A 40,959-nucleotide genomic window follows, 5' to 3' on the forward strand; every position below is an offset into this window, starting at 1 on the left:
TAACGATGAATTATCCTGTAAAAACAAACAAGGCACCGACATTGGTTGCGATAACTGCCAGGAAAATATTCATTTAAACTGTGATAATTTCAATGCAAAAAAAGATTTCTGCTTAAAATTCTTTAGAGATAACATAAGCGAGTTAAAAGAATGTCAAGAAAAAACTGTATTTAATGACAGTGACTTAAGCCGTAAATGGTCAAATTAAGTAGCAACAAGAGTTAATGTGGATGAGTGGTATTCCACATAATTAATAGCTATTGGCCTTTCAGTAATTTTTGTCTGCCTTTCCATATTAGCTGGCGCTGTCTTTTTCTTAATTCCTTGTATTCATAATACATCTGTGAAGTAACGTATCCATGCAGTCTTCTGAATTCATCTATTCTGACAATCTCTGCTTGAACAATAGATGATTCGCCTTCATGCCAGCAGTACCATGGATGATGGCAGGGTACATCACATTCTGAAGCCAGTCCTGTCTTACAGTTGTTGCAGTAGTCAACAAACCACATTTCTTCCTCTCTTTGAGTCTTTTCCTTCTTGGCTTCGATTATCTGCTGTCTTATAGACTTCATTTACATCACTTCAATAATTTTATAAAAACCATAAAAACTATTGAGAACTTTTTGAAAAGTTTTTATAAAAAACTACTCACGGTTCTCAAACGATAAAACGGGCAGTTATTATGGCTTTTTCATTATACATATTTTTATAAAAACTATTTTTTCAGGGGGTATGCGGGAGAACTTTTTGAAAGTTTGCTCCCGTCCATTTCCTGAAATCATGGTTTTTTTAATTTTTCGATTGTAAAAATCACCACCAAACTCAATGGATAATTATCCATTTCACCTAAAAACAATTTTAAACAATTTTCGTGAAAAAACTTTTTGAAAAGTTTTTATGAGTTTTCATGGTTTTTCCACTTTCAGGTTTTTTAGGTTTTTTGAGTTTTCATGGTTTTTTTGGTTTTCCCATCCATGGTGGTTTTTTAATCGTGCTGTCAAAGTTCATAATACTTAACCCCTCAATAAACTTATCTTCCTTCATAATGTCTAAAACCCATTCGCCAATCTCATAGCTGATGATTTCATATATTGAATCGTCCATGTGTTTTAAATCATAGTTGATGGATGCAACTTCACTTTTTGCCAAGTCATATACATTGGATCTGCCGGACTGGGTAGTTACCTGAAGAAATCCATGGTCTGCCAGTTCGTACATGTATTTTCTGACTGATGCCTTACTCAATTCAAGATTCTGAAGAGAGAAGTATTCATTGGTTGTAATTCCCATATCCAATACTTCCCTGTCCTTATTGATTCTCCAGTCATCGATATTGTTTCTGATGTCATTTAAAACCTCAACCGCTTTAGGAGCAAGGTTTGCAGATATGCTTTCCTTGTATGGTTTAAGCAAGCTCATGAACTGCTGAACATCTGCAATATTGGTTAAAATTACTTTCTTGCCGTCAATCTCATGGATTTCATGGTTATAGTAATTCAGAGCAGTTATGGTTTTCAGTATTCCGTTGAACTTGTCAAAATCCCTTTTATAGAAAGCTGAGTTCTTCAGAAAGTTTATGACAAAGTAAACATAAGGGTTTATGATTACAATGTCTTCAAAGACTTCTTTCAGATGCAATAGCATGTACGGCACCAGTTCAGCTTCCCTTTCATATTTCTTTAGAATCTTATAGCTTTTGCCGTGCTTGAATTCTAGTGCAGTGTTTCTGCGATTGAAGATATCTTTGTTGTCCATTCTTGGAGTAATGAATATGCTTCTGCTCATTTCCTGCTCATCGAAATTATGATTAGGTACTGTAGTGTAAGTTAAGCAAGGTCTTCCTTCAAGTTTTAAATCCTTGACTTCCCATCCTCCTTCGCCGTCAGGTATGCTCAACGGTTTGTTCAGAAAGCCGTCGGACTGAAGTTCCTTCATGAGGTTTTTGGACTCTTCCATAAACTCATGGTCATTATTTCCACCCATGTCACCGTAGTTGACAATCTTGCCGTCACAGAAATACCTATCCGTTTTTGCACGATTGAACAGGGCTGCTTCTGTGATTTTCTTTTCATTAACGATGAACCTTTTCGGAATCAATCTTAATGCAGTTTCCTGAATGTGTGACTTTCCGCTGCTTGCTTCACCCAGACATATTACAGATACTGGATTTCCAAGAACAACCTGTCCAGCATATACGGTGAATGCATACAATATATTGTTCCTTTCACCTGCAGTAAGCCATTCAATAACACTGCCGATATAAACCAAAGGACAGTGCAGTGACTGGAGTTTAGTGATAGCTTCCTTTAATTTGGTAGCATCTCTTTCCTGTTCTGCCTGAAGTTTGTCAGCTATTTCCTGTTCAATGACTGAAAGTTCATTTTCATAGTTGAGCTGCAATAGCTGTTTAACTTCTGAAAACTGGCGGTTGATTATCTTTGGCTCTAATTTTCCTTTGGGATCCATAATCTCTTTGTAGTGCTTTGCGACATTACTTTGAGAAGATAATGTAGCTGGAGATTTGTTTAGATACTCTCCAATCTTATTACCAAACTTATTTTTAAATACATATGTAACCTTATCAGGATTTTTGGGATTGATAATGAGGGTTATTGTATCTTTTGTGGGTAATTCAGCTACATTACTCATTGTTATTTGCTCCGTCTAGACCTGGACATCCCGTACGATGAAACTGTAGTATACGTAGGTTCCGGATTTTTCTTTGACCTGGATTGTCATTTCAGATAACCTGTTTACAAACTCACGGTATTCGGCAAGGTCAACATTTCTGACAACATTGGATTTGCCGACTGAACCTGCATTTTCCAGTTCAAGAATTGAAGTCAAGAAATCAAAGAGTACACTTCCTTTGCGGATGTTTTTGTGAAGGTCTCCATCATTTTTGAGGTTAACGTTTATTTCAACGTATAGCTGTTCGTCATCCTTGAAGATAAAGAGTTTGAATCTGTTAACGGTTTTTTCTTCACCGTCATAGTCGAAAGTGTATGATGTAACTGAAGACATTTGTGGTCTTCCGGTGATTAGGCTTCCGTCTTCAAAGTCTTTAAGTTCTGCTTTTTCATATCCTTCAGGGATTTCTACAATTTCTTCATAATCCAATTGTGTGCTTGTAAATATACTTTGTCTGTCATTACTCATTCTAACCTCTCCTAAATAATATTAAAGAGGATTTAGGAATCATCCTCTTTTAAAAATTTTGACTGGTTTTGTGTAACCATTTTTTCAGCGGTCATTTCTTCAGCACTAACTTCTCCAGCTCCTATCAGTTCTGCAATAGCCCTATTGGTCGCACGGGTTTTTGCAGTGGACATGATTGTGTGATCGGAAACTTTGTCTTTTCCTTTTTCACTTCTGGAGCATAGTGCATCTGATTCGACACTTCTGCCATTTGGAAGAGTGGCACGAACGCAGTAGTAGGCTTCACGTACCCTTCCCATTTTTGTTCTTTCAAGGTCACGGTCCACTATTTCAGTATCCACGTTAAATGCACGGGATAGCTTCTGCCATGCTGATTTCTTTTTGAAGTGTCTTTTCACGCTGACATAGTTGCCGTTTTCATCTTTCTCTTTGACTATGATTTCCTGATAGTCTGTTTCGTTCAACAGTCCTTTACAGAGTTTTTGATATGCGTCCCACTGTTCAATAGCCGTATCGACATCGGGAACGTTATCAACAACTTTCATTACCTCATTTTCCTGAGGATTTTCTATAAGTTCCGCTTTTACCATATTATCACCTTAAATATTATTGGAGGAGTTAGACTCCTCCTGTACTTGTTGCAATTCCAATCCATCCGATTATTATAGCAAATACCATGCTTCCAATAAAAACCAATTTAGGATTAATCTTCATCGGTTCCGGTTTCGGGTATAATCTTGCTGGTTTAGGCATATTGACCAAGTCTCCTGATGCAGATTTCAATAATTAAATTCAAGTTAATTATTTTAGTTCTTCCGCCTTTTTTACGGATTACTACTGTTTTATTGTCAGGGAATTTCAGTTCATCTGATTTCAATGCTACAGATTGAGGATTTTCATTTGCAGATATGAAAGCGATGAAATGTTTATCATCAAGGTTTCTTTGCATTTCAAGAATTGTCTCCTGCATATCAGTCATCTCCTTTGGTTTTCCTAAATCCAACTATGAAAGCTTCTCCTCTTATGAATTTGATTAGGCCAATGTCACCTGCCGCAGCATAATGAATCAAGCCCAACAGCTTTGAATGTATCATTGTCTGGTAGGCCTTTTTACCGCCATCTACAAGCACAATACCATTATCGTCAATGTAGAGGATTTCTTGTTCCATATCACCTTTGGCAACCTTAATCTCGCCCCTGTGGGTGAGGATGCCGTGGTAGTTGTCATCGAACTGATTGTGAGGGGCTATCTCAGCCACCTGTCTTTTGAATGGTGAATAGCTATTCATGCAATTCACCTGAATCCTTGATATAAATTAATACTGCCCATATGTCATCCCATACGTCTCTTGGGACTAAAACATGAGGCACTCCATTCACGTCTTGCTCTAACATATTAGTCTCCTTTAATATTTTTGATTTCATTTCAACCTCTAAGCTATTGATCCAGTTTCAGTATCTTGATTCTGTACATCTCAAAGAATTCCCTTTCATTTCTTATGTTTTCTGTTTCGGTTATCTCATCAATAGCTTCTTCAAGTGCCTGGAAGTTATTTGTAATAATTACTTCACCCATCCGGGGTTTTATTATACCGCACATATTTTTCATCTCCTTGTTTCCCATTGTATTACTGGGGTGTGCAAATTCAACGGTCTAAAACTCATCAGGGCCAGAAGTTTTTGAAAAACAAAAATAGTATTGGAGTAAAATCAACTTTCCGTTCTTTTCCCAATATTTAGAATAAAATAAGTTTTGCTTTGTTTAAATGTGAAAATATTTATATATTCCTTAAAATAAACTAGATATTGGGTTAAGTTTTGAAAAGTATTAATTTTTAACATGTTTGTCGACTTGCTAATCATTTTTATTTTTCTCACACTGACCCTTTAGGATTATATCAAAAATAATATTATAGCTCGTTGTTCAAATAACATTATTTTTTTATAATCCTTTTCTCATGATCTTTTTTTATTGCTTTTCTCGATATTTTACCTCCATATGTTGACTGTTTGCCATTACGGGGGAAAGTTGTACGGGAGTGAAAAATTGCTTTCACTTCGTAAAATTGTTCCCATCACATAATGGCAATTATACTTCTGTAAAAATGAATATATAAACATTTTGTTTTGTATTTTAGTAAATATTGTTTAAAAAATAGTTTAATTCAATATTGATTTGTTTATCCATAAAAATAAAACACCGATGTTTTTACAATTGGTGTTTAACAAAAAAAGTAAAGAATAGTGAAATGTATAAATTTCACTTTTTCAGTTAATAGATTATTTGCCTGCCTCAGGCATACGTGATATGATACTGGCCACATCATTTTCAAGTTTATGTATCTTGCTCTGATACACTTCATTTTCTTTTTCCAATTGCATAAACTCGGGAGATTTGATGGTTAACTTTTTAACATCAGTATTTATTGTAATGGCTGGCAAATGTTTAATGTATTCATATTTCAAGTCTTCGGGATTGGTCATAAAGTAAACTGAATCTGTTGAATTTTTGGCTTTTCCCTGCAGATCGTTAACCTTATCCAGACTCATGCGGTCATTATAAAGAGCGCTTGCATGAAATTTCCTCATCATGTGGCTTCTGAATCTTCCGTAGTTTCCAACTCTTCCAAGATTAAGGGTATCATTTATTTTTTGATAGTGATAAGTCAGACGCCTTTCACTTATTTTAAAAAGCGGACTTTCATCTGTTAATTCATCTTCCCTGGTTAAGAGATATGCATTGATAGCCCTAACCGCTTCAGGACTGCAATATGTAATGTAATATTTGTTTGTTTTTCTCCTTAACAACCTGAATGTAGGAATAATATCACCAGCATCAGTTAGATAATCAATTATATCATAAATGTCTCTTTTCCTGCGAGGAAGATATTCTGAAAGAGCATCAATATAATCTTTAATGGTCAGACCTAATGTTTCAGCTTTTGCACATCCGCTGGATGCTGAAAACAGAATTATTGCTTTCATTAAAGGTGGTGCTATTTTAAATGCTTCTCTGATTATCTCTTTATCAGGTAAATCCTTGAAATATATTGGTTGAGATTTTTTCACGGATTTTTGATTGATTCTAGGTAGTTTTCCCACTTCAATGTCATAGAATTTGTAGAAAAATTGGATGATTGTAATGTCTTTTTTTACAGTATTCCATGCGGAAGTTTCTAATAAATGATGTCTGTATTCAAGCAGTTTAGTTTTTAAACGGCTGTATTTCCATCTAACATTATTTCTTTCATCTTCCTCAGCTTCATCAAGAAGTTCCTGAAGGCTCATGCCATAATATTCGCTGTATTTCCTTAATGCATTACTATAGTTACGCTGTGTTCTCTCAGCGTGGTTGCAGTTTATCGCTAAATTTTTTAGTAGCTCGTTGTTCATCATACTTATCACCTATGTTATTCACATATAAAAAAAGTTGAGTGAGAGCATTTGATAAGTAAAATTTTTCAAAAAGTGATAAGTGGTACAACTATTTCATGAGTCATATTGATACGTAACAAAAATTAATTTGATATTTAACTATTGGATAGCAAGTCCCCAGTCATTTTTTCTATTGTGGATTCAACATTATTCCAATCGGTATTGTTGACATAATCATTTGCCATGGACTGCAAATCTCCGGTCATGTTTTCCACTGTGGAGATTGCATTATCCAAATCGGTATTATCCGGATAGACATTTTTGTACTGTACTGATTTGGCCATATGCAGTGCTATGTCCTTGTCGTTGCAGCAGATTATGATGTTGTCATGGGATGTTTCATTGGCTAGAGGAATGCAATAGAATTTGCCATTATAGTTTACCTTGATGATGTCAAACAAATGGATTTCCAATAGTTCATCGGCATTTATTACGTAACATGTGAATCCGTCAATGTTTTGCATTTCTCCAGTTTTTATTAGTTCATTAATTGCATTGAAACTTAATCCGGTTAATGCGCTGATTCCGCTGCCTTCGTGGCTGTTGTAGGTAATCAATGCTCCCTTGTCCCAATTCCAAATTTTAACGCCTTCAATATCGCCGCAAAATTTAGTCTGATTGGCCGGAACATCTATGCTTGTTCCGTTGGGTGTTATTTCAATTCTCTCATAATTCACGGAGTTTGTAAGCATTACTAAAATGGCACCGGCAATAATTAGAAGTAATATGCCAATAATAATTATTTTTTTGTCCATTGGTTATCTCCTCATAATATTAGTTAGTTATAAGTTGTTTTTAGCCACAATTTAACCAATTATCGCCTAAAAGTCTACAAATCATTTATAATTTTCTATTAGTTGCCAGAATCTCCACACGGATTTTCTGTTCATCTTGGAGATGGCTCTCTGTGTTGGAATTTTCATGGGACAGACATCTTCACAGGCCAATGATTTTACACAATGAGGGTAAAATTTTTCTTTATATTTGTTTTTCATATTCTTCAAATGATGTTTGTCGGTTTCCTGTAAAACCAGTTTGGATGAGGAAACTGCAACTTGCGTTCCGGCAAAATCTCCCATTTCATAGTTGGGGCATGCTTCGGTACAGCATCCGCACATCAAGCACATTGACATTTCATATTCAAAATCCAAATCGTTGGTGTTGGTTTCTGCATCACTTTCCAGCCATTGCTCACAGTCAATCATTGCTTCATGCAGAATAGACCTGTCCACTGTCAAGTCCTTTATCACCGGAAACTTGGATAAAGGTTCAATTGTTATCATGTCATTTTTTGTAACAGCCAATTCCTTATTTAGAAATGTTTTGCAGGCTAATTGAGGTTGGGCATTTATTACCATTGCACATGACCCGCATAATCCCTGAAGACAGCTGCAGGAGTATTCTATAGGATACTCCAATCTTTCAAGCAATGTTGTCACAGGAATATTCAAATCGCCATCATAGTCAAATAGCTGATATTCATCACCTATCTTTATTTTTACCTTAATTATGCTCATCTTTTCACCAACTATTTGAAATTAACATTGATTTTGCCATCATACGTTACGCATGTGGTTTTTTTATATTCGTCGCTGCTTTGAGGATACTCGATTCTCTGATGTGCTCCCCTACTTTCCTTTCTCTTCAATGCCGATAGAATGCATGCTTTTGCAAGCAATATCAATGACTCCAATTTAATGTAATCATAATAGCTGCCGCCAATATTAATGTCCAGTTCATCAAGCTTTGCCAGTGCTGTCCTTAAATCTTCTTCATTTCTGTATATTCCCATTGAACCGTTCATTATCTCCGCTAGCTTCTCTTCTGTTTCACTGCAATCTCTATCCGATTTTTCCCAATTGTTAAATGATTCAATCTCTTCGTCCAATTGGCTTGTGGAATCAGATGGAATGGATTTTGAAGCGGCATTTTCAGCAGCAATCCATCCTCCATGAACCGCTCCCAGAAGTGAATTTCCACCTAGCCTGTTTGCTCCATGATATTGGCATGAACACTCTCCGGCAGCATACAATCCTTCGATATTGGTCTTATGGTTTTCATCGGTCTTTATGCCGCCCATAAAGAAATGGACTCCAGGATAGACTGGAATCGCTTCGGATGTAGGATCCAAATCAATATAGGTTGTGCAGATTTCATAAACCTCATCCAGTTTTGTTTTTATCAGGTTTTCATCCAGATGACTCATGTCCAAATAAACTTGGTTTTCACCGGCATTAGATGCTTTAAAGATGCTTCTTGATACGACATCCCTCGGCATCAGCTCCGCCTTTTCAGGATACCATTCCTTCATGAAATACCATGGCTTTCCATCCCGAAGGGTGTAAAGGTTGCCTCCTTCGCCCCGTGCCGCTTCAGTTATCAACATTCTCTTGACCGGAGTCTTTACGGTGGTCGGATGATATTGTATCATTTCGAGATTGGCCAGTTCAACGCCCTGCATGAATAGTCTTGCTGTTGCAACTCCATCGTTTTGAACAGATCCGGAGGTTTTTCCGAATAGCTTGTTCAATCCGCCGCTGGCTATTATCACGCTGTCTGATGCAAATTCCCTAATCTCTGAAGTGTTTTCGTTGATGCAGATTACGCCGCAGCATTTGCCTTCATCCAACATCAATGATAAGAATCTCCATCCGATAAAGCGGGTGACACTGCCTTCAGCTTCCTTTTTTCTGCATTGATTGATCAATGTAGTTACAATCTGTTTTCCGGTTCTTGCACCGGCATAAGCAGTTCGCTTTTTCTTTTGGCCTCCGAAGTACCTTACATCAACATTTCCCTGTTCATCCCTTGTAAAGCTTGTTCCCATATCTGAAAGCCATTTTATGATGTCCGGCGCATCAGAAGTTAACCTGGTGACTGCCTCAACGTTATTTATTCCGCATCCGCCGTTCATGGTGTCTTGGAAATGCTCTTCTGTTGAATCGTTACTCCTTAGGGCGGCGTTTATTCCTCCCATTGCCATTACCGATTGTGAACGTTCTGAGTAGTCTGGAGATATCAGCTTTACATGTGCGCCCATATCAGAGGCTTTTATGGCTGCAGTCAAACCCGCAATTCCAGCACCTACAATAACTATTTCACTCATAGAAAACCCCCATAGAATGTCGCCTGTGCCAGGAAAATTATAATCAGAACAATGAATAATACTACGGTGATGTTATTTTTCACATTTTCATAATCGTCTTTTCCCTCTAAAAATCCAAATGAAACCAGCAATTTTGGAATTGATATTTGCAAATGAACAGCTATTGAGATGAACAACAGATTGTCTCCAATAATATGATATATGAACTGGCTGCTGTCCAGGGCATCTCCCAAGGAATAATTCAGAATATGCGCTATTGCAAATATGATGATGCAGATTCCGCTGACAAGCTGCTGTGTAGTATCTTTAGTTAATTTCGGATAGTTCTTTGATCTTCTTAATCTTTCTTTGATGTAGAGATATGCACTTATTATTATATGCAGTATCAGGGGATAGAATAGCCTTCGACCTGAGACTTTAAAGACGGGAGAATAACTTACCAGTCCAAAGAACAGCAGAGTATTCATTAGTGCATGGTATGCAAGCATCAACGCCACAATAATTATTAAAATGCCATTTATCTTTCTAAGGGAAATCATTTTTATCGACTGATATATCTGTTTTTTTAGTTATTTAATCCTTCCATATTTTTGATTCTTAAGAGCGAAGATGCAATTGCGCATGAGGTTATAAGGAGTGTCAATGCGGATATTATATTCTTTGAATCTATTAGTATTGCAATAAGTGGAAGGGCATAGAACATGTATGCAACAAATGTTCCGAACTTATCGTATTTTAGCCCGCCAGGTCCTGAAGTTGCGAAAAACTCAATCAGTTTCAATGTAATGATAAATAAAAACCAGAAGGGTATCAAATCAATGAGAACAAGCGACAATGTTGATAGGATTATAAATAGAAAATCACAAATAACATCAATTTTAGAACCATTGCTGGTTATCAAATCATATTTGCGGGTCAGATGGCCATCCAGGATATCGCTGATTATTGTCAATGCAAATATGAAGACCAGATAAATGGTATTGAAATCAAAAAGGACAAGATATAGGAATAATGCTCCGAAGAGTATTCTTGAAAGGGATAGTGTATTAATAATTGGTCTATTCATAATCATCGTTATCTAATTATATTATTCATGAGTAATGGGGCAATTGCATTGCATCAGCATGTTTAGCCTATTGATAGTATTTTTTGGTAAATGGATATATAAATTTTAAGCCGGTTAAACGAATTTAAATCTTCACGATTCCGTCTCCCACTATGGATTGAAGTGTTAATGATGATGTTTTTTTTTAACTGAAGTCGTGGAATCCATATCGGCAAAAATTATCAAAATTTTTTTATATTTTATATTGCTAAACTATAATTCATGTATAGTTTTATCATCTGCTTCATATTGCTGATTGCATCATACTTTGTCTATGGAAAAGCTCTTGAGAAAATAGTCGGTGTGGATGAAACTCTCGAAACGCCGGCATATAGATTGCAGGATGGTATTGACTATATACCGATGTCTCGAATCAAGAACTTTTTAGTTCATTTCTTAAATATTGCAGGCTTAGGACCTATTTTTGGAGCGATACAGGGGGCATTATTTGGTCCGGCAGCATTCTTATGGATAGTGTTCGGTACAATCTTCATTGGTGGGGTTCATGATTTCTTCTCAGGATTCATGTCCCTGCGGGATGACGGATTTACAATGCCTGATATTGTTTCAGAGTATCTTGGAACCAGACTTGAAAAATTTCTTGCGGTTCTCATGGTAATTACCGGAGTTCTTGTTTCAGCCACTTTTGCAAAAGGGGCTGCAGACTTGCTTAGCAACTTAACCCACATCCCTGTGCTTTTATGCATTACCGTAATTTTCATTTACTTTTTGGTTGCAACAGTATTTCCAGTCGATAAGATCATTGGAAGGGTGTATCCTATTTTCGGAGCATTGCTATTGATTATGGCAGTATTGATGATTGGTGGAGTAATAATAAATCCCGCATACACAATTCCGGAGTTTACGACACAGGGATTGTATTTGACCGACAAAAGCATTTTCCCATATCTCTTTGTTACTATTGCCTGTGGGGCCATTTCAGGTTTTCATGCATCGCAGTCTCCGATTGTTGCAAGATGCATGGAGAATGAAAACGATGCAAGACCAGTATTCTATGGGGCTATGGTTTTGGAAGGTCTGGTTGCACTTTGTTGGGCAGCCATTGCAATGGCGTTTTTCCATGGTCAGCCTCAGCTTGCGGCAATCTATAGTGCGGCGCCTGCAGTGGCAGTCAATGAAATGGCAACAGCATTGGTGGGGCCTGTCGGTTTGGTTTTAACCATCATTGGAGTGGTTATCTGTCCGATTACATCAGGCGATACTGCGCTTAGAAGTGCAAGGATAACAATTGCAGACGAATTCAAGCTTAATAACGAAAAAATAATTTCCAGGCTAAAATTGGCTGTGCCATTGTTTTTAGTATCATTCGGATTAACATTCATTGACTTTAGTTTGATTTGGAGATATTTTGCTTGGTCTCAATTGATAGTAGCTACAATAATATTATTTTCCGCAACTGTTTATCTAATTCAAAAGGAAAAGCCGTACATCGTTGGACTAGCTCCGGCAATCGTATGTACCCTAATTGCATTCGGGTATATCCTGCAAGCCCCTGAAGGTTTGGGATTGCCTTCAATGATCTCCAATATAATCTCAGTTATCTCAACGGTTGTAATCACTGCAATATTTCTTAAGAAATACAGATAGTAAATCAAAAACCCGACTGTAATCGGATGGCAAGGCATTGTTGGCATCAGTGCCATTGAATCATTTTTTTTCTTAACTTATTTATATTAAATGTAATAAATATGATACTAGGAGGTTAATGATATGCTTTTCTTCTTATTGAAAATAATTAATCTTTTAGTTATCGTTTCAATCTTAGGATTGATAATCAAAAGTATCGAAGTACACAGAAAAGTGATAATGGGATTAGTTATCGTAGCATTAATTTTAAGTATTTTAAGTTTCCTATTCTAATCCTTCAGGAATTAATGAAAACAGATGATTTAATGTCATTCTGCTGAATGGTTGCATGACATTAATTTCATACTATTTTTTTGCACTGTTAGCCTGTGCTATATTTCCCATGTTGCAGCTATAATCAATACCCTACATTTTTAACTTATTTTAATCGTCACAATCTTTAATTGTCCATTAATAACAAGAAGGGCATTGTGAAGATTTGATTCCTTTTAACTGACTTCATATTCAAATTGCATAAATGGAATAATCATATTACTTTAATTAATATTAAAATCAATTATTTAATAAGGAATAATAATTATCGAATTATTGAACCGAATATTTTTTGTGATTATGCGTTATGAAAGATAAGGAAATGACAATATGAGTATAAAGGAAGAACAAGAAACAATAAAGGAAAAAATCAAAAAGATGTTTTCATTATCAGAGGATTCCGCATCAAATGAGGAGATCCGTACACGCCTTCTGGATGGCGGAAAGGTCACCGGAACAAATATGTGTGTGCTGGTATGTGCAATGATAATCGCATCTGTCGGCCTCAACATGAGTTCAACTGCAGTGATTATCGGTGCGATGCTGATTTCACCCATAATGGGAAGCATTCTTGCTTCTGCATATGCAAGCGTGGCTGCAGACTATCCGCTGCTTCGCAAACATGCTCTCGGTTTCGTAGTGCAGATTGTAATCAGTGTTACCGCCGCGGCAATCTATTTCTTTTTCTCTCCGGTTAAAGAGCCAACAGTAGAATTGCTGGCAAGAACATCACCTACCTTTTTTGATGTGCTGATTGCCTTTTTCGGGGGACTTGCAGGAATCATCGGACAGACTAGAGAAGACAAAGCGAACACGGTTATCCCCGGTGTTGCAATTGCAACCGCCCTGATGCCGCCACTATGTACCTGCGGCTATTCGATTGCAAACGCCAGATGGGACATGCTCCTTGGAGCAGGATATCTGTTTATCATCAACACCTATTTCATTTTCCTCTCTGCGGGCATTATCATCAGTGTTTTGAAAATCCCGAAAATGAGGGAATTGACAGAAAAAGAATGGAAAAGACGCCGTTTCAGAATGTTTATTAATACAATCATCATTACATTGCCAAGCATAGCTGCGGTTTTTGTGATGATACAATAAGAGGAACAAAATCATTTGTCCAAAGGGTTTGAAATGAATGTTTTCATAAAATATTCCTTCAAACCAATGCTTGTTCCTTGTTACGGCGCAAAGACATGATTTTCAACATCAATCTCTCTAATATTAACAACACCGCCTCAAATGAAAGCAAAGAAAAATAGTTATTGATTATAAGCGGAAATAAATTCAAAAATAAAAAAAGAGTAGCAGAATTATTCTGCTGTAACTTCGGTAACAAAGGTCATGTTTTCAATGGTTTCAGTTTCACCAGGTTTAATAGTGTAGATTGGGGAACCGAGTAAGATTAATCCATTGCACACTTCTCTGATTTTGTTATCAGCTACTTCTTGCATATGGGTTCCTTCATAGTTAAATCCTGCGTCTGCATCACCTTCTAATGCGAATGAAATTACTTCACCAGATTTTTTGTTAGTTGCATTTACATTTAAAATCATTTTCTAAATCTCCAATAAATTCGATAATTATAATTATGTTGGTTTACATTTTTAAATAATGCGGTTTTGATTTGAAAATAGCATTCAATATTATTTAAAAAGCAGTTATTTTTTTAGGATTTCCAAATCAGATTTCTCATATCTGTTATGTCCTTTCATGCTTTTTTTATATTTCCAACATTCGATGGCTTCTTTTAAGGTCTTGTCGCAATTGTCCTCAAAGAAATCACGAATATATTGGTTGTATTGGAATTGCTTATCGATTTTGCTTTTTTCTTTTGAATTCTGGATTTCAAGGTATGCGTTAATTGCATCTTCATAGGTCTTATCGGGGTTCGCCTTCAGCCATTTTTGAAACTTCACTTTAAACTTGAAACTGTTGCCTATTTCCTTTTCAAAGAATTTACGTTTGCCTTCACTGCATCTGAAGTTCTCACCGATTTTTGATTCAAGTGTGATTTTTTCACTAGAATCGTTTTTGGAAATGCATTTGATCCTTTTGGAATTAAGCGATTTTCCCGTATCCAGAAAGTAGGCTATTCTTTCTTCCAGTTCGCCTTTGTTCCCGCTTGTTTTAAGTCCATTTTCTCGGCAGAATTCCTTAAGCTCTTCCTTTAAAAAATAGTACTCTTTGAAATCTTCGCTTTTCAAGTCTTTAGTGAGTTGGGGTCTTGTCATTTTAATCAAAAAGCAATTTGTCGATAATGTCCATGTCAAGGTTTTCCTCGACGATTTCGGCCAGTCTGTTTAGGGAATAATCCTTTTGGGTTTCGTAAGGGTCTTCACCATATCTGGCTTCAAGGCCTTTTTTGGTTCTGATATGATTTAAAAATTCTCTTCTGAAGTTGTAATTGTGGAATATCCCATGGAAGTATGTTGCAAATACATTGCCGTTGGATGCACCATCAATCAATCCATTATCGTTGTTTCCCTGGCCTTTTGTAACGTTTAAAAGGGCTGTTGAGTTCAGAAGGTCTGATGTTCCCTCATGGATTTCATAGCCGGTTACGCTTTCGCCGACAATATCCTTGAAGATTTCACCTGCAAGGCCTTCCAGATTATCGGGAATTGTTGCTTCGGATTGTGTAACGATTTTTCCGGCTCTTGAAAAGCTTGATTCGATATCCAATAATCCCAAACCTTCAATGGTTCCATGCTTGGACTCGCGTTTGTCTTCATCATGAATCACGTTTCCAAGAATTTGAAGTCCGCCGCAGATTCCGACGATTGGGATTTCACTGGCCTTTTCAATAATTTTGTCCGCAAGTCCGCTTTCGCGAAGGGCAAACATGTCCTCCGTTGAGTTACGGGTTCCCGGAATCAGGATGGCATCAACATCGCCGATTTCGTCATTGATTCCAATCATCTTGAGGGCAACGTCATCTTCGTATTCGAAGGGATCTATGTCTGTGAAATTGGCTATTTTTGGAAGGCGTATGACGCCGATTGTAATGTCCTTGTCTTCTGCAAATTCATGTGTGGTCAGTGATGCTGAGTCCTCTTCAGGCAATCTTAAGGTTTCATCATACGGCAGAACCCCCAAAACGGGCTCGCCGGTTATCTCTTCAATCCTATCCAGACCCGGCTTCAGGATATCAAGGTTGCCCCTGAACTTGTTGATGACGGTCGCCTTCAGGCGGGACCTGTCATAATCGTCAAGCAATACATATGTTCCTGCAATTGCGGCAAACACTCCTCCCATTTCAATATCGGCTATTAAGATAACATTTGCATCTGCAAGGTGGGCTATTTCCATGTTTGCAATGTCCTGGTCGCGCATATTGATTTCGGCAGGTGAGCCTGCACCTTCAATGATTATGATGTCATATTTATCGGATAAAATCTTGAAGCTCTCTTTTATTGCATTGAAAGCGGTATCATGGTATTTGTGCTGGTAGTCGTAAAAGTTCATGTCTCCGATTGACTTTCCTTGGATAATCACGTTTGATGTGAAATCCCCTTTTGGCTTGAGCAATATAGGATTCATATGCACGCTCGGTTCAATCATTGCCGCTTCGGCCTGCAGCATTTGGGCGATTCCAATTTCACCGTTCTCTTTTGTAGTGTAGGAATTTAGGGACATGTTCTGTGATTTAAAAGGAGCTACGTTATATCCCCTGTTTTTATAGATTCTACATAAAGCTGCTACAAGCATGCTTTTTCCAGCGTTTGATGATGTTCCTTGAACCATGATACATTTTGTCATGATAAGATATATTCAACTACTATTATAAATAATTTAAAAATGAGTTGAATTTAACCAAATTTGAAGTATGGATTCAATATAATATCATTTTATTTGGGGTTTTAAATAAATTCCAATATTATTTAAAAAATGACTGATGGATATATTGCCATACAAACAAATTCGATTAACAAAATTTAATTATTGAAAATTAATTTTGTAATACTTTTTATGTTGATTTCTGTATATAATATTATCTATTATTAAGTTTGCATTTATTTTTTATCAATAAATTTTTGAATTTCCATTATTTTTAAAAATAAAAGTTTATACATTAAATTTTATTTTGTTGATATGAATTTACAGTAATATTGAAAATTGATTTTTCAGGCAATTTTTCAATCAGACTTAAAAATTGTTTTAGTAACTTTTATTTACTAAAATAGAAAAGTTTTTATATATAGTGAGTTTAAATAATATTTAAATAGTATATAGAACTTAATTTTTTAATGATGAATTTATTTAGAGAAGTGAGGTTTGTTTTATGAAATTTGAAGAACAAGAAGTGATTGATGATTCTTCTGAAGATATAGTTGCTGAGCCTGAAATAGAGACAAAAGGTGAAGAAACTAAACCTATGTTAGATTATAATAATATTAAAAGCTCACAAGATATTGAAGTTCCCCCTTTATTAATTGATCAAGTTATTGGGCATGAAGAGTCCATTGAAACAATTAAAAAAGCAGCAAAGCAAAGAAGGAATGTTCTCTTAATTGGTGATCCGGGTGTTGGAAAATCAATGCTTGCTAAAGGAATGGCACAAATCCTACCTCATGAAGTTTTGCAGGATATCTTAGTATACCCGAATATGGAAGACAACAACCATCCGCTGATAAGGACAGTACCTGCAGGTGAAGGAAAGAAAATAGTGAAGGCAACAAAAGGTTCTGCAAAAGGTCAAGAGGAGAAGAAAACCATTATTACAATGTTTGCAATATGTGGAATATTAGTTATAGGATTTATGTATGGAAGATTGCTCGAGTCCATTATTGCAGCAGCTTTAATTTTACTTATATCTATTCAAATTAAACCGAAAACCACTAATATGTCTCCGAAATTGCTGGTAAATAATCAGGAATCCAGATTTGCACCGTTCATGGATGCAACCGGAGCTCATGCAGGAGCATTGCTCGGTGATGTGCGCCACGACCCATACCAATCAGGTGGTCTTGGAACTCCGGCACATGAACGTGTGGAAGCAGGAATGATTCACAAAGCTAATAAGGGTGTTTTGTACATTGACGAAATCGGTACAATGTCAATGAAAACCCAGCAAGAGCTCTTGTCTGCAATGCAAGAAAAGCAATATGCGATTACTGGTCAAAGCGAAAACTCATCAGGGGCAATGGTAAGGTCACAGGCAGTACCGTGTGACTTTGTTCTTGTAGCATCAGGTAACCTTCAGGTATTGGAAGGAATGCATATTGCAATGAGATCCAGAATTAGAGGATACGGTTATGAAGTCTTCATGAAAGATTACATGGAAGATACTACTGAAAACAGGGAGAAACTTGTCCAATTCGTAGCTCAGGAAGTTAAAAACGATGGAAGAATTCCGCACTTTGCTCCAGATGCACTTGATGAAATCATAATGGAAGCGAAAAGAAGGTCCGGAAAACAGAACGCCTTGACTTTAAGGTTAAGGGATTTGGGCGGATTGGTAAGGTCTGCTGGTGATGTGGCTATCGAAAAAGGTGACGATTTGGTAACTGCAGAGCATGTGTTCGAAGCCAAAAAATTCGCAAGAACCCTCGAACAGCAAATAGCCGACAGGTCAATCATGCAAAGGAAAGACTACAGTATGGTTTCAGCTGAAGGTGGAAGGGTTGGTCTCATCAACGGTCTTGCAGTAATCGGTGATAGAAGCGGAATCGTTTCCCCAATTGCAGCGGAAGCTGCACCGACACAGTCCAAAACCGGAGGTCAAATCATTGCTACAGGTAAATTAGGTGAAATCGCCAAGGAATCAGTTCAGAATGTGAGTGCATTGATTAAGAAATACACCAACAAGGACATTTCCGATTATGATATTCACGTTCAGTTCATCCAAACTTATGATGGTGTTGAAGGTGACTCCGCCAGCGTAAGTATTGCAACAGCCGTGATTTCAGCTATTGAGGAGATTCCAATCGATCAAACCGTTGCATTAACCGGTTCACTGAATGTTCGTGGTGATGTAATGCCTATAGGTGGAGCAACTGCCAAAATCGAGGCGGCAGCAGAAGCTGGAATGAAGAAGGTATTGATTCCAAAATCCAACATGAAAGATGTAATGATTGAGAAGAAATATGAAGACATGATTGAAATCATTCCAACCGAAACTTTAAGTGATGTTTTGGAAAACATTCTAATCAGTGGATCTTCCAAAGATAAGCTGATTTCAAAAATGAAGAACATCAGTTCTAAAGTTGCAGAAAAGGTTCCACAAACTACAATTAATAATCCAACTACAAACTAAGTTGGATTAATCTATTATTTTTTCTTTTACTATTTTTTCTATTGTCTTATAGAATTCAGAGTCTGTTTTTTCTAGTTTTTCAAAAGACGCGTCAATGCTGCAGCTGCAGACATCAGTTTTTCCGATAGCATACTCATTTGAATCCTTCTTAATAAGAATTCCAAACAGTTTCTCTTCCTTGTCATGGTACAGGTCAAATTCCTCTTGTGAAAGTTTGAGATTATAGTCCTGTGTTGAGAATATGTCGCATTCATTTATGATGGGCATGAATGTCATCATGCCGAAGGGCAGAAATATGTTTTCACTTTTGGAAATCTTTAAAAGCCTTTCCTCGTATGAATCATCGTCATTGATGCCGTATCCTTCAACTTCCAGGATGTTGTTGGTTCCCATGTAGTTGTCATCATCGATGATAAAGGCAAGCAGGTTAGGGTCTATGTAATTATTGCAGGAAGCCCTGATATTTTTAATGGTTTTGCTGAGATTCATCACAAAATGCCTCGTACTTTTCACATAATGCAAGCAGTTCATCAATTTTAACAATTTCGTTAATCCAATCTACAGGTATTGAGTCATATCCGTAATAAATTCCTGCCAGCCCTCCGCAGATGGCCGCATTTGTGTCGGTATCTCCGCCGAAATTGACAGCTTTTAAGACGGCATCCTTATAGTTGTCGGTGTTCTTCAGGCAATAGGTGACTGTTTCCAGGGTGTCTATCACATATCCGCCGCTCCTAATCCCTTCGGAGTAGTCATTTTCAAATATTCTATAGAAATAGTCCAGTTCCTCACAGTCTTTATAGTAATCCATTATTTTTTCATTTGAATTTTCAATGTGCTCGGCTATACTCAGGCCTTCGTTTGAAAGCATTGATTTGGCTATTTCAACATATAATACACATGCGATTTTGGATCTCTCATGGCCATGGGTCAGGGCAGAAACGTTTTCAATTGTTTCATAGTCTATTCCTTCAATGTAGGCCAATGGCAGGACTCTCATCAATGACCCGTTTCCGTTGTCGTGGGTTGAAGTGCCGCCTGACTTTAAGGCATCACAACCTTCCTTATATCTGTTCAGTCCACGGGATGTTGTGCTTCCAATATCAAAAACCTCATCATGTGGTGTGTGTTCTGCATTATCCATCCATTTTATGAATTCATCCATGATGTCCGTATAGTCGATTCCTTTTTTATTTATGATACTGGTCATTGTAGCTATTGTCATTGAAGAGTCATCAGACCAGGTTCCCTTTGGCTGATTGTAGGTCCCATATTCTCTCATATCAACAACAGGTTCCATTCTAAGTTCGTTTCTTGAATGAAATTCGACGGGAACTCCAAGGGCATCCCCAACTACAAAACCAATAATTCCATCTTTGACTTTCATGATAGAGTGTATATTCGTTTAAGTAATTAATAGTGTTTGTCAATGTAAAAACTATCTTTCAAAATTTATATATCATTAAGAAAATACCTTTAGACAATGATTCTGAAAACTGAAAATTTGACTTTAAGGCCTTGGAGGGATGATGATGCAGAATGCCTATATCATTTTGCCAAAAATCCTAATATTGGTCCGATTGCAGGATGGCCTCCTCATGAAAGTGTTGAGGATAGCTTGAACATCATAAAAACAGTCTTCGCTAAAAGGGAAACCTATGCCATTGTCAAGGATGATATTCCGATTGGCTGTGTCGGCCTGCTGTTTCATCCGGACTGCAATCATTATTGGGGTGATGATTCGGCAGAGCTTGGCTATTGGATTGGCGAGGAATATTGGAACAGGGGCTATGCAACGGAAGCATCTGAAGCTTTGATAGACCATGCATTTTCAGATTTGGATATTAAAGAAATTTATGCATCTTATAGGCATGAGAATAAACAGTCCGGAAGGGTTTTAGAAAAATTGGGCTTTAAATATTTCACAGAATTGAATAACATAAGCTATAATGGTGAAGCCATTTTCGAAATTGCCATGAAGTTAGAAAAATAATTATATTAAAAAAATATTAATCTTAATTAATGACTAGAATTTGCAATAACTGTAATTTTGAAAATCAGGATGATTATGACTTTTGTGCAAAATGCGGCACTCCTTTAGTCGAGGGTTTGAAGCCGGCAAGAGTTTATGTCTACAGGAGCGAATTGCCTAAAGTCAATAGGAAAGTCATAATTGCAGCTTATATTGTAACTATTTTTCTATCTTGGAGCGGATTTGTCGTCGGCCTCATTTCAAAGAACACCATTTTTGCCACTTTCACGTTCTTTGGCTTTTTCATGCCGTTTTACTTGGTTCAGTCAAAGCATCCGACACTTAAAAGGCATGGTCTAATCATGATGGCCATTTCATTTGTGGGTGTTGCACTCTCTTTTTACGTATTGCTGAATTAAAAAATAGAAAAAAGGAAATTATACTAGGTGGGGCTTAATGTTTCCCAGTATAATCTGTATTGGAATCTCAAATACGTTCACGCCATTTTCAAGCATTGCCACTCCAACAGCATCTCCTCTTGACATGCTTCCTTGAACGTTTCCGTTGCCGGGATAGCCGAAATATCCGTCATTTGCACGGATATCTCCTACAATGTTTCCTCCGAATATCGCTTGAGCGGCATCATTGTTCACACTAAGGATTAAATGAGGAGTTACGCCATAAGAGTATGTCATAATGTCTCGGGCAGCACCATAAGGATTATCCGGATTGTTTATATGGACATTATGCAAGGTTTGCCCTTCTGAGTTAACGGAACTTCCAGGGTAAATCCATTTGAATCCGGTCAGACCCATTGTTGCAGCCATATCAATACTAGCATCCTCCGCTGAATCTTCAGCAACTATCATAACAGGGCTGACAATTGTTGAAGCCAAAGCTAATACAATTATTAATATTATAATGGCAGTTATTTTTTTCATAATTAGTTTTTATTGAACGTTTATATATTAATACTTAACCTTTTTAATCATCAAAAACATATATTATTCCATATAAATTTTTGGTGATATTGTGATTATTGGTGGTTCAGCTTCACAGGATCTGGCTGCCCATGTGGCACGCGAGCTTGGTGAAGAATTATGTTATGTTGAAACTAAAAAGTTTCCCGATGGGGAAAGGTACTTAAGAATCGATGGTGAAATTGAAGATGAAGTGACAGTTATCCAGTCAACCGGATATCCTCAGGATGAAAACCTGATGGAACTGCTGTTCATAATCTCCAACCTGAAGGATTTGGGAGCCAAGAAAGTCAGGGCAGTAGTTCCTTATATGGGATATGCAAGACAGGAAAAGCGTTTCAATCCTGGAGAGACAATTTCAGCCAAGATAATCTGTAATTTAATCGAAGCGGCCGGTGCTGATGAGTTCATCACATTCAATATTCATGAGGAATGCGTTTTGAAGTTCTTCGACATTCCTGCCCGCAACATCTCAGCGATGCCTGCAATTGCAGAATACTTGGATAAGAAATATTTCAGGAAAACAAATGAAAAGCCATTGATTATTGCTCCCGATAAGGGCGCTTACGGATTTGCACAGGAAATGGCTGAAATTATTGGCTGTGACTGTACATACCTGACAAAAGTCCGTTTGGGACCGGACAAGGTTGAAACCAAAATCGTGGATGTCAGATGCGACAGCGAAAGTGAAAACACCGTTAACGTGGACTCCGTGAAAGGCATGCATGCTGTCATCATTGACGACATTATTGCGACCGGCGGAACCATTGTCAATGCAATCAATATCTTAAAGCAATACGGTGCATCATCAGTGGATGTCTGCTGCGTTCACCCAATCTTGACAAATAACGGCGCAACCAGGATTTATGCTGCCGGTGCAAACAAGATCATCGGTACCAACAGTCTGTCTTCCGATACTTCACGCGTATCTATTGCAAAATCTATTGCAGATGCATTGAGGCAGTAATATGGATAAGAATCAGATTAAAAAGGAACTGGTTGACAAATCGAATGATATCTTGCAAAAGTATTCGGAACCTGATGTTGTAGAAGATGTATCGGTAATGAATATGGCCGCTAAAACTGTATTTTTAGGTTCTCTTAAAGTATATAATACTGAAATTGTTCCAAATGTAATTAATGACTTGAATAAGGATTTGAAAGGCTATGGGCAGCTGGTAGTAAGAGACCAAAGAGTCACTCCATGCTGTGCACCGAGCTATATACATATCAGTTTCAACGTTACAATCTCAAACTAGATAATTATGAAAGAATTCAAACTAAAGTCACCTTATAAGCCACTGGGTGACCAACCAAAAGCCATTAACTCATTAGCCGAAGGCATAAAGAATGGGCTGAAAGAACAAACCCTCTTGGGAGTGACAGGTTCTGGAAAGACCTTCACAATGGCGAATGTCATTGAAAAGGTCCAGAAGCCTACACTTGTCATTTCACACAACAAGACATTGGCGGCGCAACTGTACGAGGAGTTTAAGGAGTTCTTCCCGGACAATGCCGTTGAATATTTTGTCAGCTATTATGACTATTACCAGCCTGAGGCCTATGTGCCGAGAACAGACACTTTCATTGATAAGGAAGCATCAATCAACGATGATATTGACATTATGAGGCATTCTGCCACTCAATCATTGCTGTCAAGGGATGATGTCATTGTCGTAAGCAGTGTGAGCTGCATCTATGGTATCGGTTCTCCTGAAGACTACGGCGAATTTGCCTTTGGGATAAATGTCGGCGACAATTATGACCGCTCTGAAATCCTTGCAAGGCTTGTCTTCATGCAGTATGAGCGAAACGACATTGAGTTTGCAAGAGGACAGTTCAGAGTAAGGGGAGATGTCATAGAAATAAATCCGGTTCATGGAACTCCTCCAATCAGAATTGAGCTTTTCGGTGATGAAATCGATGCAATCAGCATAATCGACAAGGTCACGGGAAGAAAACAGGAATCACTTCAAAGATACATGATTTTCCCTGCAAAGCACTTCGTTGTTGGCCAGGACAAGATGGATGTGGCAATTTCAAAGATTACAAACGAGCTTGAGGAAAGGCTTTCAGAGTTGAATGCCATGGGAAAAATCCTGGAAGCCCAAAGATTGGAGCAGAGAACCCGTTTCGATATAGAAATGCTAAGGGAAATGGGATACTGTCCAGGTGTAGAAAACTACTCAATGCATCTGTCAGGCCGTAACTGGGGAGACAAGCCATATTCTCTTTTGAAGTACTTTCCGGATGATTTCCTGACAATAATCGACGAATCTCACGTTACCGTTCCCCAAATCCGAGGGATGTATAACGGTGACCGTGCACGTAAGGAGACATTGGTCGAATATGGTTTCAGATTGCCGTCAGCCAAGGAAAACCGTCCTTTAAGGTTTGACGAGTTCGAATCATCCGTCAATCAGGTCATCTATGTATCCGCAACGCCTGCCCAGTATGAGCTTGCAAAGTCAAGGAATGTCGTCGAGCAGATTATCAGGCCAACCGGACTGGTGGATCCTGAAGTAATCATAAGGCCGGTAACTGGTCAAGTTGAGGATCTGCTTGAAGAGGTTAGAAAAACCGCCGAAAAGGACGAAAGGGTATTGGTTACAACATTGACCAAAAGGATGGCTGAAGACCTGACTGACTACTATGCAAGAATCGGAGTTAAGGTAAGGTATATGCACTCGGAAATCGATACCTTGGAGAGGATTGACATTGTAGATGACCTACGACGTGGAAAGTTCGATGTTCTTGTCGGCGTAAATCTTTTAAGGGAAGGTCTTGATTTGCCGGAAGTGTCACTGGTAGCCATTTTGGATGCTGATAAGGAAGGGTTCTTGAGAAACGAGACCTCTCTGATACAGACCATAGGCCGTGCCGCAAGAAACGTCAACGGCCGTGTGATAATGTATGTGGACAATATGACCGAATCCGTTAAAAATGCATATGACATTACGATGAAAAGGCGCATGCTGCAGATGAAATACAATGAGGTCCATGGAATAACTCCAAAATCCACCCAAAGGACATTGAAGGAAAAGCTTGCTGAGGAAGATGAGAAGTACAAAGTCAAAGGCGCTGACATTGAAAGGATGCCTAAGGATGAGCTTCGTTTATTAATCAGAGATTTGGAAAAGGATATGAAGGATGCGGCTGCAAGGCTTGACTTTGAGCGTGCTGCCGATTTGAGAAACAAGCTTTATGCATTGAAGGGCTTTGATAAATAGCTTTTCTCTTTGGAATTTTTTATCATGTTTTCAGTTTAGAGAAAAATTTTTTTTAAAATTTTCATAATTGATTATATTATGATTATAATTTTAATTTCATGTTATATTTTTATTAAAGGCATATGAAATTGTTTTAGGACCATATAGAAAATTATTTTACTTTATTTAATCAAATATTTAATTTAATCTATTAAGAGTAGTTTGATGAAAATAATAATGGTTATTAGTTTTTAAATATTTTAGATAAATTAAATTTCTGAAATTTTAAATATTAGAAATTATAGACCATTAATTGGAGATGATTTTATGGATGGAGTTGTAAGCTCAAAAATTTACAAAGGTTTTCAAACAATTATTCCGAGTAAAATTAGAAAAGAAATAGGAATCACTCTTGAGGATACTCTTAATTGGAGAATAGAAGAGGATGTGATTATTGTGGAAGTAGAAAAACAAAGACCCTTATCTGATTTAGCAAAATTTGCAATTTCACTTGATGAAGAAACTGATGCTGTTGATTTAAAAAGAAAATCTGGTAGGGGAGAATTATAGTGATTTTTGTCGATACAAGTTTTTTAATTGCTTTACTTATTAAAACAGATAAATTTCATGATAAGGCTTTAAAGATTTCTGAAACAATTACTGAACGAAAAGTAATAAATAACACAGTATTAAATGAAACATTAAATGCATTTACTGGTAAAGGTGGAAAAATAGGTAAGGATTTATTTTATATTATCACTGAAATGTTTGATATTCAGTATTTAAATCAAACTGATTATGAAAAGGCAATTGATATTTACTTACAATATGATTCATCTATTAATTATTCTGATTGTACAATTTTATCAACAATGATTCAAAATAAAATTCATCATATAGCAAGTTTTGATTCTGATTTTAAAAAAATTCAGGGGATATCTGTAATAGATTAGAATTATTACTTTCCAATTGCTCTCTGAAACATTTTATAAGGTAGTTTGTTCTAATAATATATAACTAAATTAAGGAGATTATCATGACAGAGGAGTCAAAAAAGCAGATAGTCATCAAGGGTGCGCGTGAGCACAATTTGCAGGATATTGATGTCAGTGTTCCCCGTGATGAATTTATTGTAATTACGGGCATAAGCGGGTCTGGAAAGTCTTCACTGGCTTTCGATACAATCTATGCTGAAGGACAGCGCAGATATGTCGAATCATTATCAGCTTATGCAAGGCAATTTTTGGGTCAGATGAAAAAGCCTGAAATGGAATCAATTGAAGGATTGTCTCCAGCTATTTCAATTGACCAAAAGACAACAAGGGAAAATCCAAGATCAACTGTAGGTACAATTACAGAAATTTATGATTACTTAAGATTATTGTATGCAAGAATAGGCATTCCGCACTGTCCTAACTGTGGAAAGGAAATTTCACAGCAGACCATAGGCCAGATTGGCGAGTCAATCATCGAGGAAGGTGAAGGAATCAAAATCCAGATATTGTCACCGATTGTCAGGGATAAGAAAGGTCAGTTCAAGGATGTTTTGGATGAGCTTAGAAACAAGGGTTTCGTAAGGGTTCGTGTCGATGGTGAGATAAGGGATTTGGATGAGGATATCGAGCTTGCAAAGACATATAGGCACAACATTGATGTTGTGGTCGACAGATTGAAAATCAGAAAGGATGTTGATTTTAAAAGGAGACTGGTTGACTCTTTAGAGACCGCTGCAGAATTTACTGAAGGGTTGATTACAGTATTGTTCACAACAGATGACGGGGAATATGAGAAAAAATACTCAGAGCACTTTGCATGCGTTGATTGCGGTATTAATTTTGAGGAATTAACCCCAAGGATGTTTTCGTTCAACGCTCCTCAGGGGGCATGTCCTGAATGTAAGGGTATTGGTTCCAAAATGGAAATTGATCCTGATTTGATTGTTCCGGACAATACATTGACATTGAACGAAGGAGCTATTGCACCTTGGTCAAAATCAGCAAAAAAGGAAAATTATTATTATCAGATGCTTGAGGCTGTTTCAAGGCATTTCGGCTTCAGCATGGATGTTCCTTTCAATGAACTGGACAAGGAATACCAGAATACGATTCTTTACGGCTGCAATGAGAAAATCCCTTTCACATTCAAAAGGAGAAACAAGTCCTACATGGTAAACCGTAAGTTTGAGGGAGTAATTCCTAGAATGGAAAGATTATATCTAGAAACCAAGTCAAACTATTCAAGAAAATACCTTTCAAAATTCATGAGCGACAGAAAGTGCCATGTCTGTGACGGAAAAAGGTTAAGGCCCGAAATACTGGCCGTTACTGTTGGCGGAAAGTCAATCATTGATGTGTGTGACCTTGCTATTAAGGACTCATATCAGTTCTTCCAGGATTTGGAATTGACAGAACGTGAAAACTTCATTGCAAAAGAAGTCCTAAAGGAAATCAAGGAACGCTTAAGCTTTTTGGTTGAAGTGGGACTGGACTATCTGTCAATGTCAAGGTCTTCCGGTACATTATCCGGTGGGGAGGCTCAAAGAATCCGGCTGGCAACCCAAATCGGTTCCGGTCTTGTAGGGGTTCTATACATTTTGGATGAGCCAAGTATCGGACTTCACCAAAGGGATAACATAAAGCTGATTGAAGCACTTAAAAGGCTTAAGGACTTGGGTAATACTTTGGTTGTCGTTGAGCACGATGAGGAAACCATCTTGTCAGCAGACCATGTTGTGGACATAGGTCCCGGTGCCGGTGAGCACGGAGGTAAGGTGGTGGCTCAAGGAACACCGCTTGACATCATGAAAAATCCTGATTCACTTACAGGCCAATACATTTCAAGAGTCAAAAAGATTGATATTCCAAAGACAAGAAGGCCAGGAAACGGCAAATTCATAACAATCAGGGGTGCTGCACAGAACAACTTGAAGCATATCGATGTTGAAATTCCATTAGGCAAGTTCACTTGCGTAACCGGAGTGAGCGGTTCCGGTAAAAGCAGTCTGATTAATGAAATATTATATAAAGGCGCAAAAGGAAAACTGGCTAGAAAGTTCACTTTTGCAGGAAAATACGATGAGATTGAAGGTTTGGAAAATGTCGATAAGGTAATTGCAATAAACCAAAAGCCAATCGGAAGGACTCCAAGATCCAATCCTGCAACCTATACTGGGGTATTCACTGACATCCGTGATCTGTTTGCTAACACTCCTGAATCCAAGGCAAGAGGATACAAGCCTGGAAGATTCTCTTTTAATGTTAAAGGCGGAAGGTGTGAAGCATGTTCCGGTGACGGTATTGTCCAAATTGAGATGCACTTTTTGGCTGACGTATATGTTCCATGTGAAGTCTGTGGCGGCAAAAGATACAATGAAGAGACTTTGGATATAAGGTATAAGGGCAAAAACATCTATGAGGTCTTGGAAATGACTGTCGAAGAGGCTCTTGAGTTCTTTGAAAACATTCCAAAGATTACCAAAAAGCTTCAGACATTGTATGATGTTGGATTGGGCTATATGAAGATAGGCCAGCCTGCAACAACTTTGTCAGGTGGTGAAGCTCAAAGAATCAAGCTTGCAAAAGAATTGTCCAGATCCAGCACTGGCAAAACATTATACATTTTGGATGAACCGACTACAGGTCTTCACTTTGCAGACATCAAAAGGCTTTTGGATGTTTTGGCAAGATTGACCGATGCAGGCAATTCCGTTGTTGTTATTGAGCATAACCTTGATGTCATTAAAACAGCCGACCACATCATTGACTTAGGTCCTGACGGAGGTGATGGCGGAGGTGAAGTAATCGCTACAGGAACTCCTGAAGAGATAGCTAAGTCCGGAACCTACACCGGAGAGTTTTTGGAGCGCATGCTTGATGAAAACATAACTCCATATGCAAAAGAATTGGTAGAAGATATAGGAAAATGATTTTTTCTTATATTGATTCCTTATTTTTTTATTTTAATTTTTCTTATTTCATTCGATTTTTTTTTAAAATGGTTAAACAATTGTTATTTAATTTTTTAAATTCTAAGAATCATTTAACTAACTTTATATACTTTCTTGAATAATTATTAATCATAAGGTAGTTAAGTATTAATTCCTAGGCAATACTTAATTAACTACACTTATCGCTGGTGATAAAAATGAGAGAGTTATATGAAAAAATGATTAACGAATCAATGGCTGCTCAAAAGGCAGACATTGCTGTTATATCAGAAAACAGGTACAACGATTTTAAAATCGTTGATGCAAAACCATATGCCGATGCCGTAGCAGGTATGAAAGCATTGGACAACCAAGCAGAATCCGTAATTAACTTACACAAGGAATCTGTTAAAAACCACTATGAAATCCTGTCTTCCATTACAGACACTTTGAAATGTGAAGACGATCCGTTCATTGAACATTTCCAAACTCCTCCAGTTTTAGAAATTTTATGTGAAGAAGATGGTGAATTTGCAGACAGCTTAGACAAATTTATCCAAGCTATTGCTGATAATGAAGCAATCGTTGCAAAAGAATCTATCAGAAGATATGGTGGATTTTACGGACCAACCTGTGTAGTTGACTTTGCAATGATGCCTGGAAGTACCAGTAATGTCGTAAACCAAATATTGCAAAAAACCGACATTCCTGTAGCTCACAAACAAGCAATTTTATCTGCAAAATCATGGGGTATGAACACTTCATATGGTATTGGAGACGCATTTGCTCATGCTATCGAAGAAGGTGCAACCGCTGCTGAAGCTACCGAAAAGGAAATTGCAGCATTGCAAATGATTTACAAAACTCCTATTGAAGGACAAGGTCAATTGATGGATGATGCAGACCACACATCCTTTGACGTAAGGGACTACATGAACAAGTATAAAAAGGCAATGACAGCATCCGTCAAAGCTGCAATGGATGATGGAGTACACTACGGAAACATTGTAACAGTTCCTGCATACTGTGTTGGAGATATTGGACACCACATCGGACAATCCACCTACAACATGTGCAAAGACGATATGATATTGGCTATTGTCCAAGCAACTGCTGATGTTATTGGAAACACTTTAACAAACAACTTAGACAATTATGAATCTCCATTCAACGTATTGAAATTGTCCACTGGTGCATCTGCATGTGCAACTGAATTCATTTTAGAATTAGACGGATTCAATGCACCAATGATTGTAGACTTATTCTCCAAAAGATTCCACAACTATGTACAACAATATCCAACAAGAGGAGCAGCTGCTGAATTGCACAACTGTGACTTCATGGACATGATTTACAGAGGATACAATGCAATCATGAAAGCAAGAAAAGGCAGAGCAGGCACTGGCGGTGAATTAGTGCCACAAATCACTGGATTTGACGTTGACTTAAGCCCTATCTTAGATAGTGAAGTTGTAATGAACCCACAAAGATACACTTATCCTGCATGCGGAATTTCAGTAAGATTCTCATCCTTGATGAGATTGGCAGACTACCCATGTCTATTAACTTCAGAACCAATTACAGCAACAATGATGACAAATATTATTGCACTTAACAAAGAGGCACCAGGATCTCCTGTAAGAGGATGTAAAAACTGTGCTGCTGCTTCACTTGTAGACGGTAAACATGAATATTGTCAATGGAGAGAAGCTGTATAGGTGAGCTAAATGCCTTGTAATATAAGAAAAAAATTCTTTGCAGAACTTTTAGGAACCTTCTTCCTAGTATTCTTCGGTACTGGTTCGGCTGTCGTGACATTATTGATTACAGATGCTGCGGGAGCTACTGGAATTGGACCTTTGGGAGGACTTGGTGACTGGATTGCCATTGCTTTGGCATTTGGTCTAACTGTAATGATATGTATTTATGTATTCGGTAAGATATCCGGTGCACACTTGAATCCTGCTGTAACCATTGGATTGCTTGTCACTAAAAATATTGCTTTAATCGACAGTATCTACTATATAGTTGCACAGGTAATCGGTGCATGTTTAGGAAGCCTTTGTCTATTCCTATGTCTTGGGGCTCCTGCTGTTACAATAGGAGGACTCGGTGCAACAGCTCCAGGTTTAGGGGTAAGCTACCTTCAAGCTATGTTCGCTGAATTCTTGGGAACATTCTTCCTCATGATGGTTGTAATGGGTGTTGCAGTCGACAAAAAGGCAGAACCTGGTTTTGCTGGAATTTCAATCGGTATGACTGTTGCAGCAGTAATCGTAGTTTTAGGCGCATTTACCGGTGCTTCAATCAACCCTGCACGTACATTTGGACCATATTTGATGGACACCTTGCTTGGTGGAGCTAACCTTTGGGCATTCTTCCCAATATACTTGGTAGGACCTATTCTCGGTGCAATCTGTGCAGCATTCGCATATGCATATCTTGCAAAAGACAGTGGAGTTTGTGAACTTCCACAACCATTCCAAGAATAAATCTTTTGATTTATTCTCTTTTTTTCTTTTTTTAATAACCTATTTAATTAATTAAAACTAATATTAGTTTAGGTGATAATTTGAGTTTTGATATTAGGGAAGCTTTTTTGATTTTTATTCGAGGAGTCCTTATGGGTTCTGCAGACATTGTTCCTGGAGTTTCCGGAGGAACAATAGCATTGATTACTGGAATCTATGCCTATTTGGTTGAGGCAATCAGTAAAATCAAATTCGGATTCGTAAAACCGCTTCTAAAAGGTGACATCAACGGCTTTATAACAGGTATGTTTGATGAAATTGATTTCAAGTTCTTCATACCTCTGGTTCTTGGTATTGGCGTGGCTTTCCTGACACTTGCAAAAGTTGTAACCTATTGCATGGATGTGCATACTGCATTGACATATGCATTCTTCTTGGGTCTGATTATAGCTTCTGCAGTGATACTGTTCAAAAAACTCGATGAAATCAACTTAAAGAATATATTGTTTGCCGTTTTGGGTGCTATATTGACTTTCATATTTGTTAGTTTAAATCCAATTGCTGCCAATCATTCATTGATTGTAATATTTTTCTCAGGTATGATAGCTATTTGTGCAATGATCTTGCCGGGCATATCAGGTTCATTTCTGCTCTTGCTTTTGGGACAATACAAATACATGTTGAATGCCCTTCATCAGCTTCAGATTGTAGACATCATCGTTTTTGTAATCGGAGCGGCTATCGGAATTTTGGGATTTTCCAAAATACTCAACTACCTGCTTAAGAACCACGAGGAAATAACAATGGCATTTCTTATAGGGGTGATGCTTGGATCTTTAAGGGTTCCGGGTGTTGAAATCTTGAATTCAGCAGGATTGAGCTTTGCAGGATTGTTCCCATGTCTTATTGTTGCAATAATCGGTTTTGCAATTATTATTATTTTGGAGACAAGATTTGATTATATTGACTAATCACTTTCTTTTTTTAAAATATATTAACAATTAAAAATATAATTAAAAACAATGCTAGTTTTAAAAAAGGTCAAAAAACAGTGGAGATTATATCCGATTGGCTCACCGAAAGGTGCACTAAACCATAAGAGAGTGCCGGAATTTGTTGGAAATATCAAATTCTCTCATGAGGGTGACTCATTATCCATTTCCAGATTTGTTGCAGATTACAATTTCAATGACAACTCCACTTTAAATGAACAACTAATGTCTCCAAGTGAAGTTATTAAGTTATTACGTTCACAGGCTGTTTTTCTGGCAACACCCGATGAAAAGGTGGAAAAATTTTTAAAATCACTTAACATTAAAGTTAGAAAAACCCAGGTTTGTGACTTTTGTGCTTATGAAGGAAATATTACCATTGTCAATTCCTCTTATTCTTATAGACATAATAACCAATTGATTTGTAAAGATTGTGCATATGATACGATCAAACAGGAAATCAAGCTTCAAGGATTTGATAAAGCAATATTTAGGAATTTGAAGGGAACCTTAAAAAAAACCGGAAGTTTGGAAAAAACACTATCAGTTCTCGACCCTCATTTTGATCCAATAAGGAATAGGAACTTAACGTTATTTGATAAAACCAAAAAATCAAAACATATCATACCTCCAGTTGATATGAAACGTCTTAAAATTCCAAAAGATTTTAAAGAAGTTTTACTGGACTCAGGTAACACTAAATTACTGCCTGTTCAGTATCTGGCAATTAAGGAAGGGCTCCTAAAAGGGGAAGATTTGCTGGTTGTAAGTGCAACAGGTTCCGGAAAAACATTGGTTGGAGAGCTTGCGGGGATTACAGAGGCTCTAAAAGGTAAAAAATTCATTTTCTTAACTCCTTTAGTGGCACTGGCTAATCAGAAATATCGCGATTTTAAAAAGAAATACAAAAAGTTAGGCCTATCTGTAGCTATTAAAGTTGGAAGGAATCGTGTTAAAGCAAAAGGAGAGTTAAAACTTCCAGATTCAGATGTATCTAAAGCAGATATTGTTGTTGCAACCTATGAAGGAATTGACTATCTTTTAAGAAATGGTAACTCCAAATCATTGTCAGGATTGGGTGTTGTGTTAATCGATGAAATCCATATGATTGATGATGAAGACCGTGGAACACGTCTAAACGGCTTAATTAAACGTTTAAAAAATTTATATCCTAAAACTCAAATTATTGGACTTTCCGCTACAGTAAAAAACCCTGAATTTTTAGCTTCAGAATTTAATATGAAGCTAGTTCAATACTCAGAACGTCCAGTACCCCTTGAGAGGCATTTAGTTTATGTAAGAAATGAATCTCAAAAACGCCATCTAATGAAAAATCTCGTTCAAAAGGAATTCAATACTAAATCTAAGAAAGGATTTAGAGGACAAACTATCATATTTACTAATTCAAGGCGTAAAACCCATCAAATTGCTAATTATTTAAATAATAAAAGGGTTAATGCTCAAGCATACCATGCAGGATTATCGTATTATAAAAAAGAAAAAATTGAAAAGGATTTTGATAAAGGTAAAATCTCTTGTGTAGTAACTACAGCGGCTCTTGCGGCGGGTGTGGACTTCCCGGCTTCGCAGGTAATATTTGACTCACTTGTAATGGGAAACAAGTGGATTAATCCAAATGAGTTTTCGCAGATGCTGGGTCGTGCCGGAAGGCCATCTTACCATGATAGGGGAATAGTATATCTACTTCCCGAAGTTGGAAATGATTTTGCAGGTGAATCTGAAGAAGCAAAAGCACTGGACCTTTTGGAAAGCAATCATGAGGATGTCTATATTGAATATGATGAGGAGTCAGCCTATGAGCAGATTTTAGCGGATATTTCATCTACATCAATTAAATCTAGAGATGAATTAAATAAATTTTACAAAGATATTGATGTTCCAATTTCTTTAAAAATAGCAGTTGATGAAATGGATGATTTAGGATTAATTAATATATCAGCAAATAATAAATTGGAAGTCACAAAGTATGGAAGAGCAACATCAGTTTCATTTTTATCAATTGAAGAAGCAGAATTTATTAAAAACACTTTAAATGACCATGAATACTTGAAAAGGTATGTTGGCCATTCCCCAATGTACAAGAAAAAGGATCAATATGACAAATTGAAAGTGTTGATTTTAGCGATGGCACTGGATTTGGAGATGTTTGAAAACGCATATCTTTCAAGCGTCATCCACAATCAGATTTCCAATGCCCTGAAAATAAAATTCTCGACAAGGCTGTTTGCGGAATCCACTTTGGATATCATCTCTTCTGGTGAAGCCATTGAAAAGGTTGACAAGAAGTTCCAGGATGCCCTCATTGCCCTTCAGACGGACTTCATGCAGTGCAACTGTCAGGAAAGACCATTTTGCAGCTGCATGCAAAGGGGAATATCCGAAGTAATTATTAATGAGCGTCTGAAAGGCAAGGACCCTCAGGATATATCGAATAAGCTCTTCAGGAAATATCAAATTCAGGTATATCCTGGTGATATATTCTCATGGCTGGATAATTTTGTCAAAAATTTAGATGCAATTAAAAGAATTTCAAGTTCATTTAATAAAAATAATATAGTTAAAAAAACTAATTATTTAATCAAGAAAATAGAAAATGGGTGAAATGCAATGTATGCAGAAGATAAAATATTGATTGGTTGTAATGAAAATACGGATGTGTTTGCATTACCAAGAATGGCTAATAGGCATGGTGTTATAGCTGGAGCAACAGGAACTGGTAAAACAGTAACTTTAAAAGTCTTAGCTGAATCTTTTTCAGATATGGGAGTTCCAGTATTTTTAGCAGATATGAAAGGGGATGTTGCAGGTCTTGCAAAAGTAGGTGCAACAAATGACTTCATTGCAAGAAACGTTGAAGCGTTCTCCCTTGAAGATAAAGGATTTAACTTTAAGTCATATCCCGTTGAATTTTGGGATCTCTTCGGTGAAAAGGGTCTTCCTGTAAGGGTAACATTGTCCGAAATGGGGCCGATGTTGCTTTCAAAAATCTTAAACTTGTCCGAAGCGCAAGCCGGCGTTTTGAATATCATATTCAGAGTGGCTGATGATGAATCTTTATTAATCATTGATTTGAAAGATTTAAAGGCTATGATTAATCATGTTGTTGAAAATAAGGATAAATATGAAAGTCAATATGGTGCTATTGCCCCTAAATCAGCTAATACAATTTTAAGGACTTTATTGGCATTTGAAGATCAAGGTGGAGATTTGTTCTTCGGCGAACCTGCCCTTGATTTAAATGATTTCATGCAAGTCGATGATAACGGAAAAGGCGTCATCAATGTTTTGGATGCTCAAAAGTTATCCTTATCCCCTGAGATATATTCAACATTCCTGCTTTGGATGATGTCCAGCCTATATCAGAATCTTCCTGAAGTAGGAGATATGGATAAGCCTAAATTCGTATTTTTCTTTGATGAAGCTCATTTGTTATTTGATGAAATCTCACCGGAATTCGGAAAGAAAATCGAACAGATTGTTCGTTTAATCAGGTCAAAAGGTGTAGGTTTATACTTCATTTCACAATCCCCTGCAGACATTCCAGATGATATTCTAGCCCAATTGGGTAATAGGGTTCAACATGCCCTTCGTGCATACACTCCAAAAGACCAAAAGGCGGTAAAGGTTGCAGCCGAAACATTCAGGCCAAATCCTAATTTTGGTACTGCAGAAGTAATATCTAATTTGGGTACTGGTGAAGCTTTAGTATCAGTTCTTGATGAAAAAGGAGCACCAACAGTTGTGGAACAAGTTAAAATCGTACCGCCTCAAAGCCACATCGGGTCAATTGAGGATGACTTGCGTAATCAAATAATTGACATTTCTGAATTCAAATCAAAATATTGGCAAGCAGTTGATCCGGAATCAGCATATGAGCTTTTAATGAATAAAATAGCATCAAACCCAAATATTGAAAGTGAAGTTCCGGAAGCTGACAAGCAAATCATTGATGAAGTCAAGACTCAAAAGCAGGAAGCTCCACAGGAAGCTCCTCAACAGCAAGGATCTGTTCTGGTAGACATATTGGGCACTGTCATTGCAGGCCAAACCAAGCAGACAACACGTAAAAGAACTAAAAAATCCAGTTCACAGAAGATGGTTGAAAAGGCGGCTTCACAGGCAATGAACACAGCAGCACGTGAAGTTACAAAAGGAATCATGAGAGGAATATTCGGACAAATGAAGTAAGGTGATAATATGGTTCATCCTCATGTAAAAGCAATTGAAAATATGGATGCTTCATCTTTTATTAGCATAATTGAAGAGTCTAAAATGACTTATGTTCGTGAAAATTTAAGCATGTTTTTACACGAAAGTCAAATTAAGCTATTGAAAAGAGTTAAAAAACATGAAAAACCTCATCACAAACGTATAAGGATTAGGGAATATGAAAAAGCCGAAAAGGATGATTTATTTAATCTTCATTTGGGATTATATCTGAAGAAATATAAAAAACTGGAAAAATATGGTCTAATTGAGATTGATTTAAATCCAGATAATGGTTTGGCTTATGATTGTCTTTTGACTCCTAAGGGTGTTGAAGTTCTCGATGAAATCGCTCGCTTGGAAAGCGAATGGGAAGAAATCGTTTCCATTAGTGAAGAAGATAAAGAGGTTTTAAAGCGCATTGCATTGGACTCTTTTGAAATCTCATATAATCGCAAGAAAAATAAAGGTTTCATATTCTAAAAAACTTGCATTCCATAGCTATTGAATCATATGCATTTAAAACACATTCAATAGCTTCCTTTCTATTTTTAAAATAATATAAATGACTTTCGCAACTGCAATCTGAACATCCAAAGTTTTTTATTCCAACACTGTTGTTTGATATGGCTTTAGATAAGTCACATTCCATTTTTTTACTCGATTCAGCAAAGATAATGTCTGTAATATTGGCATTTTTTAAAAGATAGTCTATATGCCAGTGAAGCTTTTTTTCATCGCTCAAATGTCTGTTGATTCGTGCGGTTAAGGAATTCATGGCAGAGCCTACATAAACATAATAACCCTCTCTAAATCTGATTTTTCCTAATCTTTTGCCTATTTTGATGGTTTTTTCATCATCCAACTCAACAACTAGACAATAGCTGCCTTTCATAGTGTATCATTTTAACTTCATTTTTTATTAATTTTTTTTTAATTTCATTTGATTATTTATATTATAAAATTTAAAGATAGTATTGAATAATAGTATGGAGGAAATTATTTTGTTTAAAATTGATAAAAGACTATCTTTATTTTTAACAGTACTGCTTTTATTAATCATCATTCCGTCTAGTTTTGCTCATGAAAACGATACTGCAATAGCAATTGATGAAGAAAGCCCTGTTGCTGTTGAAATTATAGATGGTGAACAACCTCTTGGGGGTAGTAATGATTATTATTTTGATGCATCAGTCGAAAATGATGCGGGTGATGGTTCAATAGATAATCCTTATAAGTATTTGACTGCAGACAGGATTAAATCCAATTCCAATATTTATTTGGCAAATGGAGAATATACGTTAGACCAATGCTACTATAATTATGGTCAAGTCAACATTATTGGAAGTGATGCCAATAACACCATTATTAAATATAAATCAGGGGAGTTTATATTTCAAAATAGGAATTCAATAACTTTAACAAATTTAACAATATCCGAATCTCCTATTCTGAACTATGCAATACTCAATGCAACAAATTCTGTCTTTTGTTATGGATACGGAAATTCATATGATAATGGCTATGGAAACAATTTTGGAGGTTCAATTTACTCTCCTTATAGCTCAAGTTATACTTCTGTTGTAACTATCAAGAATTGTACTTTCTTGGATAATTATGCGGAGTATGGAGGAGCCATTTACATGTATGGGGGCAGTTTAGATATTATTGATTCCATGTTCATCGATAATTTTGCTTATAATTATGGTGGAGCAATTGCATGTGAATATGGAACTCAAATAACAATTTCCAGATCAAAGTTTTTAAACTCATATTCAATGGCCGATGCAGGAGGAGCAATCTATACTAGGGAAGCCACCTTGAAAATGAGTTATGTGGATATTGTCAACTCTTCTGCAACATTTGGTGGTGCAATTGCAACTCTTAAAACTGATGTGAGCTTAGATCATCTAAATGTTTATAATTCCACTGCTAAATGGGATGGGGGAGCGGTTTACCATATGTACGGAAATTTCTCATCAATATATGGCATATTTAAAAATAACTCAGCCAATAATGGTGGTGCTTTATATATTGATAATTCCACTAATTTCTTCCTAAGGGCAAACACATTTACAAAAAACAATGCCCTATCCACTGCCGGAGCTGTCTATTCAATCTGCAATACTTTAAAAGGCATGGGTACTGTAAGGCAATGGAATACTTATACTCAAAACATGGCCAGTTTTAATAATAACGAATATGAAATCTCTTCAATAAATCTGACAATTGCAAACGGAAATTATACAATGTATAAACAAAATGTTTCTGAAATAACTGATATTCCTTCATATTACAGTTTAAAAGACCAAGGATTGGTAACAATTCCAAAAGATCAACAGAGTTCAGGTAACTGTTGGGCATTCACTGCAATATCCGTTTTGGAATCTGCAATCTTAAAGGCATCCGGCCAATATCTGGATTTGTCTGAAGAGAACATGAAAAACGTAATTGAACTGTATTCTGACTACGGCTGGAAAATGGATACTAATGAGGGCGGTTATGATAACATGCCTATTGGATACCTTGTTAGCTGGTTAGGTCCGATCAATGAAACAGACGATGCTTTTGATGATTATAGCACATTATCTCCAATATTAAACAGCATTATGCATGTTCAAAATGTCATCTTCTTAAAACGTAATGATTATCTTGACAATGACGCAATCAAAAAAGCTATCCTCCAATATGGTGCTGTTGGAACATCTATGCATTATGCATCTAATTTCTTTAGAGGAAAAGGATATTATTGCTGGTCACCAACCGCTTCAAACCATGCAGTAACCATTGTCGGATGGGATGATAATTACTCAAGAGATAATTTCTATGGACTTGGCCAGGATAAGGGCGATGGCGCATGGATAGTCAAAAACAGCTGGGGTCCCGATTGGAAAAATGAAGGATATTTCTATGTTTCTTATTACGATGAAAAATTCGCACAACCGGGAGTAGATAACATTGCTTATGCCATTATCTTGAATGATACCCTCAGATTTGATAAGAATTACCAATATGATATTGGTGGAAGTACCGATAATTTCTACACCGGCAATAATACTCTTTGGTATAAAAACATATTCACTGCTGATGCCGATGAATTTTTAGCGGGTGTATCCACTTATTTTGAAAAAATAACCAATTGGACGGCGTCAGTTTATGTAAATGGAGAACTTAAAGCAATAAAAGAAGGCACTTCAAATCCAGGATATTATACCATGAACTTAGGCAAAGTAATTCCTCTTAAATTAGGGGATGTATTTGAAGTCATATTTAAAGTAAGTAATTCTAATGTCGCTTCAATTCCAATTTCTGAGTATTATTCACTTAATAAACTGATTTACGAACCGGGAATATCTTACATGAGTTCAAACGGTATTGATTGGGAAGACTTATATTATAAAACTGGAACTTATGGAACTCACACTTACTATTCACAGGTTGCCTGTATTAAAGCATTTACAGTGTTCAATGAAATTAATGCTACAACAGTTATTGACACATTATTGTCTGCTAAAGACTTAAACATGACTTATAAGGATGGCAGTAATTTAATAGTCAAATTAACAGATTTAAATAATCTGCCTATTAATGGGGCTCTTGTAAAAGTCAATAACACTCTTGGAATTTATAAGTACAGGACTGACGAAAACGGGTATATCTCAGTTCCAATGAAGAATTTAAAACCTGGAAAATATAATATTACTGCTTTCTTTGAAGGTGATGATATTTATACCGCTTCTAATTTGACCATTCAAGTTGTTGTTGATAAGGCTTTGGTGGTTATGGAATCCAGCGATCTTAACGTGGTCTATAAAGAGGGAGGTAATCTTCCTGTCAGATTGACTGATGTTGATGGCAATGCACTTTCAGGTGTTTATGTCAAATTTGTCAATGGCAAAACCACTAATAAGTATCGTACCGATGCAGATGGCGTTGCAGCGGTTCCTATAAATTTAAAACCTGGTGAATACAATTTCACAATCATCTTTGAAGGCAATAATCTTTATGGCGCTGCAAATATGACAGTTCATGTTGTTGTTGATAAGGCGTTGGTGGTAATGGAATCAAGTGATGTTAATGTGGTCTATAAAGAGGATGGCAGTCTTACTGTTAGGTTGACTGATGTTGATGGTGTTGCCATTTCTGGTGTTACTGTCAAGTTTGATAATGGTAAATCATATTATAGGTATCAT

41 protein-coding genes are annotated in these 40,959 nt (G+C 36.9%); 20 read left to right on the forward strand and 21 right to left on the reverse strand.

Features of this window, described 5'->3' with window-relative positions; all coding sequences use genetic code 11:
• Positions 1–208 (forward strand): hypothetical protein (locus ACJMLD_RS02215; protein WP_405267559.1); only part of this gene is annotated, 208 nt, incomplete at its 5' end.
• Between the two features lie 49 nt (positions 209–257).
• Here ACJMLD_RS02215 and ACJMLD_RS02220 read toward each other — a convergent pair.
• From ACJMLD_RS02220 to ACJMLD_RS02285, 14 genes are all read right to left on the reverse strand, one after another.
• A complete protein-coding gene (locus tag ACJMLD_RS02220) occupies positions 258–575 on the reverse strand; it encodes a hypothetical protein (protein ID WP_405267561.1) in 318 nt (105 codons plus the stop codon).
• Between the two features lie 376 nt (positions 576–951).
• Positions 952–2,652 carry a hypothetical protein gene (locus tag ACJMLD_RS02225; protein ID WP_405267563.1) on the reverse strand — a complete coding sequence of 567 codons (1,701 nt, stop codon included), beginning with the start codon at positions 2,650–2,652 and terminating at the stop codon, positions 952–954.
• 15 nt (positions 2,653–2,667) lie between these two features.
• Positions 2,668–3,162: a hypothetical protein gene (locus ACJMLD_RS02230; RefSeq protein WP_405267564.1), complete on the reverse strand. Its 495-nt coding sequence runs from the start codon at positions 3,160–3,162 to the stop codon at positions 2,668–2,670.
• A gap of 32 nt (positions 3,163–3,194) precedes the next feature.
• Positions 3,195–3,752, reverse strand: coding sequence for a hypothetical protein (locus ACJMLD_RS02235; protein WP_405267566.1), 558 nt, complete (start codon positions 3,750–3,752; stop codon positions 3,195–3,197).
• Positions 3,753–3,780: 28 nt separating this feature from the next.
• Complete coding sequence (locus ACJMLD_RS02240; protein ID WP_296889642.1) at positions 3,781–3,915, reverse strand: hypothetical protein; 135 nt, start codon at positions 3,913–3,915, stop codon at positions 3,781–3,783.
• On the reverse strand, positions 3,908–4,132 hold the full coding sequence (locus ACJMLD_RS02245; RefSeq protein ID WP_405267568.1) for a hypothetical protein: 225 nt from the start codon (positions 4,130–4,132) through the stop codon (positions 3,908–3,910). Before ACJMLD_RS02245 ends, ACJMLD_RS02240 begins: the two co-directional genes overlap by 8 nt.
• 1 nt (position 4,133) lies before the next feature.
• Positions 4,134–4,451, reverse strand: a complete 318-nt coding sequence (locus ACJMLD_RS02250) for a hypothetical protein (RefSeq protein WP_405267570.1) — start codon at positions 4,449–4,451, stop codon at positions 4,134–4,136.
• 149 nt (positions 4,452–4,600) lie between these two features.
• The gene (locus tag ACJMLD_RS02255) at positions 4,601–4,762 is read right to left on the reverse strand and encodes a hypothetical protein (RefSeq protein ID WP_296889650.1); all 162 of its coding nucleotides are present in this window, start codon (positions 4,760–4,762) and stop codon (positions 4,601–4,603) included.
• 680 nt (positions 4,763–5,442) lie between these two features.
• Complete coding sequence (locus ACJMLD_RS02260; protein WP_405267572.1) at positions 5,443–6,558, reverse strand: site-specific integrase; 1,116 nt, start codon at positions 6,556–6,558, stop codon at positions 5,443–5,445.
• 134 nt (positions 6,559–6,692) lie between these two features.
• A complete protein-coding gene (locus ACJMLD_RS02265; protein WP_405267574.1) occupies positions 6,693–7,352 on the reverse strand; it encodes a hypothetical protein in 660 nt (219 codons plus the stop codon).
• Positions 7,353–7,433: 81 nt separating this feature from the next.
• Entirely contained in the window at positions 7,434–8,114 is a 681-nt protein-coding gene (locus ACJMLD_RS02270) for a 2Fe-2S iron-sulfur cluster-binding protein (RefSeq protein WP_405267576.1), read from the reverse strand.
• An 11-nt stretch (positions 8,115–8,125) separates the two neighbouring features.
• Positions 8,126–9,703 (reverse strand): FAD-dependent oxidoreductase, encoded by a 1,578-nt coding sequence (locus ACJMLD_RS02275; RefSeq protein WP_405267578.1) that lies wholly within the window; start codon positions 9,701–9,703, stop codon positions 8,126–8,128.
• Positions 9,700–10,242: a hypothetical protein gene (locus tag ACJMLD_RS02280; protein WP_405267580.1), complete on the reverse strand. Its 543-nt coding sequence runs from the start codon at positions 10,240–10,242 to the stop codon at positions 9,700–9,702. Before ACJMLD_RS02280 ends, ACJMLD_RS02275 begins: the two co-directional genes overlap by 4 nt.
• Before the next feature lie 26 nt (positions 10,243–10,268).
• Positions 10,269–10,769, reverse strand: coding sequence for a CDP-alcohol phosphatidyltransferase family protein (locus ACJMLD_RS02285; RefSeq protein ID WP_405267581.1), 501 nt, complete (start codon positions 10,767–10,769; stop codon positions 10,269–10,271).
• Positions 10,770–11,030: 261 nt separating this feature from the next.
• On the opposite strand from ACJMLD_RS02285, the gene ACJMLD_RS02290 reads away from it, so the two are divergent.
• The 3 genes from ACJMLD_RS02290 (at position 11,031) to ACJMLD_RS02300 (ending at position 13,832) form a co-directional block, all read left to right on the forward strand.
• On the forward strand, positions 11,031–12,416 hold the full coding sequence (locus tag ACJMLD_RS02290) for a carbon starvation protein A (protein ID WP_405267583.1): 1,386 nt from the start codon (positions 11,031–11,033) through the stop codon (positions 12,414–12,416).
• Between the two features lie 123 nt (positions 12,417–12,539).
• A complete protein-coding gene (locus ACJMLD_RS02295; RefSeq protein ID WP_405267585.1) occupies positions 12,540–12,689 on the forward strand; it encodes a hypothetical protein in 150 nt (49 codons plus the stop codon).
• Between the two features lie 369 nt (positions 12,690–13,058).
• Positions 13,059–13,832 (forward strand): DUF389 domain-containing protein, encoded by a 774-nt coding sequence (locus tag ACJMLD_RS02300; protein WP_405267587.1) that lies wholly within the window; start codon positions 13,059–13,061, stop codon positions 13,830–13,832.
• Between the two features lie 212 nt (positions 13,833–14,044).
• Here ACJMLD_RS02300 and ACJMLD_RS02305 read toward each other — a convergent pair whose 3' ends face one another.
• The 3 genes from ACJMLD_RS02305 to cobQ all read right to left on the reverse strand — a co-directional run bounded on the left by ACJMLD_RS02305 (position 14,045) and on the right by cobQ (position 16,493).
• The gene (locus ACJMLD_RS02305) at positions 14,045–14,287 is read right to left on the reverse strand and encodes a hypothetical protein (protein ID WP_405267588.1); all 243 of its coding nucleotides are present in this window, start codon (positions 14,285–14,287) and stop codon (positions 14,045–14,047) included.
• 105 nt (positions 14,288–14,392) lie between these two features.
• Entirely contained in the window at positions 14,393–14,965 is a 573-nt protein-coding gene (locus ACJMLD_RS02310) for a DUF6434 domain-containing protein (protein ID WP_405267590.1), read from the reverse strand.
• A gap of 1 nt (position 14,966) precedes the next feature.
• Entirely contained in the window at positions 14,967–16,493 is a 1,527-nt protein-coding gene (cobQ, locus tag ACJMLD_RS02315; RefSeq protein ID WP_405267592.1) for a cobyric acid synthase CobQ, read from the reverse strand.
• 523 nt (positions 16,494–17,016) lie between these two features.
• Here cobQ and lonB point away from each other — a divergent pair.
• A complete protein-coding gene (gene lonB, locus ACJMLD_RS02320; protein ID WP_405267594.1) occupies positions 17,017–18,990 on the forward strand; it encodes an ATP-dependent protease LonB in 1,974 nt (657 codons plus the stop codon).
• Positions 18,991–18,996: 6 nt separating this feature from the next.
• Here lonB and ACJMLD_RS02325 read toward each other — a convergent pair whose 3' ends face one another.
• Together ACJMLD_RS02325 and ACJMLD_RS02330 are read right to left on the reverse strand one after the other, a co-directional pair.
• Positions 18,997–19,479 carry a hypothetical protein gene (locus tag ACJMLD_RS02325; protein WP_405267595.1) on the reverse strand — a complete coding sequence of 161 codons (483 nt, stop codon included), beginning with the start codon at positions 19,477–19,479 and terminating at the stop codon, positions 18,997–18,999.
• The gene (locus tag ACJMLD_RS02330) at positions 19,457–20,377 is read right to left on the reverse strand and encodes an ADP-ribosylglycohydrolase family protein (protein ID WP_405267597.1); all 921 of its coding nucleotides are present in this window, start codon (positions 20,375–20,377) and stop codon (positions 19,457–19,459) included. The genes ACJMLD_RS02325 and ACJMLD_RS02330 overlap by 23 nt, the downstream gene beginning before the upstream one ends.
• A 96-nt stretch (positions 20,378–20,473) precedes the next feature.
• Here ACJMLD_RS02330 and ACJMLD_RS02335 point away from each other — a divergent pair, with 96 nt between their 5' ends.
• Together ACJMLD_RS02335 and ACJMLD_RS02340 are read left to right on the forward strand one after the other, a co-directional pair.
• Entirely contained in the window at positions 20,474–20,983 is a 510-nt protein-coding gene (locus tag ACJMLD_RS02335) for a GNAT family N-acetyltransferase (protein WP_405267599.1), read from the forward strand.
• 29 nt (positions 20,984–21,012) lie between these two features.
• Positions 21,013–21,381, forward strand: coding sequence for a zinc-ribbon domain-containing protein (locus ACJMLD_RS02340; protein ID WP_405267600.1), 369 nt, complete (start codon positions 21,013–21,015; stop codon positions 21,379–21,381).
• Between the two features lie 18 nt (positions 21,382–21,399).
• On the opposite strand, the gene ACJMLD_RS02345 is transcribed toward ACJMLD_RS02340, so the two are convergent.
• The gene (locus ACJMLD_RS02345; RefSeq protein WP_405267602.1) at positions 21,400–21,903 is read right to left on the reverse strand and encodes a hypothetical protein; all 504 of its coding nucleotides are present in this window, start codon (positions 21,901–21,903) and stop codon (positions 21,400–21,402) included.
• A gap of 91 nt (positions 21,904–21,994) precedes the next feature.
• Here ACJMLD_RS02345 and ACJMLD_RS02350 point away from each other — a divergent pair, with 91 nt between their 5' ends.
• From ACJMLD_RS02350 to ACJMLD_RS02405, 12 genes are all read left to right on the forward strand, one after another.
• Positions 21,995–22,909: a ribose-phosphate diphosphokinase gene (locus ACJMLD_RS02350; RefSeq protein ID WP_405267604.1), complete on the forward strand. Its 915-nt coding sequence runs from the start codon at positions 21,995–21,997 to the stop codon at positions 22,907–22,909.
• 1 nt (position 22,910) lies between these two features.
• Positions 22,911–23,201: a hypothetical protein gene (locus ACJMLD_RS02355; RefSeq protein WP_405267605.1), complete on the forward strand. Its 291-nt coding sequence runs from the start codon at positions 22,911–22,913 to the stop codon at positions 23,199–23,201.
• Between the two features lie 6 nt (positions 23,202–23,207).
• Positions 23,208–25,172, forward strand: coding sequence for an excinuclease ABC subunit UvrB (gene uvrB / locus ACJMLD_RS02360; RefSeq protein WP_405267607.1), 1,965 nt, complete (start codon positions 23,208–23,210; stop codon positions 25,170–25,172).
• A 306-nt stretch (positions 25,173–25,478) separates the two neighbouring features.
• Positions 25,479–25,721, forward strand: coding sequence for an AbrB/MazE/SpoVT family DNA-binding domain-containing protein (locus tag ACJMLD_RS02365; RefSeq protein ID WP_405267609.1), 243 nt, complete (start codon positions 25,479–25,481; stop codon positions 25,719–25,721).
• On the forward strand, positions 25,721–26,104 hold the full coding sequence (locus ACJMLD_RS02370; protein ID WP_405267611.1) for a type II toxin-antitoxin system VapC family toxin: 384 nt from the start codon (positions 25,721–25,723) through the stop codon (positions 26,102–26,104). The genes ACJMLD_RS02365 and ACJMLD_RS02370 overlap by 1 nt, the downstream gene beginning before the upstream one ends.
• An 83-nt stretch (positions 26,105–26,187) precedes the next feature.
• Positions 26,188–29,076, forward strand: coding sequence for an excinuclease ABC subunit UvrA (uvrA, locus tag ACJMLD_RS02375; RefSeq protein WP_405267613.1), 2,889 nt, complete (start codon positions 26,188–26,190; stop codon positions 29,074–29,076).
• Positions 29,077–29,294: 218 nt separating this feature from the next.
• Positions 29,295–30,794, forward strand: coding sequence for a DUF2193 domain-containing protein (locus ACJMLD_RS02380; protein WP_405267615.1), 1,500 nt, complete (start codon positions 29,295–29,297; stop codon positions 30,792–30,794).
• 9 nt (positions 30,795–30,803) lie between these two features.
• Positions 30,804–31,568: an MIP/aquaporin family protein gene (locus tag ACJMLD_RS02385; protein ID WP_405267617.1), complete on the forward strand. Its 765-nt coding sequence runs from the start codon at positions 30,804–30,806 to the stop codon at positions 31,566–31,568.
• 131 nt (positions 31,569–31,699) lie between these two features.
• Positions 31,700–32,518 (forward strand): DUF368 domain-containing protein, encoded by an 819-nt coding sequence (locus ACJMLD_RS02390; RefSeq protein ID WP_405267627.1) that lies wholly within the window; start codon positions 31,700–31,702, stop codon positions 32,516–32,518.
• Positions 32,519–32,569: 51 nt separating this feature from the next.
• On the forward strand, positions 32,570–35,161 hold the full coding sequence (locus ACJMLD_RS02395) for a DUF5814 domain-containing protein (RefSeq protein WP_405267618.1): 2,592 nt from the start codon (positions 32,570–32,572) through the stop codon (positions 35,159–35,161).
• Positions 35,162–35,167: 6 nt separating this feature from the next.
• The gene (locus ACJMLD_RS02400; RefSeq protein WP_405267620.1) at positions 35,168–36,748 is read left to right on the forward strand and encodes a helicase HerA-like domain-containing protein; all 1,581 of its coding nucleotides are present in this window, start codon (positions 35,168–35,170) and stop codon (positions 36,746–36,748) included.
• A 9-nt stretch (positions 36,749–36,757) separates the two neighbouring features.
• Positions 36,758–37,249, forward strand: a complete 492-nt coding sequence (locus tag ACJMLD_RS02405; protein WP_405267622.1) for a hypothetical protein — start codon at positions 36,758–36,760, stop codon at positions 37,247–37,249.
• Here the strand turns inward: ACJMLD_RS02405 and ACJMLD_RS02410 are convergent.
• Positions 37,239–37,661: a DUF123 domain-containing protein gene (locus ACJMLD_RS02410; protein ID WP_405267624.1), complete on the reverse strand. Its 423-nt coding sequence runs from the start codon at positions 37,659–37,661 to the stop codon at positions 37,239–37,241. The genes ACJMLD_RS02405 and ACJMLD_RS02410 overlap by 11 nt on opposite strands.
• 109 nt (positions 37,662–37,770) lie before the next feature.
• Here ACJMLD_RS02410 and ACJMLD_RS02415 point away from each other — a divergent pair.
• On the forward strand, positions 37,771–40,959 hold a 3,189-nt coding region (locus ACJMLD_RS02415; RefSeq protein WP_405267625.1), incomplete at its 3' end, for a C1 family peptidase.

It is taken from the genome of Methanobrevibacter sp. (assembly GCF_045112895.1).
Taxonomy (GTDB): domain Archaea; phylum Methanobacteriota; class Methanobacteria; order Methanobacteriales; family Methanobacteriaceae; genus Methanocatella.

Coding starts and splice junctions, on each gene's coding strand:
- ACJMLD_RS02220 (WP_405267561.1), bottom strand. CDS start 575: ATGAAGTCTATAAGACAGCAGATAATCGAAGCCAAGAAGGAAAAGACT.
- ACJMLD_RS02225 (WP_405267563.1), bottom strand. CDS start 2,652: ATGAGTAATGTAGCTGAATTACCCACAAAAGATACAATAACCCTCATT.
- ACJMLD_RS02230 (WP_405267564.1), bottom strand. CDS start 3,162: ATGAGTAATGACAGACAAAGTATATTTACAAGCACACAATTGGATTAT.
- ACJMLD_RS02235 (WP_405267566.1), bottom strand. CDS start 3,752: ATGGTAAAAGCGGAACTTATAGAAAATCCTCAGGAAAATGAGGTAATG.
- ACJMLD_RS02240 (WP_296889642.1), bottom strand. CDS start 3,915: ATGCCTAAACCAGCAAGATTATACCCGAAACCGGAACCGATGAAGATT.
- ACJMLD_RS02245 (WP_405267568.1), bottom strand. CDS start 4,132: ATGCAGGAGACAATTCTTGAAATGCAAAGAAACCTTGATGATAAACAT.
- ACJMLD_RS02250 (WP_405267570.1), bottom strand. CDS start 4,451: ATGAATAGCTATTCACCATTCAAAAGACAGGTGGCTGAGATAGCCCCT.
- ACJMLD_RS02255 (WP_296889650.1), bottom strand. CDS start 4,762: ATGTGCGGTATAATAAAACCCCGGATGGGTGAAGTAATTATTACAAAT.
- ACJMLD_RS02260 (WP_405267572.1), bottom strand. CDS start 6,558: ATGATGAACAACGAGCTACTAAAAAATTTAGCGATAAACTGCAACCAC.
- ACJMLD_RS02265 (WP_405267574.1), bottom strand. CDS start 7,352: ATGGACAAAAAAATAATTATTATTGGCATATTACTTCTAATTATTGCC.
- ACJMLD_RS02270 (WP_405267576.1), bottom strand. CDS start 8,114: ATGAGCATAATTAAGGTAAAAATAAAGATAGGTGATGAATATCAGCTA.
- ACJMLD_RS02275 (WP_405267578.1), bottom strand. CDS start 9,703: ATGAGTGAAATAGTTATTGTAGGTGCTGGAATTGCGGGTTTGACTGCA.
- ACJMLD_RS02280 (WP_405267580.1), bottom strand. CDS start 10,242: ATGATTTCCCTTAGAAAGATAAATGGCATTTTAATAATTATTGTGGCG.
- ACJMLD_RS02285 (WP_405267581.1), bottom strand. CDS start 10,769: ATGAATAGACCAATTATTAATACACTATCCCTTTCAAGAATACTCTTC.
- ACJMLD_RS02290 (WP_405267583.1), top strand. CDS start 11,031: ATGTATAGTTTTATCATCTGCTTCATATTGCTGATTGCATCATACTTT.
- ACJMLD_RS02295 (WP_405267585.1), top strand. CDS start 12,540: ATGCTTTTCTTCTTATTGAAAATAATTAATCTTTTAGTTATCGTTTCA.
- ACJMLD_RS02300 (WP_405267587.1), top strand. CDS start 13,059: ATGAGTATAAAGGAAGAACAAGAAACAATAAAGGAAAAAATCAAAAAG.
- ACJMLD_RS02305 (WP_405267588.1), bottom strand. CDS start 14,287: ATGATTTTAAATGTAAATGCAACTAACAAAAAATCTGGTGAAGTAATT.
- ACJMLD_RS02310 (WP_405267590.1), bottom strand. CDS start 14,965: ATGACAAGACCCCAACTCACTAAAGACTTGAAAAGCGAAGATTTCAAA.
- cobQ (WP_405267592.1), bottom strand. CDS start 16,493: ATGACAAAATGTATCATGGTTCAAGGAACATCATCAAACGCTGGAAAA.
- lonB (WP_405267594.1), top strand. CDS start 17,017: ATGAAATTTGAAGAACAAGAAGTGATTGATGATTCTTCTGAAGATATA.
- ACJMLD_RS02325 (WP_405267595.1), bottom strand. CDS start 19,479: ATGAATCTCAGCAAAACCATTAAAAATATCAGGGCTTCCTGCAATAAT.
- ACJMLD_RS02330 (WP_405267597.1), bottom strand. CDS start 20,377: ATGAAAGTCAAAGATGGAATTATTGGTTTTGTAGTTGGGGATGCCCTT.
- ACJMLD_RS02335 (WP_405267599.1), top strand. CDS start 20,474: ATGATTCTGAAAACTGAAAATTTGACTTTAAGGCCTTGGAGGGATGAT.
- ACJMLD_RS02340 (WP_405267600.1), top strand. CDS start 21,013: ATGACTAGAATTTGCAATAACTGTAATTTTGAAAATCAGGATGATTAT.
- ACJMLD_RS02345 (WP_405267602.1), bottom strand. CDS start 21,903: ATGAAAAAAATAACTGCCATTATAATATTAATAATTGTATTAGCTTTG.
- ACJMLD_RS02355 (WP_405267605.1), top strand. CDS start 22,911: ATGGATAAGAATCAGATTAAAAAGGAACTGGTTGACAAATCGAATGAT.
- uvrB (WP_405267607.1), top strand. CDS start 23,208: ATGAAAGAATTCAAACTAAAGTCACCTTATAAGCCACTGGGTGACCAA.
- ACJMLD_RS02365 (WP_405267609.1), top strand. CDS start 25,479: ATGGATGGAGTTGTAAGCTCAAAAATTTACAAAGGTTTTCAAACAATT.
- uvrA (WP_405267613.1), top strand. CDS start 26,188: ATGACAGAGGAGTCAAAAAAGCAGATAGTCATCAAGGGTGCGCGTGAG.
- ACJMLD_RS02380 (WP_405267615.1), top strand. CDS start 29,295: ATGAGAGAGTTATATGAAAAAATGATTAACGAATCAATGGCTGCTCAA.
- ACJMLD_RS02385 (WP_405267617.1), top strand. CDS start 30,804: ATGCCTTGTAATATAAGAAAAAAATTCTTTGCAGAACTTTTAGGAACC.
- ACJMLD_RS02390 (WP_405267627.1), top strand. CDS start 31,700: ATGGGTTCTGCAGACATTGTTCCTGGAGTTTCCGGAGGAACAATAGCA.
- ACJMLD_RS02395 (WP_405267618.1), top strand. CDS start 32,570: ATGCTAGTTTTAAAAAAGGTCAAAAAACAGTGGAGATTATATCCGATT.
- ACJMLD_RS02400 (WP_405267620.1), top strand. CDS start 35,168: ATGTATGCAGAAGATAAAATATTGATTGGTTGTAATGAAAATACGGAT.
- ACJMLD_RS02405 (WP_405267622.1), top strand. CDS start 36,758: ATGGTTCATCCTCATGTAAAAGCAATTGAAAATATGGATGCTTCATCT.
- ACJMLD_RS02410 (WP_405267624.1), bottom strand. CDS start 37,661: ATGAAAGGCAGCTATTGTCTAGTTGTTGAGTTGGATGATGAAAAAACC.